We start from the raw sequence: 57671 nt of genomic DNA on the forward strand, positions 1-57671 counted from the left end.
CAAGCATTAGCTCATCTTTTCCGATTTTCTCTAGAACAAAGGACTTCGTCGCCAGCAGCGCCGCCGCCCTCGTCAGTGAGCGGACTTATAAGAGAACACCCCCAAACAAGTCAACAGACGTTTTTCATAAATCTGTCGTTTTTCCGTAAGTGCACGTAATTAATGGCGTTTTTCGAGATATTTTGTTCGAGGGCATCCCAAACACCCTTGCAGGGCTTGTTTTGAATTCTGCAAATCACCTGTCTCTTTCCTGATCCGCTTGGCATGCTAAGTTCGAGGCATAAGAGACGAGGGAGAAGTCCATGCTGGTTCTGAATGAGGACGAAACGCGCAACGCTTTGGCGTGGCCGCAGCTGATCGATGCGATCGAAACCATGTTCCGTGGCGGCTGTGAGATGCCGGCGCGCCATCATCATGAGGTCACTGTCCCGGGTGAGCGTGATGCGACACTTCTCATGATGCCCGCATGGGTGCCTGGCTCCTATATGGGCGTGAAGATCCTTTCGGTCTTTCCGGATAACAGCACACGCACGCTTCCAGCGATCTTCGGGACCTATCTCCTTTCCTCTGGCAAGACCGGCGAGATGCTGGCTGCGGTCGAAGGTGGCGAGCTGACGGCACGGCGCACAGCCGCGACATCCGCTCTGGCAGCAAAGTACCTTGCGCGGCGCGATGCGTCATCCATGCTGATGGTCGGGACTGGCAGGCTGTCGCTCAACCTCATGCAGGCGCACGCGACGGTGCGACAGATATCTACGTTCCATGTATGGGGACGAAACGTCGCCTCCGCGGAGAAGGCAGCGGCTGAGGCACGCCAGATGGGCCTGAACGCCTTTGCATGCGCCGATCTAGAAGCTGGTGTGCGAAACGCCGATATTGTCTCCTGCGCTACACTTTCCAGCGAGCCATTGATCATGGGCGAGTGGCTGAAGCCCGGCGCGCATCTCGATCTCGTCGGCGCCTTCAAGCCGTCCATGCGCGAAAGCGACGATGAGACGATCCGGCGTGCGAGCGTATTTGTCGACACCTTCGATGGCGCGCTCAAGGAGGGCGGCGACATCGTGCAGCCCCTCGAAGCAGGTGTGCTCCAGCGACAGGACATCAAGGCAGAGCTTGCCGATCTCGTTTCGGGGCGTCACAAGGGCCGCGAGAACGATAACGAGATCACGCTTTTCAAATCGGTGGGTGCAGCACTTGAAGATCTGGCCGGTGCCATTCTCGCCTATGAGAGCGTGACGCTACGGACCAATTGATGTCATGACACCTATCATCAAAGCGGCACTGCAAAACGCAAGCACCCTTCCTGTCACGGAGGTGCTTGCGGAACTTGGAGATAAGTTGCACCGGGCCGGGAGGGCCATTCTTTGCGCACCGCCTGGAGCCGGCAAGACCACGCTGGTGCCGCTTTACCTTCTCGACCAGTCCTGGCTTAGCGACGGCAAGATCATCCTGCTTGAGCCACGACGGCTTGCAGCGCGGGCCGCGGCGAGCCGGATGGCCTCATTACTCAAGGAGGAAGTGGGCGAAACTGTCGGCTATCGCATGCGCCTCGACAACCGAGTTTCGGAAAGAACGAGGATCGAGGTGGTAACGGAAGGTGTTTTCGCGCGGATGGTGCTGGATGATCCAGAACTCAGCGGTATCTCTGCCGTCATCTTCGACGAGTTTCATGAACGTTCGCTCGATGGCGACTTCGGTCTGGCACTGGCTCTCGACGTACAAGCCGGACTGCGGGACGACCTGCGCATTCTCGTGATGTCCGCGACGCTGGATGCGGATCGGATCAGCGCGCTTCTCGATGATGCTCCGGTGGTCACCAGTCTCGGTCGCAGCTTTCCGGTCGATATTCGCTATGAAGACAGGACAGGACAGGAGCGGATCGAAGACAAGGCTGCGCGGGCCATCATCGACGCGCACGACGCGGAGGAAGGCTCGATCCTTGCCTTTCTTCCGGGGCAGGCGGAAATCAAGCGGACAGCCGAGAGGCTTGAGGGTCGCTTCGATCCACAAACGCAGGTAATTCCGCTTTACGGCAATCTCTCCCAGAAGGAGCAGGACGCAGCGATCAAGCCGACGGAAAAAGGCAAGCGCAAGATCGTGCTGGCAACCTCGATTGCCGAGACGTCGATCACCATCGATGGTGTGCGGATCGTGATCGATAGCGGGCTGCAACGGCTTCCGGTGTTCGAGCCTTCGACCGGCATGAGCCGGCTGGAAACGGTGAAGGTGTCGCGCGCCTCTGCCGAACAACGCGCGGGTCGTGCCGGGCGAACGGAGCCAGGCATCGCGATCCGCCTATGGCATGCGGGACAGACGGCAGCACTGCCAGCCTTCACGCCACCACAGATTTTGGCAAGCGATCTCTCCGGCTTCGCGCTCGATCTTGCCCATTGGGGTATCAGCGACCCTGCAAGCCTGATGTTTCTCGATCAGCCGCCATCGGCCACGTTGAAAGAAGCGAATGCGCTGCTGTTTGGCCTCGGCGCCCTCGATCAATCCGGTGCAATCATCGCACGCGGAAAGCTGATGCGCGACATGGCGTTGCCCCCTCGCCTCGCGGCGATGGTGATCGCAGCGGGTGAGCAAGGATGCGGCGAAGACGCATCGCTGCTTGCCGTTCTGCTCACAGAGCAGGGACTTGGCGGCAACGATATCGATCTCGAAGAGCGGCTTCGTCGATTCAAAGGCGAAAAGTCTGAGCGGGCAATGGCCGCCAAGGGGTTGGCAAGACGGCTCGCCTCTTCGCTTCCCGGCAAAAGGGCCACTGCAGCAACGACCTTAACGGCGGGGCAGCTTCTGTTGTATGCCTTTCCGGACCGCATCGCGTTTCAACGGGGCGCGCGCGGTCGCTATGTCATGGCCAATGGCCGGGGTGGAGAGCTGGAAGAGACGGAACGGCTGGCGGCGGAGAAGATGCTGGTGGTTGCCGATATTGTCGGCCGCGCCGCACGACCGAGAATTCTGGCCGCGGCGTCGATCGGCCTTAGAGACGTGGAGGCATTTCTACCCGAGGCAATCGTCAAGGAAGACCAGCTTTTCTTCGACAAGCCGAGCGGACAGGTGCGCGCCCGGCGCGTCTCGCGTATCGGCGCCATTATCCTGGACGAAACACCTCTTGCGCGTCCCACCGGCGAAAAGGCCGCGCAAGCGCTGGCAAATGGCATTCGTGAGCATGGTCTCGATATTGTGGCCTTTTCGAAGGAGGCGCAGCAGCTGCGCCATCGCCTGGGCTTCCTTTACCGCAGCGTTGGCGCGCCCTGGCCGGACATGAGCGACGCAGCACTGATCGACAGACTGGACGAATGGTTCGTGCCGTTCCAGCACGATGCCAAGGCAACCCATGACATCAGTGGCGGCAACATCATCGAAGGATTGCGCTCGCTAGTGCCGCATGAGGAACTGCGCCAGCTTGGCAAACTGCTGCCGACTCATTTCGAAGCGCCAACAGGCCAAAAGCATCCCATTCAATATGATGGTGAGGAGCCGACGCTGACCATCCGTGTACAAGAACTCTTTGGCTTGAAAGAGCACCCGACTGTAGCCGGGGGGAAATTGCCACTTCTCCTAGAATTGACCTCGCCAGCGCTCAGGCCGATACAGACCACGCGGGATCTGCCCGGCTTCTGGGCTGGCTCCTGGAAGGACGTGCGCGCAGACATGCGCGGGCGTTATCCACGCCACCCCTGGCCCGAAGATCCAGCATCCGCACAACCCACGCACCGCGCCAAGCCGCGCGGCACATGACATGACGAAGAGGGACCGATGGCAAAGCAGCCCGTAGAAACGACACGTTTCGGCCGTGCCAGCCGTCAAATACGCCTGCAGACCATCGTCTGGTTGCGGTGGCTTGCGGTTGCCGGACAGAGCGCCACGATCCTGCTCGTGGCATTGGTTCTTGGCTTCCCCCTGCCGCTTCTCACCTGCGCGCTCCTTATTGCCGCCCTTGCAACGGCCAATCTGTTTCTGTCCGCACGCTTTCCGGCGACCTACCGCCTCGAGCCGTGGGAGGCGACGCTGTTGCTGGCCTTCGACTTGCTGCAGTTGACGGCGCTGATCTACATTACCGGCGGTCTGTCGAACCCGTTTGCGCCGCTGATCTGCGTACAGGTCATCATCGCCTTTGCCTCCCAGCCGCTGAAACATTCTCTCGTGTTGCTGTTCTTCGCGCTTGTCTGCGCCACAGCGATCGCATTTTCGCCATTTCCCGTTCCCTGGTATCCGGGTGAGGAACTGCCGATCCAGCTTATCATCCATGTCGGCATCTGGTGTTCGATCGTGGCGATGATGTTGTTTGCCGCCTTCTATGCCTATCGCGTCTCCCATGAAGCCAACCAGCTTGCCGACGCGCTGGCCGCGACCGAGCTGGTTCTGGAACGAGAGAAACATCTGTCGCAACTCGATGGGCTCGCTGCCGCGGCGGCCCATGAGTTGGGAACACCGCTTGCGACGATCAGCGTTGTAGCCAAGGAAATGGAACGCGAACTGGGCAAGGACGAACGCTTTAGCGAGGATGTGGCTTTGCTGCGCAGCCAGAGCGAGCGATGCCGCGACATTCTACGCCGGCTGACATCGCTCTCCGCCGAGGGCGAAGAACATATTCGCCGGCTTCCGCTGTCGTCGCTGATCGAAGAGGTGATGGCGCCGCACCGGGAATTCGGGGTCAAACTGAAGCTGGTGGAAAAATCAGGGCGCGCCGGTGAGCCGATAGGCGCCCGCAATGCCGGGATTCTCTACGGGCTGGGAAACCTGCTGGAAAATGCGGTCGATTACGCCAAGGATATGGTCACTGTCACCGTGTCGCATGATCAGCATCAGGTGAAGGTGATGATCGAAGATGATGGCGATGGCTATTCGCCGGATATTCTCGCGCGGATCGGCGATCCTTATGTGACAAATCGGCAAAACGACACGACCGCAGGCGGACTTGGGCTTGGGCTTTTCATCGCCAAGACGCTGCTTGAACGCTCCGGTGCGGGGCTGACATTCGAAAACCGTGGACCAAATGCCGCAGGGGCGAGGGTCACCGTTATCTGGCCGCGATCGGTTATGGAGGATAGTAACAGTCGGTGATCTTGGAGTTTGTTAGGAAACTCTTACGCTTGTAGCGCATGAAGCGTATGATCGCCCAAGAGGCACCAACCAAAGATAATAAAACGACCGAAGGAAACGACCATGGTGGATGACGGACAGAACCAGCAGGCAGAGGCAGCAACAGCCGTGGATGCGATTGGTCCGGACAAATCGCTGCTGGTGGTTGATGATGACGGTCCGTTCCTGCGCCGTCTGGCGCGCGCGATGGAAGCCCGCGGCTTTGTGGTCGATACCGCCGAATCGGTCAGCGAAGGGATCGAGAAATCGAAAAGCGCGCCGCCGAAATATGCGGTGGTCGATCTGCGCTTGGGTGATGGCAATGGATTGGAAGTGATCGAGGCGATCCGCCAGCATCGCGACGACACCCAGATCGTCGTTCTCACAGGCTACGGGAATATTGCGACCGCCGTGACGGCGGTGAAACTCGGGGCACTGGACTATCTGGCGAAGCCCGCCGATGCCGACGATGTCTTCAACGCGCTGACCCAGCGCGAGGGCGACAAGATGGAGGTGCCGGAGAACCCTATGTCTGCCGACAGGGTTCGCTGGGAACATATTCAGCGCGTCTATGAAATGTGCGAGCGAAACGTCTCGGAGACGGCTAGGCGGCTGAACATGCATCGCCGTACACTGCAGCGCATTTTGGCCAAACGGGCGCCTAAATAGAATGACCGTAACGGATCAATCCGAATAGCTGGTGCCGGTAGACCATTCCGCCATCATCAGGCGTCGGGCTGCGGTTCTGGAAAAATCCAGCATCAGGGATTTGCGCGTGGCGGGAGCGAGCTTGTGCTCCGGCGCTTCGCGGATCATGTGGGCTCCGTAACCGTCGGAAAGAAACAGGCCGCACTCTTGCGGAAAGATATCCAGCGGCACCGCGGCATGGGTAGCAAAGAACAGCCGGTCACAATGCAGCCGGTAGTCCGGCCATTTGCGATCCACCTTGAAATCCTCGATCGAGGATTTGATCTCGATGATCCAGATTTCTCCTTTGACCGACAGACTGATCAGATCAGCCCGCCTGCCGCTGGAAAGTGCAAGTTCCGGCAACACGGAATGGCGCATCTCGTTCAGCAATATCTGCACGCCCCGGCGCACAAGCATGGCTTTTTCAGATTGGCGACCGTCGATTAACGGATTTTTATTTGTAAACGAAAGAATAGTCATCGATCGATTCTGGAAAGCGCTCCATGAAATTGTTGCAAAAAGACCATGAAGCAGCATTTTCGCACGAGCTGTAGTCTTGCTGCGGTGCGATGGCTTGCAAAGCCTAGAGTAATCGAAAATAACCCGATTATCCAATATCGCTCCATGCACCGCTTATATAAGCGATTTTTCCGCGAGAACACCATGCGCATTCGCACTTCAATGACTGCACTCGGCCTGTCGTCCATCCTTGCCTTGGCCGGTTGCGCGTCCACGACGATTGAAACCTCCTCTGCCCGCCCTGTCGCAGCGCCTGTTGTGGTTGAGACGGCACAGATCTTCGGTGACGAGGTTTACGGCGCGACCACGGACGCCGGTTACGCCCTCCCAGCCATTCCGATCAACCGCGTTGACAAGAAGTTTCATCGCCAGATCGTTAGCTATGAAACGGCGGAAAAGCCCGGAACGGTCATCGTCAATACCCGCGAGCGCTTCCTCTACTACATCCTGCCAGGCGGCAAGGCTGTGCGTTATGGCATCGGCGTCGGCAAGCAGGGCTTTGCCTGGGCAGGTGAAGCCTATGTGGCCTGGAAGCAGGAATGGCCGACATGGCATCCGCCAAAGGAAATGGCTGCACGTAAGCCTGAAGTGGCCAAGTATGTCGAAAACGGCATGGGTCCGGGCATCAGCAATCCGCTTGGTGCGCGCGCCATGTATCTCTTCAACGAACAAGGCCAGGATACGCTGTTCCGTATCCATGGTTCGCCTGAATGGGCGTCGATCGGCACCGCAGCTTCTTCCGGCTGCATTCGCATGATCAACCAGGACGTGATCGATCTCTACAGCCGCATCCGTCCGGGCCGCAGCTCCAAGGTTGTCGTTATCCAGTAATCTCTGGACATGCCTATGAAAAAAGCCGCCGTGGAATGTCCCGGCGGCTTTTTTCGTTTCAGGCCAAACGTTTCCCGTTTAGAGGAAGCGCCCACCAAAACCTGGTGGATGGGGCGCTCATGCGCTCCGCTTTGCCTTTAGCTCGATACGGCGCCGATGCAGGACTGGCTCGGTATAGCCGTTCGGCTGTGCCCTGCCCTTTAGCACCAGTTCGACCGCAGCCTGGAACGCGACCGAATGATCGAAGTTGCCGGCCATCGGCGTGTAGGCCGCATCGCCCGCATTCTGCTGATCGACAATGGCCGCCATGCGCTTCATGGTTTCAACGATCTGCTCCTCCGAAACGACGCCGTGGCGCAGCCAGTTTGCCATGTGCTGTGCCGAGATGCGCAGCGTCGCACGGTCTTCCATCAGGCCGATATTGTTGATGTCCGGCACCTTGGAGCAGCCGACCCCTTGATCCACCCAGCGCACGACATAACCCAGAATACCCTGGGCATTGTTGTCCAGTTCCCGCTGAATTTCCTCCGTCGTCCAGTTGGGGCGAACGGCGACAGGCACGGAGAGGATGTCGGCAAGCTTGGCGCGGCTGCGGCTCTTTAAACCTTCCTGCACATGCGCGACATCGACCTTGTGGTAATGGGTTGCGTGTAGCGTCGCCGCGGTTGGCGACGGCACCCAGGCGGTGTTGGCGCCGGCCTTGGGGTGCGCGATCTTCTGCTCCAGCATCGCGGCCATGAGATCGGGCATGGCCCACATGCCCTTGCCGATCTGCGCGTGACCGGACAGGCCGCATTCGAGACCGATATCGACGTTCCAGTTCTCATACGCGGCAATCCAGGCCGCCTGCTTCATGTCGCCCTTGCGGATCATCGGTCCAGCTTCCATCGAAGTATGGATTTCATCTCCAGTGCGATCGAGGAAGCCGGTATTGATGAAGACAACCCTATCCTTGGCAGCACGAATGCATTCCTTGAGGTTGACGGTGGTGCGGCGCTCCTCATCCATGATGCCCATTTTCATGGTGTTGGGCCGCATGCCGACCAGCTGTTCGACCCGGGTGAAGATATCGGCTGCGAAGGCAACCTCCTCCGGGCCGTGCATCTTGGGCTTGACCACATACATGGAGCCAGCGCGCGAGTTCTGGTGGCGGCCACTCGGGCCGACATCGTAAAGCGCAATCAGGCCTGTGATGACGGCATCCATCATACCTTCCGGAACCTCATTGCCATCACGATCCAGAATGGCCGGGTTCGTCATCAGGTGGCCGACGTTGCGCACGAGCATCAGCGATCGCCCGGGGAGAGTCAGCGCTGAACCATCCGGCGCTGTATAGTTGCGATCCGGGTTAAGGCGACGGGTGAACGTCTGGCCTCCCTTGGACACCTCTTCGGTAAGGTCGCCACGCATCAGGCCAAGCCAGTTGCGATAAACGATGAGCTTGTCCTCAGCATCGACGGCGGCGACGGAATCTTCGCAATCCATGATCGTGGTGAGCGCCGATTCCAGAATGACGTCGGAAATACCGGCGCGATCATCCTTGCCGATGGCCGTGGAGGGATCGATGACGATTTCGATATGGATGCCGTTGGTCTTCAACAGGATGACGGAGGGCTGCGACGCGTCGCCGTCGAAACCGGCAAACTGGGCCGGATCGGCAAGCGGTGTCGACTGGCCATCCAGAGCGACAGTGAGAGCACCATCGACGACGGTGAGGCCGCTGACATCTGCCCAGCTGCCGCTGGCAAGAGGAACGGAACCATCGAGGAAGGAACGGGCCCAGGCGATGACTTTTTCGCCACGGCGAGGATTGTAGCCCCTGCCCTTTTCGGCGCCGTCCTCTTCGGCAATTGCGTCCGTGCCGTAAAGCGCATCATAGAGCGAACCCCATCGCGCATTGGCGGCGTTCAAGGCATAACGTGCATTCATCACGGGTACGACAAGCTGCGGCCCGGCAAGCTCGGCGATTTCGGGATCGACATTCTGTGTGTCGACCTTAAAGGCTGCGCCTTCCGGCACAATGTAGCCAATCTCGCGCAGATAGGCTTCATAGTCGGCGAGATCGGACGGTGCGCCGTTCTGGCGGTACCAGTCGTCCAGCTTTTCCTGAAACGCATCGCGCTTTGCCAGCAGCGCTTTGTTCTTCGGCGCCAGATCGTGGACGATGGCAGAAAAGCCACTGAAGAAGTCATCGGCGTTCAGCCCGGTTTCAGGCAGAACTTCGTCCTTCAAAAACTGATAAAGTGTCTCGTCGAACGACAGTCCGTTATGCTCGATGCGGCTCACAACATATCTCCCTATGGTCATTGTCCATAGAGTGGAGGGTGAACCCGGCTCGCGTCAACCGTTTCGCAGCATCAAAGATTTTTTCCAAATTGGAAACAATTCGCCAAACCTGTTCCCCTCACAACAGCTTTTGCAGTTCCGGCAGCTTTTCATTGACCAGCCAACCGTAATAATTCTCTTCCGGCCATACCGTGCCGCCGCTCTGACGATTTTTCTGCGCCAGCGCTGCGGCGCGTTGTTGCGAGCCGCCGAGGTTGTACAGCGTCGATGTCAGCCCCGGGTTTCTGGAAATATCCATGTCGGCAATCGACTTGTAGTCATCGATCGATTTGCGGATCGCGGCAGCCATATAGGCGAGCGAGTGATCGGGATCCATGATGGCTGTGTAGACGGCAGCGGCATCGTTCTCATCCAGCTTCTCGTAGCCGGAGGTGCGAGCAACCGAATCGGAAAGCATGAGGGCCGTCAAAGGGTTGATCTGGCCGAGGCCAAACGTCTGTCCGGCATAGAAGGGCTGGAAGAACACCGCGCTAAAACGATTATCGGGATAGCTGACGCCATCGACCTTCTTGCCGCGGAAGCTCGCCTCCCAGACATCTTCACGACAGTTCCACAGGCTGTAGGAATCGCTTTTCGACTGACACTTGGAAAATTGCGAATGGGTCAGAAACTGTGCGATCGTTTCGTCCTTATAGCCGAAACGGAAGCTGTTTCCGGCGTATGAAGCCGCTTTCACATAGTAAGATTGCAGCCGGTCATAGGCATCGACGTTGTAGGTATGTTCGCCGACGATCGCGCCGACCATATGGATCGGATCGATACCGTAGCGGCTTGCCGTCGATTTGATCTTGGCGATCAGCTGCTTGTCACCGGACAGGAGCTCATAGACCTTCTGATACTTGCGCTCGTAAGTAGAGTTCGACCCCTTGGTGCGACGCGCGGAGGCACCCGGAACATTCGGCTGTTCCGCATTGCGGTTTCCCGGAGGCACGACGGTGGCAGCCTCCGCGTAGGAGGGAAGAACAGTGCCAATGGCCAGAAGAGCGGCCAATGCCAGAAGAGTTTTACGCACGAGCGGATGCCTTTTCTCTTGCCGGCTTTGGTGCCGGAGTAATCCAGAGGATCGACTTTCGACATTCATTAACGAAAAGCGATGCCACATGTCGAGAGAAGGCCGGTAAAATAAGAGTGCGGCAAGATTTGCCGCACTCCCTCTGATTTTTGAAACTTATTCTCGAGTCTGCCTTAAAGAATGTAGCGCGATAGATCTGTATCGGCGGCGATATCGCCCACATGCTCCTTCACATAGGCATCGTCGATCTTGACCGACGAGCCGCCGCGATCCGGTGCATTGAAGGAAATCTCGTCGAGAACACGTTCCATCACAGTTTGCAGACGGCGCGCACCGATGTTTTCGACCGACGAGTTGAGGTGGACCGCCACGTCCGCCAAGGCGTCGATTGCATCGTCGGAGAAGTCGAGATCGAGTTCTTCAGTCGCCATCAGCGCCTTGTACTGGCGGATCAGGCTGGCTTCGGTCTCGGTCAGGATACGGCGGAAGTCTTCCTTCGTCAGTGGCTTCAGTTCCACGCGGATCGGCAGGCGGCCCTGAAGTTCCGGCAACAGGTCCGAGGGCTTAGCCACATGGAAGGCGCCGGATGCGATGAAGAGGATATGGTCGGTTTTTACCGGCCCATACTTGGTCGAGACCGTCGTGCCTTCGACAAGCGGCAGGAGGTCGCGCTGCACACCTTCGCGGGAGACGCCGGCACCCATTCCGCCATCACGTGCTGCGATCTTGTCGATTTCATCGAGAAAGACGATACCGTCATTCTCCACCGATTTGACCGCTTCGCGTTGGATCTGCTCATTGTCCAGAAGCTTGTCGGACTCATCGCGGATGAGTTCCGCATAGGATTTCTCCACCGTGGTACGGACCTTCTTGGTACGACCGCCCATGGCCTTGCCGAACATTTCAGACAGGTTGAGCACGCCTATGTTGGCACCCGGCATGCCTGGGATCTCGAAGCCGGGCATGCCGGAGCCGGTATCGGCGACCTCAATATCAATTTCCTTCTTGTCCAGCTCTCCGTCACGCAGCTTCTTCCGGAAACTGTCACGGGTGGCAGGTGATGCGGTCTGGCCGACAAGCGCGTCGAGAACGCGCTCCTCGGCGCTGGCATGGGCCTTGGCCTGAACGTCGGCGCGCATCTTTTCGCGCACAAGACCGATGCCGATCTCGACCAGGTCGCGGATGATCTGCTCCACGTCGCGACCCACATAGCCGACTTCGGTGAATTTCGTCGCTTCGACCTTGATGAAGGGCGCGCCGGCGAGCTTCGCCAGACGACGGGAGATCTCCGTCTTGCCGACACCGGTCGGTCCGATCATCAGAATATTCTTTGGCATGACTTCGTCGCGCAGGCTCTCATCGAGCTGCTGGCGACGCCAACGGTTACGAAGGGCGATGGCGACGGCGCGCTTGGCATCGTGCTGGCCGATGATGTAGCGGTCGAGTTCCGAGACGATCTCCCGGGGAGAAAAAGTGGTCATGTCGATCCTTTCGGCTTCCTGTTGCGGCCAGCCGTGACGGCCCGGCCCGCAGGAACCATGGGTTGATGATGCGTCCGCTTACTCAGCGTCCAGCGTTTCGATGACGAGATTATGGTTCGTGTAGACGCAGATATCGGCGGCGATATCGAGGGCCTGACGAGCGACTTCTTCCGCAGACTTCTCCGAATCCATCAGGGCGCGGGCGGCGGCGAAGGCGTAGTTGCCGCCAGACCCGATGGCGATGGCGCCATGTTCAGGTTCCAGCACGTCACCATTGCCGGTGATGGCAAGCGTCACCGTCTTGTCGGCCACCAGCATCATGGCTTCGAGATTGCGCAGATATTTATCCGTGCGCCAGTCTTTTGCCAGTTCGACAGCTGCACGCATCAACTGGCCAGGATATTGCTCCAGCTTCTTTTCCAGCCGGTCGAGAAGGGTGAAGGCGTCAGCGGTGGCACCGGCAAAACCGGCGATCACTTCGCCCTTGCCGATGCGGCGCACCTTGCGGGCATTGCCCTTCATCACCGTCTGGCCGAGGCTAACCTGTCCGTCGCCTGCCATGACGACCTTGCCGCCCTTTCGAACTGTAATGATTGTTGTCATAAAGCACCTGTCTGCCCAGTCGGGCCTTGCATGTAGAGCACGCGAACCGCTGACAAGCGGCGGTCCTTTTCGCAATTTATGTAAGTCCCGTTTTGCCGATTGCAATCTTGCCTAATCGTAGCGCTCGGGCGATGCCGACAAGGCGATGGAATGACTGGATATTTGAGGTGCGGGCTGGTAAGGAACGGCGATATTGTCCAAGGAGCAGCCGCAATGGCAGAGCGCACAGCCGAGATTTCCCGCAAGACCAATGAGACCTCCGTCTCGGTCCGCGTGAATATCGATGGAACGGGTACGGCAAAAATTTCGACGGGCGTCGGTTTTTTCGACCATATGCTGGACCAGTTGAGCCGCCATTCGCTGATCGACATGAACATCGACGTGAAGGGCGATCTTCATATCGACGATCACCACACGGTCGAAGATACCGGCATTGCTATCGGCCAAGCGATCGCAAAGGCGCTTGGCGACCGTAAAGGCATCACCCGTTACGCGTCGCTCGATCTCGCCATGGACGAAACGATGACGAAGGCTGCCGTCGATATTTCCGGCCGACCTTTCCTTGCTTGGAACGTTGAGTTTTCCGCACCCAAGATCGGCACATTCGATACCGAACTAGTGCGCGAATTCTTCCAGGCGCTGGCGCAGAATGCCGGGATCACGCTGCATATTCTCAACCATTATGGTGCCAACAACCATCATATCGCCGAGACGTGCTTCAAGGCAGTGGCGCGGGTGTTGCGTAGCGCCACAGAAATCGATCCCAGGCAGGCGGGCCGCATTCCTTCGACAAAGGGCATGCTGGCCTGATCCGGTAAAACCGAAGAGCACCCGACAGGGCTCTGCTCCGAACGTCGTCAGGAACGCCAATGACATCTTATCTGGTTCTGGAAGCGCCGGGCGGACCCGACAGGGATCACCGCACCACCCGCTTCATCGCCGACAGATTTTCGTGGCTTGCGCTGTTGTTCCCCTGGGTCTGGTTCGCCATCCACCGCATGTGGTGGGTCGCCATATCCATTGTCGTCCTGCAGATCGCAGCAGGTCAGGTTGCACGCCTCGACGGCTTCGGCATCATCGGCACTCTCTTTGCCATCGCTGTTGGATTTGTAGCCGGATTCGAGGGCCGCAACATGGTTCAGCGCCATCTGATCGCCAAGGGATGGACACTGAAGGATGTGATCGTGGCGCACGATCTCTCCACGGCGGAAGAGATGTATTTTTCGAACCTGCCCGAACAGGACCAGACACCGACATTGGTGTCGCAGCCTGAGTGGAAGACCCGTGATCGGGTGGGCGGTTTCATGACGAACGATCCTGCGGGCTCGTTCCAATTCGATTTGAATGGAAGGCGCTGACATGCGTGTGGCAATTATCGATTATGGCTCCGGCAATCTCCGTTCCGCGACCAAGGCTTTCGAGCGAGCGGCGCGGGAAGCCGGTATCGATGCAACGATCGATCTGACCGACAAGCCAGACCATGTTGCCTCCGCAGACCGCATCGTGCTGCCGGGCGTGGGCGCCTATGCCGATTGCCGCGCTGGCCTCAGCGCGGTGACAGGCATGCATGAAGCACTGATCGATGTGGTGGAAAAGAAGGGTCATCCCTTCCTCGGCATCTGCGTAGGTATGCAGCTCATGTCGTCGCGCGGTCTGGAAAAGACGGTAAGCGAAGGGCTTGGCTGGATCGAAGGCGATGTCGTGGAGATGACGCCGTCGGACCCCGCGCTGAAAATCCCGCAGATCGGCTGGAATACGCTGGAGCTGCACCGCCCTCACCCGCTCTTCGATGGCATCAAGACCGGACCCGATGGGCTGCACGCCTATTTCGTCCACTCCTACCATCTGGCGGCGAAGAACCGGGATGACGTCATCGCCACCACCAGCTACGGCGGCGCAATGACGGCATTCGTGGGTCGCGACAATATGGCCGGCGCTCAGTTCCACCCGGAAAAGAGCCAGACGCTCGGTCTCGCCCTCATTTCGAATTTTCTGCGCTGGAAGCCCTGACATGATCCTTTTTCCCGCAATCGACCTCAAGGATGGCCAGTGCGTTCGCCTTAAACTTGGCGATATGGACCAGGCAACCGTCTACAACACCGATCCCGGCGCTCAGGCCAAGGCCTTCGAGGACCAGGGCTTCGAATGGCTGCACGTGGTGGATCTGAACGGCGCCTTTGCCGGACAGACCGTCAATGGCGAGGCCGTCGATGCGATTTTAAAGTCCACAACGAACCCGGTGCAACTGGGTGGCGGTATTCGCACCTTGGAGCATATCGAGGCTTGGCTGAGCCGCGGTCTTGCTCGCGTCATCCTCGGCACCGTTGCGGTGCGCGATCCGGTTCTGGTGCTGGAGGCCTGCAAGCGCTTCCCCGGCCAAGTTGCCGTCGGCATCGATGCCAAGGGGGGCAAGGTTGCAGTTGAAGGCTGGGCGGAAGCCTCTGAGCTTGGTGTGATCGAGCTTGCCAAGCGCTTCGAAGGGGCAGGTGTCGCCGCGATCATCTACACCGATATTGACCGCGACGGCATTCTGGCCGGTATCAACTGGGCCTCGACGCTGGAGCTTGCCAATGCCGTATCGATCCCCGTGATCGCATCCGGCGGGCTTGCTTCGATGGACGATATCAAGCGTATGCTGGAGCCGGATGCCGCAAAGCTGGAAGGTGCGATCTCGGGACGAGCGCTTTATGACGGGCGTATCGATCCCACAGAGGCATTGGCGCTGATCAAGGGAGCACGGGCATGACTTTGAAAGCACGCATTATTCCCTGCCTTGATGTCAAAGACGGTCGCGTCGTCAAAGGCGTGAATTTCGTCGATCTGATCGATGCCGGTGATCCGGTTGAGGCGGCGAAAGCCTATGATGCGGCCGGTGCCGACGAGCTTTGCTTTCTCGACATCACCGCCTCTTCTGACAATCGCGAAACCATTTTCGATGTGGTCTCGCGTACAGCCGATCACTGCTTCATGCCGGTGACTGTGGGGGGCGGCGTTCGTGCCGTTTCCGATATTCGCAAGCTTCTGCTGTGCGGTGCCGACAAAGTGTCGATCAATTCGGCAGCCGTCAAAGACCCGGATTTCGTGGCAAAGGCGGCGGACAAGTTCGGCAATCAGTGCATCGTTGTCTCCATCGACGCCAAGAAGGTGTCGGCCAGCGACGAAGCCGATCGCTGGGAAATCTTTACCCATGGTGGACGCCAGCCGACGGGCATCGATGCGGTGGAATTTGCGGTGACGATGGTGGAGCGTGGTGCCGGCGAATTGCTGATCACCTCCATGGACCGCGACGGCACGAAGAGCGGCTATGACATCGCGCTGACCCGCACCATTGCCGATCAAGTCCGTGTTCCGGTGATCGCTTCCGGCGGTGTCGGAAATCTGGATGATCTGGTCGCGGGCGTGAAAGAAGGCCATGCGACAGCGGTTCTCGCAGCGTCGATCTTCCACTTCGGCACCTATACGATCGGGCAAGCCAAGGCCTATATGGCCGATCATGGCATTGCCATGCGTCTCGACTGATCTTTGAAAGGACAAGCAGCATGAGCGGGTTTTCCCTTTCCGATCTCGAGCGCATCGTTGCCGAACGCGCCAGCGCATCGCCTGATCAATCCTGGACGGCCAAACTTTTTGCCGCCGGGCAAGCCAAGGCCGCCAAGAAGCTCGGCGAAGAGGCGGTCGAAACGGTGATCGCGGCGATCTCGCAGGATCGCAAGAACCTGACGGACGAGGCAGCCGATCTGCTTTATCATCTTCTCGTGGTCCTCAAGATTGCCGATATCCCTCTCTCCGATGTCTTTGCGGAGTTGGAGAGACGGACAGGTCAATCCGGATTGCAGGAAAAGGCGTCAAGGCCTCAATCATGACGACGATGGCACGCAGGGGGGAGCAAGGCATGCCAACGACGCTCGATCATTTCAGGCCGGATGAATATTCGCCCTATCACTTCTTCAGTTCGGAAGAGTGGGCGAAGTTTCGCGCCGATACGCCCCTGACGCTGTCCGCCGACGAGGTGAAACGACTCCGATCGCTCGATGACCCGATCGATCTCGACGAGGTTCGGCGGATCTACCTGTCGCTCTCGCGACTGCTCTCATCCCATGTGGAAGCGTCGCAACTGCTGTTCGAGCAGCGCAACCGCTTCCTCAACATGGAACACGTCAACAAGACGCCCTTCGTCATCGGCATTGCGGGCTCTGTGGCGGTCGGAAAATCCACCACGGCGCGTATTCTAAAAGAGCTTCTGGCGCGCTGGCCTTCCAGCCCAAAGGTCGATCTGATCACCACGGACGGCTTTCTTTACCCGAACGAGGTGTTGCGGCGCGAAAATCTGATGGAGCGCAAAGGCTTTCCGGAAAGCTACGACATCGGCGCGCTTTTACGCTTCCTTTCCGCCATCAAGGCTGGCCAGCCGAACGTCCAGGCGCCGCGCTATTCACACCTCGTCTATGACGTGCTGCCCAGCGAATTCACCACTGTCGACCGACCGGACATTCTGATTTTCGAAGGCATCAACGTGCTGCAGGCGCGCAACCTGCCAGCCGGCGGGCGAATCGTGCCGATGGTGTCTGACTTCTTCGATTTCTCGATCTATATCGATGCGGACGAGACGATCATCCATAACTGGTACGTCAACCGTTTCATGAACCTGCGCAAGACGGCCTTCCGCGACCCGACTTCCTACTTCAATCGCTATGCCTCGATTTCGGAAACGGCGGCACTGGCGATCGCCGAGGGTCTCTGGGAAAACATCAACCTAAAAAACCTGCGCGAGAATATCGTGCCGACAAGGCCACGCGCCGACCTGATCCTGCGAAAAGGCCAGAACCATCTGATAGACATGGTGGCGTTGAGAAAGCTGTAACTCCAAGGGCGGAGTACGATGGCTAGTCCTGGCCCGGCTTGCCGCGCATCTTCTTGACGTCCGACCGGCCTGATTTCGCTTTCAGCCTGCGTTCGACGGAGCCCTTTGTCGGCTTGGTGGCTTTTCGTGGCGGCGGCGGCGGCTCGGCTGCCTTGAGGATCAGTTCTTTCAAACGCTCGCGCGCATCTTCCCGGTTCCGCTCTTGGGTGCGGAACTGGCTGGCCTCGATCATCAGCACACCTTCTTTCGAGACGCGCCGTCCACCGAGCTTGACGAGATTGGTCTTGATCCGGTCCGACAGCGCCGGCGAGGCCGTGATGTTGAAGAACAATTGCACGGCGGTAGAGACCTTGTTGACATTCTGTCCGCCCGGCCCACCCGCCAGCACGAATTGCTCCGTCAGTTCCCATCCGGCAATCGTTATTCTGCTGCTGATATAAAGGGGCGCGCTTGCCATATCATTCTCCGGCAGGCGTGATGGCACAGATGCGTAAAAATGAAAACCGCCGTCAGTCCTGCAAGAGCGATCTTATTGGAGCTTGAAACAAAAAACCCGGCGCGAGGCCGGGCTTCTTTTCTTGAAGATTGATCGAACGCCTATTCGGCAGCAGCCAGAAGACCAGGCGCAGCATCGCGCACCGTGCTGTCAACGTGGTCTTCGAACTTGGTGAAGTTCGTGACGAACATGTTGACCAACTTCTTTGCCTGAGCGTCGTAGGCAGCGCCATCGGCCCAGGTAGAACGTGGGTCGAGAATGCTGTTGTCGATGCCTGCGAGCGAGGTTGGCACAGCGAAGCCGAAATGCGCGTCCGTGCGGAACTGTGCGTTCTTCAGCTCGCCCGTCAGGGCGGCGGTCAGAAGGGCGCGTGTCGCCTTGATCGGCATGCGCTTGCCTATCCCATAGGCGCCACCGGTCCAGCCGGTATTGACCAGCCAGCAATCCACACCGTGCTGTGCGATGAGGTCACGCAGCAGGTTGCCGTACTCCGTCGGGTGACGCGGCATGAAGGGAGCGCCGAAGCAGGTCGAGAAGGTTGCTTCCGGCTCGGTCACGCCCTTTTCGGTACCGGCAACCTTGGCGGTGTAGCCGGAGAGGAAGTGGTACATGGCCTGTTCCGGCGTCAGACGCGCGATCGGCGGCAGCACGCCGAAGGCGTCGGCCGTCAGCATGATGATCGTCTTAGGATGACCGGCGAGGCCGGTCTTCGAGGCGTTGGGAATGAAGTGCAGCGGATAAGCGCTACGCGTATTTTCCGTCAGCGAATTGTCGTTGAAATCCGGAACGCGGTTTTCGTCGAGAACGACGTTTTCCAGAACCGTGCCGAAGCGACGCGTTGCAGCGTAGATTTCAGGCTCTGCTTCAGCAGAAAGCTTGATCGCCTTGGCGTAGCAGCCTCCTTCGAAATTGAAGATGCCATCTTCGCCCCAACCGTGCTCATCGTCACCGATGAGCGTGCGGGCCGGATCGGCAGACAGTGTGGTCTTTCCGGTGCCGGACAGGCCGAAGAATACAGCCGCATCGCCATCGGGGCCGACATTGGCCGAGCAGTGCATCGGCATCACGCCCTTGGCAGGCAGCAGGTAGTTGAGGACGGTGAAGACCGACTTCTTGTTTTCACCGGCATAGGACGTGCCGCCGATGAGCACGATGCCCTTGGTCAGGTCGCAGGCAATCACCGTTTCCGTGCGCACGCCATGGCGGGCCGGATCAGCCTTGAAGCTCGGCAAGTTGATGATGGTGAGCTTCTGCTTGAATGAGGCCAGCTTCTCGCGCGCCGGGCGGATCAGCAGGTTGCGAATGAAGAGGCCGTGCCAGGCAAGCTCGGTGATGACGCGGGTCGGCAGCGCATTCCCTTCATCGGCACCGCCAACGAGGTCCTGGACGTAGAGCGTCTTGCCGGCTGCATGCGCGAGCATATCCTTGTGCAGGATTTCGAAATGCTCAGGTGACAGTGGCTTGTTGTTATCCCACCAAATGGCGTTTTCGGTGTGGGCATCGCGCACCACGAATTTGTCTTTCGGCGAACGGCCGGTGTGTTGACCGGTCACGGCGCGCAAGGCGCCATCCACCGTCACATCCGCTTCGCCATTGCGGATCGATTCTTCGTACAGCTCACTTTCGATGAGGTTGTAATGCACGACCGCGGCTTCGCCCAGACCAAGTGCAGCCACACCGTTTTCTGGATTGTGTACTCCGAGTTCTTTCATGGCGCGTTCCCTTTTTCTGAATGCGAGCCGTTCAAATTTTCAGTGAAGCTACCCGCAAGAAAAACAATTGGCAAGACGCAACTCCGAAAATATCTAATAATTTCAATATATTAATCGATTTAAAAGATTTTATTCCTTTTTAAATCGGTTTAGTCCGCTCGCAAATCCCGACTCTTGACGCAGTCTAGAAAATCCTCCTGCAAAGCAGGGCTTTCTGAGGGCTTGGCCTTTGCCACAATTTGTTCCACCTTTATACTCATGAGACTTGTTCACGGCGCACAACCTAGGCTGGGTGAATGTCGGGAGCAAAGATTGCAATGACGATGGAGACCAACTTTATGCAGACGATTGCGCTTGTAGACGACGACCGGAATATCCTGACATCGGTGTCGATCGCGCTTGAAGCGGAAGGCTATAAGGTCGAAACGTACACCGATGGCGCTTCCGCCCTCGACGGGCTGATTGCACGCCCGCCGCAGCTGGCGATCTTCGATATCAAGATGCCGCGCATGGACGGTATGGAACTGTTGCGCCGCCTTCGGCAGAAGTCCGACCTTCCGGTGATCTTCCTCACATCCAAGGATGAGGAAATCGACGAGCTCTTCGGCCTCAAGATGGGCGCCGACGACTTCATCACAAAGCCTTTCTCGCAGCGTCTTCTGGTGGAACGGGTCAAGGCGATCCTTCGTCGCGCCAGCAGCCGCGAGGCGGCAGTACCGGGCGCAAGCCCGATGAAGACTGCGGCCGATCAGGCAGCCAGAACGTTGGAACGAGGACAGTTGGCCATGGACCAGGAGCGTCATACCTGCACCTGGAAGGGAGAGCCGGTGACGCTGACCGTGACCGAGTTCCTGATCCTGCATTCCCTGGCGCAACGCCCGGGCGTGGTCAAAAGCCGTGACGCGCTGATGGATGCCGCCTATGACGAGCAGGTCTATGTCGACGACCGAACCATCGACAGCCATATCAAGCGTCTGCGCAAGAAGTTCAAACTGGTCGACAACGATTTCGACATGATTGAAACGCTTTACGGCGTGGGCTATCGCTTCCGCGAAGCGGCCTAAAGCCGGACGATGATTCCGCGAAAGCGGGCTGAGGAACGCAATTGTTGAACAAGACGCAGGATAGCGCATCGGAAAGCTCCGATGCCGACGACCGTGAAAGCGGCCGGCGGCACCGGATTCATCCGCTGACGATCATCCGGCGTATCTTCGGCAATGCAGTCTTTTCCAGCCTGACGCGCCGCATTCTCTTTTTCAACGTCGCGGCGACCGTGGTTCTGGTCGGTGGCATTCTCTACCTCAATCAATTTCGCGAAGGGTTGATCGATGCCCGTGTCGAAAGCCTGCTGACGCAGGGCGAAATCATCGCCGGTGCGATTTCCGCTTCGGCCTCTGTCGATACCAACTCGATCACCATCAATCCGGAAAAGCTTCTCGAATTGCAGGCCGGACAGAGCATCACGCCGGTGCCAAATGACGAGGACTTGAGCTTTCCGATCAATCCCGAGCGTGTTGCCCCGGTTTTGCGTCGGCTGATCTCGCCAACCCGTACCCGCGCACGCCTTTTCGATGCGGATGCGAACCTGCTTCTCGATTCGCGCCATCTTTATTCGCGTGGCCAGGTGCTACGCTACGACCTGCCGCCAGTGACGCCTGAAACGCAGACATGGGGTGAATGGTTTGCAAGCCTTTTCAATCGCATGCTGCAGCCCAGCAGTCTGCCGCTTTATAAGGAAACACCAGGCGGCGACGGTTCAATCTATCCGGAAGTGATGAATGCACTGACAGGCGTTCGCGGCGCTGTGGTGCGCGTCACCGAAAAGGGCGAGTTGATCGTCTCGGTGGCGGTTCCGGTGCAGCGCTTCCGCGCCGTGCTTGGCGTTCTGCTTCTGTCCACCCAGGCGGGTGATATCGACAAGATCGTTCATGCCGAGCGACTGGCGATCATGCGCGTCTTTGGCATCGCGACATTGGTGAACATCGTTCTGTCGCTCCTTCTCTCCTCTACCATTGCGACACCGCTTCGCCGTCTTTCGGCTGCCGCAATCCGCGTGCGTCGCGGCGCCAAAGCGCGCGAGGAGATCCCCGATTTCTCTGCCCGTCAGGATGAAATCGGCAACCTTTCTATTGCGCTTCGCGAGATGACCAATGCGCTGTACGACCGGATTGACGCGATCGAGAGTTTTGCCGCCGATGTCAGCCATGAATTGAAGAACCCGCTGACATCGCTCCGCAGCGCGGTCGAAACACTTCCCCGTGCCAAGACGGACGAATCCAAGCAGCGCCTGACAGAAATCATCTTCCACGACGTTAGACGTCTGGACCGCTTGATCAGCGACATCTCAGACGCATCGCGTCTTGATGCGGAACTGGCGCGCGCCGACTCCTCGCCCGTCGATCTCGAAGTGCTGCTGAACGGCCTTGTGGAAATCTCGCGACAGATCTCCAGCAAGAAGAAGGCCGTCACCATCGACTACGTGGTCGACCACAAGCCGGGCGTGAAGACGAGCTACGTCGTCAATGGCCACGATCTTCGCCTCGGCCAGATCGTCACCAACCTGATAGAAAACGCTCGCTCTTTCGTCTCTCAGGATGGCGGGCGCATCTTCGTCCATCTGTTGCGGCACAAGGATCGCTGCCTCGTTCGCGTCGAAGACAATGGTCCCGGTATTCAGGCAGAAGACATCGACCGCATTTTCGAGCGCTTCTATACCGACCGTCCAGCAAGCGAGGGTTTTGGTCAGAATTCGGGTTTGGGTCTTTCGATCAGCCGGCAGATTGCCGAAGCCCATGGCGGCACGCTGAAGGCGGAAAACATCATCGACAAATATGGTGTAATCTCCGGCGCTCGCTTCACGCTATCGCTGCCCGCAGCACACACAAATGAACGCTGACCGCATCAATTACCATGCAACAGCCATCATGATCGATGGAACCGGGCTGCTTTTCGTCGGCCCTTCCGGCAGCGGCAAGAGCGAACTTGCTTTCAGCTTCATGACCGAGGCAAAACGGTGTGGCCTCGCCACAGCGCTCGTCGCAGACGACCAGCTTTGGCTCTCTTCGAAAGACGACCGTGTGGTGGTCGCGCGTCCGGAGAGTATTGCAGGACTTCTGGAACTTCGCGGCAGCGGAATTATCGAACTCGCCAGCATCCCGTCGGCAACGATGGACTGTGCGATAACGACCGTTCTGCACCCGGATAGTCCTCGCCTGCCACCGGAGAATGAGTGGCTGGATCTGCCAACCGGCAACAGGCTACCACTCTTCCGGATTCCGATTTCCAGCATCATGCCCTATGGAAAATTTGCTGCACTTGCTCAAAATCTGTTCAAAGCAAAGGGAAAGTGAACGAGAATCCCTCATTTGGGGGCTTGCGCTTCCCATTTTCCTCATCAAGATGTGGTCCCACCGATGGACAGGTTTGCGGCATTGCGATACGGCGGCACACCAAACGTAAGTCCAGGTGGCAAGTGCGTGTGTAAGGGAGCATTTCATGATCGGACTAGTGCTTGTCACTCATGGCAAGCTGGCTGAGGAATTTCGTCACGCGGTAGAGCATGTGGTCGGTCCTCAGAAGTTGATCGAGACCGTGTGCATTGGTCCCGAAGACGACATGGATCAGCGACGGCAGGATATTATCGATGCCGTAGCGCGCGCCAATGACGGCAACGGCGTCATTATCCTCACAGACATGTTCGGCGGAACGCCTTCAAACCTCGCCATCTCGGTAATGAGCAGCGGAAGCGTGGAGGTCATCGCGGGTGTCAATCTGCCTATGTTGATCAAGCTCGCCGGTGTGCGCAGCGAAGACAATATGGACAAGGCCTTGCAGGAAGCCTCGGACGCCGGTCGCAAATATATCAACGTCGCCAGCCGCGTTCTCAGCGGCAAGTAAAGAAGAGCGCCTATGTCCTCACTTTCGCGGGAATTGCTGATCGTCAATAAGCGCGGCCTCCATGCCCGCGCCTCCGCGAAGTTCGTGCAGATGGTGGAAGGCTTCGATGCCGCCATTACCGTCTCCAAGGATGGCATGACGGTGGGCGGCACCTCCATCATGGGTCTCATGATGCTGGCCGCAAGCCCTGGCTGTACGGTGCTGGTAGAAGCGAGTGGCAATCAGGCAGAACAGGCGCTCGCGGCACTCGAGGCGCTGGTTGCCGATCGATTCGGCGAAGAACTTTGATAACCATCATATAAAGACATAAAGACTTCTTTATATCATTATTGCCAGATGAGCCTTTGCCTGTTAGAAACGCAGCCTGAATTGCAAGGCAGCGGCACGGTTCCCTGCCAATTTTGAGCAGGAGATCTTTATGAGCGCTGACAAGGACTACATCGTCGCCGATATCAACCTTGCCGACTACGGCCGCAAGGAACTGGACATCGCCGAAACCGAAATGCCAGGCCTGATGGCTTGCCGCAGCGAATTTGGCCAGAGCAAGCCGCTCAAGGGCGCTCGCATCTCCGGCTCGCTGCACATGACGATCCAGACCGCCGTCCTGATCGAAACTCTGAAGGAACTGGGCGCCGATATTCGTTGGGCATCCTGCAACATCTTCTCGACGCAGGACCACGCGGCCGCTGCGATCGCGGCTGCCGGCATTCCGGTCTTTGCCGTAAAGGGTGAAAGCCTGACCGAATATTGGGAATATACCGACAAGATTTTCCAGTGGACCGACGGCGGCGTCTCCAACATGATCCTGGATGATGGCGGCGACGCCACCATGTACATCCTGCTCGGTGCACGCGCCGAAGCTGGCGAAGACGTTCTGTCGAACCCAGGCTCGGAAGAAGAAGAAATTCTTGTCGCACAGATCAAGAAGCGTCTTCAGGCTTCGCCTGGCTGGTTCACCAAGCAGCGCGACGCAATCAAGGGCGTGACCGAAGAAACCACGACAGGCGTTCATCGTCTCTATGACCTCAGCAAGAAGGGTCTCCTCCCCTTCCCGGCAATTAACGTCAATGACAGCGTCACCAAGTCGAAGTTCGATAACAAGTATGGCTGCAAGGAATCGCTGGTTGACGGCATCCGTCGCGCAACCGACGTCATGATGGCCGGTAAGGTTGCTGTCGTCTGCGGTTACGGCGATGTCGGCAAGGGTTCGGCTGCTTCGCTTCAGGGCGCCGGCGCCCGCGTCAAGGTCACCGAAATCGACCCGATCTGCGCGCTTCAGGCTGCCATGGACGGTTTTGAAGTCGTTCGTCTGGAAGACGTCGTTTCTTCCGCCGACATTTTCATTACCACCACCGGCAACAAGGACGTCATCCGCATCGAGCATATGCGCGAGATGAAGGACATGGCGATCGTCGGCAATATCGGTCACTTCGATAACGAAATTCAGGTCGCTTCGCTGAAGAACCTGAAGTGGACCAATATCAAGCCGCAGGTCGACATGATCGAGTTCGCCAAGGGCAACCGCATGATCCTTCTGTCGGAAGGCCGCCTGCTGAACCTCGGTAATGCCACCGGTCACCCCTCCTTCGTCATGTCGGCCTCCTTTACCAACCAGGTGCTCGGTCAAATTGAACTCTTCACCAAGCAGGGCGAGTACAAGAACGACGTATACGTGCTGCCGAAGCACCTCGACGAGAAGGTCGCGCGCCTCCACCTCGAAAAGCTTGGCGTGAAGCTGACCGAACTTTCCGACACGCAGGCAGATTATATCGGCGTGTCCAAGACGGGTCCGTTCAAGGCAGAACACTACAGATATTGATTTCATAGTTAATATCCACATCAAATACACCACATCTAGGTATCGCGGACTTGACAAAGTCCGCGATTTCTTTTTTGGCCCCGCCCTTCCCGGAAATTTGCTGAGGCGGTATTGTCTCAAGACTTGATTCGTGTGGGCGGATGCCCATGCGAAAATGGGATGTCTTGTCGAAGATGCGGCACATAGGACGGAGACAGACCGGGGATGTCGGTGAGAAAAGCAAACTCGCTTCAGCGGGTGACAAAGGACGTGGAAACCGGCGGCGATCAGGCGCCAGGCACTGAGCGACTGCGCAGTTGTCTGACAACGGTTGCAGGCGCACTGCGCCGCAAGATTCGCGCTGTCTCCAGCCTTCTTGCCGGAACTGCCTTGAGCACTTTTGCCACTGCGGTCCAGGCGCAGGACGGCGCACTGATCCAGAGAGGCGGACGTCTCTTCTCTTCCGGCGAAACCATCACCTACTCGATCTTTATCGGCGTGGTATCCGCGACCCTGTTTTCCATCGTCTGGCTGGTGCGCCAACGCGGCAATATCGAAGCCGAGGTCAACGAGTACCGCACGGCACTTTCTGAGGCGCAGAACAAGATTTCCAAGTATGAGGCGCTGATTTCCGACAAGTCGCGCCGGATCGTGATTTGGGAAGAAACCGGCGAGCGACCGGAATTCCTCGGTCAGTTGCCGCCTGAGACTGGCGTTCCCGCTGCCGATAGCGACTTTCTGGCCTTTGGCCGCTGGCTTCGGCCAACATCCGCCGCTCCTCTGGAAAAGGCAATCGAGATGCTGCGCAGCCAGGCGCAGAGCTTCGATCTCACCATCGAAACACAGCGTGGCGAAGTCATAGAGGTCCAGGGACGCGTGTCGGGAGGCAAGGCTTTTGCCCGCTTCATCGCGCTCAACAACATGCGCGCCGAACTGGCGGAGTTGAGGGTAGAGCGCGAGCGGCTGCTCTCCTCCATGTCGACTTTCCAGGAGCTTCTCGATTCCATCGAACAACCTGCCTGGCGCAGGAACAATGAGGGCGCCCTGATCTGGGTGAACCATGCCTATGCGATTGCAGTCGATGCCACGACGCCGCAGCAGGCAATCGCCGAACAGCGCGAGTTGCTGAACACCGTGACGCGTCAGAAGATTCGCGCCACCGCGACGCCTGAATCGCCCTACCACGACCGGATCTCCACGGTTGTTTCCGGCAACCGCACTTTCTTCGACGTGGTCGATATCAAGACACCGGGTGGTTCTGCCGGGATCGCTATCGACGCGTCCGATGCCGAGACAATCCGCGAGGAGTTGAAGCGCACGCTGAAAAGCCATGCGGAAACGCTCGATCACCTAGGAACGCCTGTCGCGATCTTCGACGGCGAACAGCGTCTGCAGTTCTACAATCAGGCCTTCTCGCGGCTTTGGGGATTGGATCTCGTCTTCCTGGAATCGAAACCCGGCAATTCCGAGCTTCTTGATCGTCTTCGCAGCGCCGGTAAACTGCCGGAGCAGCTCAGCTGGAAGAGCTGGAAAGAAACCGCACTTTCGGTCTATCGCGCACTCGACACCCAGACCGACCTCTGGCACCTGCCCAACGGTCAGACGTTGCGCGTGATTGCCACCGCGCATCCGCAGGGCGGTGCCACCTGGGTGTTCGAAAACCTGACCGAACAGGTCGATCTTCAGACCCGCTATAATACGCTCGTCAAGGTTCAAGGTGAGACCATCGATCATCTCGCCGAGGGTGTCGCGGTTTTCGGCGCGGATGGGCGCATTCGTTTGTCGAATCCGGCTTTTCGGGCGCTGTGGGCTATTACCGCAGAAGAGGCAGAAGCGGGCAAGCATATCCGCGCTATCGAGGCCGCATGCTCGCAGTCCTATGAAAAACCGGATGGATGGCGCGCCTTTGCGCAGTTCATCACCAGTTTTGACGACGAGCGGCACTCGAAACAGGGAACGCTTGAGCTTCTCTCCGGATTGGTGCTCGATTACGCGGTGATCCCGCTACCAGACGCGCAGACGATGCTGACCTTCGTCAACATGACGGACAGCGTGCGGGCCGAACGCGCCTTGAAGGAAAAGAACGAGGCACTGCGCAAGGCCGACGAGTTGAAGAACGATTTCGTCCAGCATGTTTCCTATGAGCTGCGATCGCCGCTGACCAATATCATCGGCTTCACCGATCTTCTCAAGACGCCCGGCATGGGCGAGCTGAACGATCGCCAGGCGGAATATCTGGACCATATCTCGACCTCTTCTTCGGTGCTTCTGACGATCGTCAACGACATTCTCGATCTCGCTACCGTTGATGCGGGCATCATGCATCTGAACTACTCAGAGAGCGACCTGAACGAGCTCCTGGATGACGTGGCCGTGCAGATCACCGATCGGTTGCAGGAAAGCAGTGTTTCTCTGGAAATCGTCGCACCTGCACATCTCGGCTCCATCGTCGCGGATCACCAGCGGCTGAAGCAAATCCTGCTAAAGCTTCTGACCAATGCCGTGAATTTTGCGCCCGAAGGGTCGGCAGTCCGCCTGACATGCCAAAGAAGCGAAGGCGACTTCGTTTTCTCCGTCGCAGATGAGGGTCCTGGTATTCCCGAGGACATGCTGAAAACAGTGTTCAACCGCTTTTCGACCGGCGGTCAGGGTGGAAGGCGCACAGGTGCCGGGCTTGGTCTTTCCATTGTCGAGAGCTTCGTGAGCCTGCATCACGGCACCGTTACGCTGGACAGCCGCCCCGGCGAAGGCACCGTCGTAACCTGCCGCATTCCCTCGCACGATCAGCCGCAGTCCATTGCCGCCGAATGAGTGACGAGACGCTTTCCATCTCGCTCTTCCTTGCAGATGAAGCCGATACCATCCGGCTCGGTGAGGAGTTGGCACTTGCCGTTAGACCCGGCACTGCCGTTGCACTCGTGGGCGATCTTGGCGCCGGCAAATCGACGCTGGCACGCGCTCTGATCCGGGCGATTGCAGATGATGCCGAGCTTGAGGTACCGAGCCCGACCTTTACCATCGTCCAATCCTATGCGCTTCGCTTTCCCGTCGCGCATCTCGATCTATACCGCCTCTCGGATGTGTCCGAGCTGGATGAACTAGGCATCGACGAGATGCTGTCCGACGGCGTCTGCCTGATCGAGTGGCCGGAGATGGCAAGCGATGTCCTGCCAAAAGCATCGACGATTCTGCTACGTCTGACGCATGAGCAAGACGGCCGGCGCGCTGTGATTGAAGGGTCGCGACGCCATATCGAGCGGCTTGAACGGGTCTTCGCCATTCGCCGCTTTCTGGAGCGGAATGGCAAGTCGAGTGCTACCCGGCGCTATTTCAGTGGTGACGCCGCCTATCGCACCTACGAACTGGTGCGCGATAATAACGATCAATATCTCTTGATGGACTGGCAGCCACAGCCGCCCGGCCCCGCCCTTCACAATGGTAGATCCTATTCGGAGATCGTGCATCTTGCACGCACGGTCGAGCCGTTCGTTGCGCTTGATCTTTATCTTCAGAGCGAGGGTTTCGCACCGCCGGAAATCCTCGCGTTGGATATGAATGAAGGCATTCTGCTTTTGAGCGATATGGGACGCGCAGGTGTTCTGGATGCCGATGGCGCTCCGATCGAGGAGCGCTACATCGAAAGTGCTGCTTGTCTGGCAGCCCTGCACGACAAGTCGATGCCCCAGGCAATCCCGCTGCCTGATGGCACTGGTTACGACATCCCACGCTTCGATGCCGATGCGATGAAGATCGAGACCTCGTTGCTGCTGGACTGGTACCTGCCCCACATCAATGACGGCAAACCGACCGCGGATTCCAAGCGACAGGATTTCTTCGCTGTCTGGGATCGGTTGATCGCCAAGCTTGATGATGTCGAAACGGGACTCGTCCTGCGGGATTTTCATTCGCCGAACATCATCTGGCAGCAGGATAGCCCAGCGCCTCGCAACGTCGGCATCATCGACTTTCAGGACGCGATGATCGGTCCAACGGCCTATGATCTGGCCTCTCTGGTGCAGGATGCCCGCGTCACCATCCCGCCGGATCTGCAGGCACGGATCATGGAACGGTACTTGGATATCCGGCGCAAAAACCCCGCTTTCGATGAGCGCGTATTTCTAAAAGCCTTCGCCATCATGGCGGCGCAACGCAACTGCAAACTTGTCGGTGCCTGGGTTCGGCTTTTGAAGCGCGACGGCAAGCCGGGCTATATGAAGCACATGCCGCGCACCTTCACCTATATGCGCGCCGTATTGGACCACCCCGATCTTGCGCCGCTGCGCGACTGGTTTTCACGCGCGGGCATAGACCTCAACTCTCATTGAAGTTTTTCCCATGACGATCACACAAGCGATGGTTCTGGCGGCGGGTCTCGGCACGAGAATGCGCCCGATCACCGACACGATCCCCAAGCCACTTGTAAAGATCGCCGGCAAATCGATGATCGATTACGTGCTCGATCTGCTGGTCGAAGCCGGCGTGGAGACCGTATCCATCAATGTCCATCACCATGCAGACCAGATGGTCACACATCTTGAAGCGCGTCGCGACCTCGAAATCCTGATCTCGGATGAGCGGGCGGAGTTGATGAATTCCGGCGGCGGCCTTGCCAAAGGGTTGAAACTGCTAACGCCTGGACCGGTGCTGGTGATGAATGCGGATCTGTTCTGGGTCGGGGAACAGCAAGACCTTCCCACCAACCTGCAGAAACTTGCGGCGGGTTTCGATCCTGCCCGCATGGATATGGCGATGCTCTGCGTCGATATGGATCGCACGACCGGTCATAACGGCAAGAAGGATTTCAACTTCGCAGAAGATGGTCACCTGACCCGATATCAGGAAGGCCAGCCGCACCCGGTCGTCTATGCCGGCGCGATTGCCATGGATTCGCGATTGCTGGAGGACGCCCCAGAGGGCGCGTTCAATCTCAACATCTATTTCGATCATGCCATTGCAAAAAACCGGCTTTACGGCGTGATGCTCGACGGTCAATGGATTACGGTCGGCACGCCGGATGCTATAGAGGATGCGGAGCGCACCATCGCTGCTGTCTGATCCTTGATAGAAAGTCGAACCATTGGCGCATGCCAAACGCATCCTGACCATCGCGCCGGGAACACCCTTCCTTAAGACCCTGGCGCAAAGCCTGTGCGACGGGACGCTCGTGAAGGACTTTGCCTACGATCCCGCCGATCCGCTGTCACTTGCCCGCGTCACGGTCTATGTGCCGACACGGCGTTCGGCCCGTGTGCTGCGCTCCGAATTCGTCGATATTCTAGGCGGTCGCTCGGCCATCCTGCCCGTCATCCGACCGCTTGGCGAGACAGATGACGACAGCGGCTATTTCGATATCGAAACGCCTGCGACCATCGATCTTGCACCCCCGATTTCCGGCACGGCGCGGCTGGTGGAGCTTGCGCGGCTAATCCTTGCCTGGCGAAACAGTCTGCCGGACGCCATTCGTGCCATCCACTCCGATTCGCCGCTCGTTGCACCCGCAAGCCCGGCGGATGCCATCTGGCTGGCGCGTGCGCTTTCCGAAGTCATTGACGCGATGGACACGGAAGACCGGGAGTGGGAGGCACTCGCCGATCTCGATACGGCCGATCATGCGCAGTGGTGGCAGTTGACGGCGGATTTTTTAAAGATTGCCAGCGTCTTCTGGCCTGCCCGACTTGCCGAACTCAATCGCTCCTCTGCCGGGCGTCACCGCAACGCCATTCTGCGCGCCGAAGCCGAGCGACTGAAGAAGAGCGCCAGCAGCGATCCCATCATCGTTGCCGGTTCCACCGGCTCCATTCCCGCTGCGGCGGATCTGATAGCTGCCGTCGCCTCGCTGCCGCATGGTACTGTCGTGCTACCCGGTCTCGACCGCGATATGCCTGAAGATCAGTGGCAGGCGATCAATGAAGCGCCGGATGACGCGGCAAGCCGAACCCATTCTCAGTATGGACTCTTCATTCTGTTGCAGAAGCTCGGCGTTTTGCGTCGCGATGTGGAGCAGATTGGTGCGGTGGATGATGATCTGAAAAACCGCGCTGCCGTCTTTTCTACTGCGCTTGCTCCGGTGCGAGCAACAGCCGAATGGAACGAATGGCGCGCTCATAAATCTGCGGACTTCTTCCAAAATGCCTTTTCCGCAGCCTCGATGATAGAGGCAACTAACGAGCGTGAAGAGGCCACCGCTATCGCCATTGCGCTGCGGCTTGCGCTGGAAAAGCCTGGCGCGAACGGACCGTCGCAAGCAGCCCTCATCACACCAGATCGCGGACTTGGCCGACGTGTTGCGACGGAACTTGCCCGCTTCGGCATCGAAGCGGACGACTCCGCCGGTACGCCGCTCTCCGCGACGCCACAGGCCGGCCTTCTGCAACTGGCGCTGGAAGCGATCTTGCGGCCGGGGGACCCGGTGGCGGTCATTTCGCTGTTGAAGCACCCGCTCTGCCGCTTTGGTATGAGCGAGCAGCAAATCATGCAGGCTGTGGCAGCGCTCGAGCTTCTGGCACTGCGTGGTGGGCGTGAAGAGACAACGCTCGGCACTCTCGATGAACTTCTGGCGCATCAGATCACGCTTCACGCTGAGGACCGTCATCCGCCGCATTGGCGCACGGCTCTGTCAGAGGACGCGCGCCTCGTTGCCGCCGATCTGGCAAACCGCATCAGGTCGGCCATAGAACCGCTGGAACAGGCCTTTATCCACCGCGATCCGATCCGGGGTCGGCTGACCTCTCGACTGACGCTGGCCGAGTGGGCGGAGCGGTCGGGCCGTGTGATCGAGGCGATATGCCTTGATGAGGCGGGCGATCTGGCGAGCCTCTGGTCTGGTGAAGCAGGGGAAAAGCTATCCAGTCTTTTTGCCGAGCTGTTGGACTGTGGCAATGCGCTTGAGGCGGATGGTCCGCAATGGATCGATATCGTGGCGGCCTTTGTCGCGGGTGAATCGATCAAGCCACGGGCCATGCGTCATCCACGTGTTTTCATCTTCGGTGCTTTGGAGGCACGCCTTCAGAGTGTCGATACGGTGATTATTGGCGGGTTGAACGAGGGGGTCTGGCCGGGTCAGACCGCCAACAATCCTTTCCTGTCGCGCAGCATGAAAACATCCATCGGGCTTGAGCCGCCGGAACGGCGCATCGGACAGCTCGCGCATGATTTCGAGATGGCAAATGGTACACGCCATATCATCTATAGCCGGGCGTTGCGCCAGGGTTCGACACCTGCCGTTGCGTCACGCTGGCTGCAAAGGCTGTTGGCGCTCGGTGGCGACGAGCTGGCCAAGACACTTAAACGCAAAGGTGAATCCTATCGGCATTGGGCCGCCATGCTGGACGAAGGTAACACTCAGGACGCAGCCCGGCGACCTTCTCCGACCCCGCCTGCCGATCTGCAACCGAAGAGCTACTCTTTCAGCGAAGTCGGGCGGCTGCGTCGTGATCCTTATTCTATCTATGCCCGGCGCATTCTGAAGCTCGATCCGCTGGACGAGTTCAACCGTGATCCTGGCGCTGCCGATCGCGGCACGCTCTACCACCGCATCATCGAACTTTATTCGCGCGAAGACCATGTGCCCGGTACACCCGCATCGGAAAACGCGATGATGCGCGTGTTGAACGCGTGTTTCGATGAGGAAAATCTGCCCGCACATATCGATATTGTCTGGCGACCGCGCTTCGTCGCGGTGGCACGGGAGTTTCTCAACTGGGAGAAGGATCGCCGTCCCTTGGTGCGCCGCTCCTATGTGGAGGCCCGCGCCGGACAGGAAATTCCCGAAGCCGGTATCCGACTGACGGGCGTAGCCGACCGGATCGATATCAAGACCAATGGCAAGGCGGATATTGTCGATTACAAGACGGGTCTTTCCCCTACGGTGAAACAGGCCCGCTCTCTTCTCGATCCGCAACTGGCGCTCGAAGCCGCAGCCCTGATGCGCGGCGCTTTCCGTGATGCCGGAACGCCGGCACCGGAGGATCTGATCTATGTGCGGCTTCGACCCGGAGAACGCTTCGGTACCGATGTGGTGAACAATGAAAACGCTAAGGCTACTGCCAAGACCGTGCCGAAGAGCGCCGTAGAACTCGCTACCGACTCCATCGACCAACTGACCAAGTTCATCATGGCGCTACGCGAGGGCAAGAACGGCTTCGTGTCGCGGCTGATCCCGGAAGAGCAGCAATCCTATGGTGGCGAGTACGACCATCTGGCGCGCGTCTCCGAATGGTCCACCGCAGAACCGGGAGATGGTGATGGCGAATGATCTTTTCGAATACGCCGCCGAACAGGCGATTGATCATGGCCCGGCGCGCGACGAGCCCAGTGCCTGGATCGACTGGACAACACAGCAGCAGACCCGCGCGTCCGATCCAAAAAGCTCGGCATGGGTGTCGGCCAATGCGGGCTCGGGCAAGACGCATGTCTTGACGCAGCGGGTAATCCGTCTGTTGCTGGCCGGTTGCCGTCCGTCCGCCATTCTGTGCCTGACCTATACCAAGGCTGCCGCATCGGAAATGTCAAGCCGCGTCTTTGATCGCCTCGCGGATTGGGCAACGCTTTCCGACGCGGCCTTGAAGGAGCGCATCGCCTCCATTGAAGGGCGGATACCGGATGCAATCAAGCTGAAGGAGGCGCGACGCCTTTTTGCCAAGGCGCTGGAAACGCCGGGTGGACTGAAAATACAAACGATCCACGCCTTCTGCGAAGCGCTGCTACACCAGTTTCCGCTGGAAGCGAACGTTGCCGGTCACTTCTCGGTTCTGGATGATCGCGCTGCGAGCAGCCTGCTTGCCGAAGCACGCCGCAGCCTGTTGACCGCCGTTTCTCTGGAGCGCGACACGCCACTGGCACAGGCGCTCGCCTATGTGCTGGATCTTGCCGATGAGACGGGACTGGAAGCGCTGCTGAGCGCCATCGTGGCCAATCGTAACCCTCTGCGCGGCTTTCTCGAAGAGGCCGCCCGCACCGGAGGGATCGATGCGGCGCTTCGACGCCATGTAGGCATCGGCGCGAGTGAAACGCTTGAGACAACTGCTATCGCCTATTGGCCGCTTCCGGGTCTGTCCGGTCTTTCGCTCGATACCTATCTGGCGCTCTCCGACGAAAAGGGCGGCGCGCGTACCCATGAAGTATCCTATGCGCTGAGGGAAGCAGCGAGAGAGACGGATGTCTTCAAGCGCATCGCCTTTATCGAAAGCGCCCTCCTGACCCAGAAGGGTGAGCGCAAATCCGATGCCTTTGTCATCAACAAGGCGATGCAGACGGCAGCGCCCAATCTTCTGGACGACCTGACGCTTGCACGCACCCATGTCGTTGCCTGCCGCGACCGGTACCGGACATTGCGCATGTTGGAGGCAACCCGGCATGCTTTGACGCTGGCAGACCGGCTGATCGGCGATTTCGAGGATTTGAAGAAGCAGCGCAGCCAACTCGATTTCGAGGATCTGATCGAGCGCGCAGCCACCCTTCTCAACCGCGATACGGCGGGCGCCTGGGTGCATTACAAGCTGGATCAGGGTATCGACCATATTCTCGTCGATGAGGCGCAGGATACGAGCCCGGTGCAATGGTCGATCATCCAATCGCTGGCGGCGGATTTCTTTCATGGCGAAACGGCGCGCGCCGGTCAGCGCACGCTGTTTGCGGTGGGGGATGAAAAGCAGTCCATCTATTCCTTTCAGGGCGCCAGGCCGGAGCGATTTTCTCAAGAGCGCGAGGAGACGGCGCGGCGTGTGACTGCCGTCCAGCAGACATTTCATCCGGTCCGCCTGCCGCTATCCTTCCGTTCCACAGCGGATGTGCTGGCTGCGGTGGATCAGGTCTTCTCCCTGCCCGAAAATGCCGCGGGTCTCAGCGCCGACAACGAGCCCGTCGAGCACCGTTCCAACCGCCTCGGCCAGCCGGGAACGGTGGAAGTGTGGGATATGGTCGCCGCCGAGCCGGTGGAGGATGAGGAGGACTGGACGGCACCCTTCGACGCGCTCCGCGAAAGCGCCCCGCCCGCCATCGTCGCGCGACGGATCGCAGCGCGCATCGCGGCGATGATCGGCACGGAAACGGTGATTGAGAAAGGCGTGGAACGCTTCATCGAGGCGGGAGACATTCTTGTTCTCGTGCGCAAGCGCCACGCTTTCGTCAACGCGCTGACACGCGAATTGAAGCAGCGCAAAGACATTCCCGTTGCCGGCGCCGACCGGTTACGACTGACCGACCACATTGCCATTCAAGATCTTCTGGCGCTTGGACGCTTCGTGCTTCTCCCACAGGATGATCTTTCGCTCTCCGCCCTGCTGAAAAGCCCCCTCTTTAACCACAACGAAGACGATATTTTCGATCTCGCCGCCAAGCGTCCGGAGAAAACCAGTGTGTGGGATCACCTGCAACACTTCATGCAGGAGGACGGCAGTCGTTTTGCCGGGACGCTGAAAACACTTTCCAACCTCATTGCCCTCTCCCGCAGCGCGACGATCCATGATTTTTACGCGGCGGTGCTGACCATACATGAAGGCCGCAAACGCTTCCTTGCCCGGCTTGGTAACGAAGCCAGCGACGTTCTAGACGAATTTCTCTCCTTTGCACTCGATCATGAAAAGACCGGCCTTCCCGGACTGCAACCCTTCATTTCCGTGCTGGAGACCGATGCACCGGAAATCAAGCGCGAGCAGGACAAGGAGCGCGGCGAAGTTCGCATCATGACGGTTCACGCCTCCAAAGGTCTTGAAGCGCCGGTGGTATTTCTGGTCGATGGCGGCTCGAAGGCATTCATTCCAAGCCACGTTCCGCGATTGCGCTTTCTTGAATCCAAGGGAGCCGCCTTTCCTGTCTGGCTGCCCGGAAAAAGTTTCGACAATAGCCTGATCGACCATGACGACAGTCGTTTGAGGGATGCAGCAGAAGAGGAGTATCGCCGCCTTCTCTATGTTGCCATGACGCGTGCTGCCGACCATCTGATCGTCTGCGGTTATCGTGGGCCGAAGGAAAATCCGGATTGCTGGCACCAGATGATCAAGCGGGCGCTCGCCGCCGACGAAAATCGCTGCGCGCCTTATCAGTTCGAGGCGGGCGGCGAAGCTTGGGACGGTCTGCTGTGGCGAATGAATGCACAGGCTCCAAGAGCAATTGCTCAGGCAGATACCGTGCCGAGTTTGACCCCAGAGGCGCTTCCAGCGTCGCTGATGCAACCGCTGCCACCGGCCCCTGCCCTTCCTCGGCCACTCAGCCCCTCCGGTGCAGGAACGATCGTCGATGACGGCGCGGACGATCTTCTCATCACCTCTCCGCTTTTTGCCAAGCCGGAAACATCGTCGGGCCTTGCGCTGCAACGCGGTCGGCTTGTGCATCGGATGCTTCAGACGCTGCCGGAATATCCTGACCATGAGCGGGAAGATGCAGCCCGCCGCTATGCGGAGCGTGCAGCACACCATTGGCCGGACAGAGAACGCGAAAGGCTGATCCGCACCACGCTTGCGGTTCTTGCCGAACCGGCAATCCAGCCCGCCTTTGCCGTCAACAGTCGCGCGGAAGTGTCGATCATGGGAACCTTGCGTCTTGGCAGGCAGGACTTTGCCGTTTCCGGTCGCATCGACAGGCTGGCAGTAGACGGCGGGCGCGTCATTCTGGTGGACTACAAGACCAACCGGGTGCCACCGGCCAACGAGAACGCCATCCCGTTCTCCCATATCGCGCAGCTTGCGATCTATCGCGAAATCCTGAAACCGCTTTATCCGGACAAGTCTTTTACCTGCGCGCTGGTCTACACGGAGAATGCATCCTTTGTGACGGTCAAGGACGAAGCACTGTCACAAGCCCTTGCCGCCATCTCGACAAAGTGAGATACCGGACATTGAAAATGTGTACCTCCCGCATCACATGAATGCCGAACAGATTCACTGAAAGGAGAGCCAATTATGGCTACCGTGAAAGTCGATACCTCCAACTTCCAGTCTGAAGTTCTGGACTCCGCCGAACCCGTCGTCGTGGACTTCTGGGCGGAATGGTGTGGCCCGTGCAAGATGATTGCACCGAGCCTCGAAGAGATCGCAACTGAACTCTCCGGCAAGGTCAAGGTCGCAAAGCTGAACATCGACGAAAATCCTGAGCTTGCCGCTCAGTTCGGCGTTCGTTCCATTCCTACCCTTGCTATGTTCAAGGGCGGCGAAGTGGCCGACATCAAGGTTGGCGCTGCTCCCAAGACCGCGCTTTCTGCCTGGATTTCCAGCGCCGCCTAATCGTTTGCTATACGCAAGGTAAAAAGCCCGGCTCTGCCGGGCTTTTTTCGTGAGATCATTCGCGCATTATTGCGGCGGGGTGCCGTTCAGCGCCAAGGCATTGCCCGCAAGATAAAGAGATCCGCCGATCAGGATTCGTGGCGCGGGCTTGGCCGGGTCGAGGCGCTTCCCCAATTCTTCCAGAGCCTCTTCAATCGATGAAGTGGGTGCCGCCGTCAGCCCGGCATCGAAGACGGCATGGGCCAGCACGACCGGATCTATTGCCGCATCCGAGCCGTGGATGGGCACAGTGAAGACGTATTCAGCGATACCTGCAAAGGCCTTGAAGTAACCCACCTGATCCTTGGTGTTGATCATTCCCGCTATCAGCACCAGCGGACGGGCGCTCTTCTCTTCGAAACCGGCCATAGCCTCGGCAATGACTTCGCCGGCACCTGGGTTGTGGCCGCCATCGATCCAGATTTCGCTGCCTTTTGGCGCAAGATCGAAGATGCGGCCACGCGTGATGCGTTGCAGACGGCCAGGCCATTCAACCGAAGTCATGGCCTTTTCGATCATACGGTCGGTGACGATGAATCCCGCGGCCTTGACGGCACGAATGGCAGCCGCGGCATTGCCCAATTGATGACGGCCCGGCAGTCGCGGCAGCGGAGCGTCGACCAAGCTGAACTCGTCCTGATAAACCATGCGGCCATGCTCTTCATGGGCGGAAAAATCCTGCCCGTAGACCGCCGTCGGGCATTTCAGCCGCTCGGCAGTGGCAATCAGCACATCGAGTGCCGCATCATATTCCTGATGGCCGATAACGACCGGCGATCCGGTCTTCACGATGCCTGCCTTTTCCGCCGCGATCAGTTCGACGCGATCGCCGAGATAGGCTTGATGATCGAGCGAAATCGGCATGATGACCGACACGGCGGGATTGGAGATGACATTGGTCGCATCGAAGCGGCCGCCAAGACCCACTTCCAGAACCACGACATCTGCCGGCTGTTCGGCAAAGAGGACGAAGGTGACGGCGGTGAGGATTTCAAAGACGGTTATGTGCTGGCCTTCATTGGCCGCTTCCACGCGCGCCAAAGCATCGGCAAGCGTGGCGTCTTCTACCAGCCGACCGGGAGCACCGGCGACGCCGATGCGGTAGCGCTCATTCCAGTTGACCAGGTGCGGCGACGTGTGAACATGCACAGAAAGACCCGCGGCTTCCAGGAGCGCGCGACTAAAGGCCGTGACTGACCCCTTACCATTGGTACCCGCCACATGAATGACGGGCGGCAAGCGCTTATGCGGGTTGCCAAGCTTTTCGAGCAGGCGGGTGATCCTGTCCAGCGACAGATCGAAGCCCTTGGGATGAAGCTGCATCAATCTTTCGATGATGCGTTCCGCCTCGCTCATCTCAGGCTTCGTCATATCCGTCATCCACCCCTCCGGAGCGCGTTCGATGGCTTTAGGCCGTGGCTGCCAACGGCAGAGTATCCTTAGATGCGTTGGCCGGTGCCTTCGTCATGATCTTCAAGAGATTGGCGAGGGTGTCCGGGATCGCGTGTCGATCGACGACCATGTCCACCATGCCGTGATCCAACAGGTATTCGGACGTCTGGAAGCCCTCCGGGAGCTTTTCGCGGATGGTCTGTTCGATGACGCGCTTGCCAGCGAAGCAGATTTCAGCGCCCGGTTCGGCGATGTGAACGTCACCCAGCATGGCGTAAGATGCCGTTACGCCACCCGTCGTTGGGTTGGTGAGGACGACGATGTAGGGCATGCCGGCTTCTTTTAGCATATTCACCGCAACGGTCGTACGCGGGAGCTGCATCAGAGAAAGAATGCCTTCCTGCATGCGGGCGCCGCCAGAGGCGGGGAACATGACAAGGGGGCAGCGTTCCGAGATGGCGCGCTCGAACGCTTTCACGATCGCTTCGCCTGCGGCAATACCGAGCGAGCCACCCATGAACTGAAACTCATGCACGACGGCGACGATCTTCAAGCCTTGCAGCTTGCCCACACCTGCAAGAATCGTGTCTTCCTGCTCGGTCTTTGTGCGGCTGTCGCGCAGGCGATCGGCATATTTCTTGGAATCGCGGAACTTCAAGGGGTCCTGCGCAACCTTGGGCTGGGGAAGCGCTTCGTACTCACCGCCATCGAAAAGATCGGCAAGACGAGCCTTTGCCGGCATTTTCATGTGGAAGCCGGAAGCGGGAATAACCCACTTGTTCTCTTCCAGATCCTTGTGGAAGACCATCTCGCCAGTTTCCGGGCACTTGATCCAGAGATTTTCCGGGGTATCGCGGCGGCCCAGCATGGAATTGATCCGTGGGCGTACGTAATTGGTAATCCAGTTCACGTTCTTTACTCCTGACTGTCCCCGCTGAACCGATGATCCTTCGGCAGCAGTTGAGCGCAATGGCGACGCATCTCTGCGACTTCGACCGACTTCCGCTCTTCTTCTTCTTTTACATTCAAAATCAGAATGGCGATTTCAAGTCGATCATGACCTGACATCGCCCCGATGTCATGCGCGCGAGGCGCGCACACCCGTCGAAAGCCCCTTTACCAAGGTCGTTACCGCGGGCACGGTGTCGTTCGTTGCCTTACCATCCTTGGTGAGGCTCAGCGCGATCTGGTTGACGATGGCCGAACCGACCACGACGCCATCCGCCACCGCACCGATTGCCTTGGCATGATCGGCAGTCTTGACGCCGAAGCCGACGCAGACAGGCAGATCCGTATGCGACTTGATCCGCTCGACAGCACCGGAAATCGTCGATGGATCGGGCAAGGCCGAGCCGGTGATGCCGTTCATCGAAACGTAGTAGACGAAGCCCGACGTATTTTTCAGAACGGTTGGAAGCCGCTTCTCATCGGTCGTCGGCGTTGCCAGACGAATGAAGTTGACGTCTTTCTGGACTGCGGGAATGCACAATTCGTCATCCATCTCCGGCGGGAGATCGACAACGATCAGTCCATCGATGCCAGCCGACAGCGCATCGTCCAGGAACTTATCGACGCCGTAAATGTAGATCGGATTGTAGTAACCCATCAGCACGATCGGCGTTTCATCATCCTGCTTGCGGAATTCGCGTGCGAGATCGAGCGTCGTTGCCAGCGTCTGTCCACCTTTCAGCGCACGCTGGCCAGCCATCTGGATCGCCGGGCCATCGGCCATCGGATCGGAAAACGGCATGCCGAGTTCGATGACATCGGCACCGGCTTCCGGCAGCGCCTTCATGATGCCGAGCGAGGTTTCGAAGTCCGGATCGCCGCCCATGAAATAGGTTACGAGGGCCGGACGATTTTGCGCACGCAGATCGGCAAAGCGCTTGTCCATACGTGCAGTCATATCAGAGTCCCATTCCCAGAATTTTACCGACCGTGAAAATGTCCTTGTCGCCGCGGCCACAGAGATTCATCAGAATGATCTCGTCCTTGCCCATCTTCGGCGCGCGCTTGATGACTTCCGCCAAAGCGTGGCTCGGCTCAAGTGCCGGAATGATGCCTTCCGTGCGCGTCAGCATCTGGAAGGCGTCGAGTGCCTCATTGTCCATGATCGGCACATATTCGACGCGTCCGGCATCCTTCAGCCAGGAGTGCTCAGGCCCGATGCCCGGATAATCGAGACCGGCGGAGATCGAATGACCTTCCTTGATCTGGCCGTCACCATCCTGCAGCAGATAGGTGCGGTTGCCATGCAGAACGCCCGGTGAACCGGCGGTTAGCGAAGCACAATGCTCTTCGCCCTCCAGCCCCTTGCCGCCCGCTTCGACGCCGACGATCTTGACGCTCGTGTCATCGAGAAACGGATGGAACAGGCCGATGGCATTGGATCCGCCACCAACGGCTGCAACAAGCATGTCCGGCAAACGGCCTTCCAGCGCCAGCAGCTGCTCACGCGATTCCTTGCCGATGATCGACTGGAACTCGCGCACCATTTCCGGATAGGGATGCGGGCCGGCAGCGGTGCCGATCATGTAATAGGTGTCGTCGACATTGGTGACCCAGTCACGCAAAGCCTCGTTCATCGCGTCCTTCAGCGTGCCGTGGCCTGCCGTCACCGGCTTAACTTCCGCACCAAGGAGTTTCATGCGGAACACGTTGGGCGCCTGGCGCTCCACATCGGTCGCGCCCATGTAAACCACGCAAGGAATGCCAAAGCGTGCGGCAACCGTTGCAGATGCCACACCGTGCTGACCGGCACCGGTTTCAGCAATGATGCGTGTCTTGCCCATGCGCTTGGCGAGCAGGATCTGGCCAAGGCAATTGTTGATCTTGTGCGAACCGGTGTGGTTCAACTCGTCACGCTTGAAGTAGATCTTCGCGCCGCCGAGCTCAGCCGTCAGGCGCTCCGCAAAATAGATCGGGCTTGGGCGTCCGGTATAGTGCGTGTTGAGATGCTCAAGCTCCGCCTTGAACTCCGGATCGTTCTTCGCCTTTTCCCACTCGGCCTGCAAGTCGAGGATCAAAGGCATCAGTGTTTCGGCAACGAAGCGGCCTCCGTAGATACCGAAGCGTCCGTCCTCATCGGGACCGGCGCGAAACGAGTTGGGTTTCAGCGTTTCGTTCACTTTCAAACTCCCTGCAGCCTAGCCGATCGAACCGCATCAAAAAATGCGTCGATCCTGGCCAAATCCTTTACACCAGGCGCGCTTTCCACACCCGACGATACATCCAGTCCGCTTGCTCCGGTTTTTGCCAAAGCCTCGGCAACGTTATCCGCGTTCAAACCTCCCGAAAGCATGTAATTCACGCTCTCGTCAAGAGAATGCAGAACACTCCAATCGAAGGAGACGCCATTGCCTCCCGGCAATTCGGATCCGGCCGGCGCCTTGGCATCGAACAGGAAACTGTCCGCGATCCCGATATAGGGATCGATCTTGGCAAGATCATCGGCGTCACGAATAGAAAAAGCCTTGATCACCGGCAGGCCGTAAAGCGCCTTGACGCTCAGCACACGTTCCGGGGTTTCGCTTCCATGGAGCTGGAGGATATCGGGTTTCAAAAGATCGATGATCTCATCAAGCTCGTCATTATCGGCATTGACGGTGACGGCAACCACTTTGACGCTGCCGCGCACGGCATCCGCCAGCTTACCGGCGATATCCGGCTCGATGTTGCGCGGGCTCTTCTCGAAGAAGATGAAACCGATATGCGTCGCCCCACGTCGAACCGCGCGTTCAATGGCTTCCGGCGTTTTAAGCCCGCAAATCTTGATGTCCGGCATACTGGCACTTTTCATGACTGGGACGTGACACGAAACGCCTTGCGAGTCGAGCCAAAATGCGGGCGAAGCGGACATGCGAATAAATGTTTCACGTGAATCCAAACCTGCAACTGCAGACTAGTCAAAATCGATAGCATGAAGTTGCGAGCCGTTCTGCTTCAACCATGCTTTCGCCTTCTCCATCTCGGGGCAGAGCTTCTTGCACAGCGCCCAGAATTTCGGGCCGTGATTCATCTCTTTAAGATGTGCCACTTCGTGGGCGGCCAGATAATCGATCACGCTTTCCGGCGCCATAACGATGCGCCAGGAAAAACTCAGGTTCCCTTCATGCGAACAGGAACCCCAGCGGCTGCGCGTATCTTTCATCGAGATCGAGCGCACTGGCCTGCCAACTGCTTTTGAATGGATGGTAACAAGTCGCTCCAGATCGGCCCGGGCTTCCTTCTTCAGGAAAGTCGCAACGCGCCGGCCTGTATGTTCAGGTAACCCACTCACCTTCAGCAGAGGCTGACCGTCCTCATCTTGAGTGATATGGGTTACGCCGCGCATTGAACCCGAGTGCCGGATCGTATGGAGCGTACCACGGATGGAAATGGACGCCCCGTCATTCATTCCCGTCGGCGCAGAAAACTTTGCAAATTTGGTTTCAAGCCATCCTTGATGACGATCAAGAAACATATCGACCTGCGCATGGTGGAGGCCATAAGGGATCGTCAGCTTCAGCGCCTTGCCGCCTGGCTCGATGCGCAGCGTAATACGCGTTGCCCGCTGGTTTTCCTTGATCGTGATCGGCACTTTACGCCCGGCCACCTCGACCGTGCGCGGTGCGGGCGCCGGTTGGCGGGAAGACGGTGATTTCAGGGACTTTCGAAGTAGCGAAAACATGGACACGGTCATAGCCCGTCCCGCCGCGAAAAGCCATCCGCTCTCGTTCAGGGCCGGCGCTGATGCGTCTGAAAAAAAGCTATCATTTGCGGCACGATTTCATTGCGAAAGCGAGAGCCGTTGAAGACGCCGTAATGGCCGACATCCGGCTGCATATAATGGCGACGTTTGTCGGCTGGCAGGTTCAGGCAAAGATCATGTGCGGCCCTGGTCTGCCCGACACCGGAAATGTCGTCATTCTCTCCTTCCACGGTAAAGAGCGCGACAGTGCGAATGGCAGTTGGATCAACTGCCCTGCCCCTGTGCATCATCATGCCTCTGGGAAACGCGTGCTCGATGAAGACGGTTTCGACTGTCTGAAGGTAGAATTCGGCGGTCAGGTCCATGACCGCGAGATATTCATCGTAGAATTCCCGGTGCTTTTCCGCCGAATCGCCGTCATTCTTCACGAGGTTCAGATAGAAATCCTTGTGCGCCGTCATGTGCCGGTCGAGATTCATGGACATGAAGCCGGAGAGTTGCAGGAAGCCCGGATAGACCGCACGTCCGAAGCCCGGTTGCGGCCACGGCACGGACATGACGACATTGTCGCGAAACCAGTCGATGGGCTTGGCCTTGGCGAGCTCGTTGACGGCAGTCGGATTGATGCGCGTGTCGATCGGCCCGCCCATCAAGGTCATGGAGGCAGGCGCAAAGCGATCCTGATCCGCCTCCATCAGCGCAACGGCGGCGAGCACCGGAACCGAGGGCTGACAGACGGCCACCACATGCGTTCCATCACCAAGGTGATGCAGCATCTCAATGATGTACGAGATGTAATCGTCCAGATCGAACCGGCCTTCGGTCAGCGCAACTGTTCGGGCGTCGATCCAGTCGGTTACATAGAGATCCGCGTGCGGCAGCAGCGCCTCGACCGTGCCGCGAAGGAGCGTGGCGTAGTGGCCGGACATCGGTGCAACCAGCAAAACTTTTGGATCGTCCCGTCGATCTTCAGGCAGATTTCGATTGAAATGGAGCAACCGGCAAAAGGGTTTGGACCAGGCGATCTCTTGCGACACATCGACAGTTTCTCCACCGATCTCAGTCTTCGCGATGCCAAATTCGGGCTTGCCATAGCGGCGCGTCATTCGCTCGAAGACTTCAAAACCCGCATCGAGGCTGCGGCCAAAAGCGGTGTTGGAGAGGGGGTTGAGAGGGTTGTTGCAGGCCTGACGCATAAGGTCAGCGCTGGCGCGCAAAGGTGCCATGGCCGCATGGTTCATTTCATAAAGATGATAGAACACGAATAAACGCCTCCCGTCGTCATCGTCGTCTTTTGTGACAGTCTAGCATCTTTTCGCAGTTGCACAAAACGGCTTGGTTCACCCTGCCCTCTTCTCCAGCGAAATGCGAAGGCCAAGGACAGGGATGAACCGCCTCGTTCGTTAGATATCGGCGACGAAAGTTTGCTTTTGAGTGCCAAGACCTTCGATGCCGAGCTCGACAACATCGCCGGCTTTGAGGAAGCGCTGCGGCTTCATGCCAAGGCCAACGCCTGGAGGCGTGCCGGTGGAGATAACGTCGCCTGGATGCAGCGACATGAACTGGCTGAGATAGGACACGACATTGGCAACGCCATAGACCATGGTCTTGCTGGAGCCGTTCTGCATGGTCTCACCATTCACCTTCAGCCACATGCCGAGGTTCTGTGGGTCGGCGACCTCATCTTTTGTAACGAGCCATGGACCGATCGGGCCGAAGGTGTCGCAAGACTTGCCCTTTGTCCACTGGCCCTGGCGCTCCGTTTGGAAGGCGCGCTCAGAGACGTCATGCGAGACGCAGTAGCCAGCGACGTAATCCAAAGCATCAGCTTCCGAAACGTATTTTGCCGTCTTGCCGATAACAACGCCGAGTTCGACTTCCCAGTCGGTCTTTTCGGAGCCGCGTGGAATGACGACGTTGTCATTCGGTCCCACGATCGCTGATGTCGCCTTCATGAAGATGACCGGCTCGGACGGAACAGCAGCGCCTGTTTCGGCAGCGTGGTCGGAGAAGTTCAGACCGATGCAGATGAACTTGCCTGTGCCGGCAACGCATGCGCCGATGCGATCTTCGTTTAGAACTGGCAACGTGGACCAATCCAGTGCTGCGATTTTCTTCAGGCCCTCCGGTGAAATCGCTTCCCCGCCAATGTCTTTCACGTGGCCTGAGAGATCGCGGACTTTTCCTTCCGCATCAAGAATGGCGGGCTTTTCGTGGCCGGGCTGACCGACGCGCATCAGTTTCATGGATCTCTCCCAGTTGTCAGACAAGATGATGCATATATGAACGAACTATTTATCCTTGTCACCCCTTGACCATGAAGAGGCCGCAAAAATACGATCGCATCTGCCTTCCTCTCTTATTGATAAGGACACATCATGACGACCAGCAATTCGCGTGACACAGATTACCCCGTCGATCCTCTTTTCCTCGATCGCTGGTCCCCTCGCGCTTATGACGGCAAGCCAATGCCGAAGGACGATGTGTTGACCATTCTCGATGCCGCGCGTTGGGCACCTTCGGCTTCCAACCAACAGCCTTGGCGTTTTGTCTACGGGTTGAATGGATCGGCTGAGTGGGAGGACTTTGTTGGCCTTCTCATGGAGGGCAATCAGCGCTGGGCCAAGAATTCATCTGCCCTGATCGTCATTCTGTCGCGTACCTACAATCTCCGCGACGGTGAAAAGAAGCCAGCAGCGACGCACTCCTTCGACGCGGGCGCGGCCTGGTTTGCTCTCGCAATGCAGGCGCACAAGCTTGGCTATCACGCCCACGGCATGGCAGGCATATTCAAGGACAAGATCGTCGACCAGCTGGGTGTCCCGGAAGGTTACGCCGTTGAAGCCATGGTTGCTATCGGAAAGATCGCGCATAAAAGCACGCTCCCTGACGACCTTGCGGAACGCGAAGTCCCGAGCCAGAGGCTTCCACTCTCGCAGATCGCATTCGAAGGCAAGTTCACAGGCGACGCGGACTGACTCGCCGGGGTTTACCGATTAGCCGGATTCTTGAGCCTCCAGCTTGAGCGTAACCGAAGCCTTCTTCCCTCTCGCCAATAAAAAACCCGGCATCGAAGCCGGGTTTCTTAATAAACTGTTTCACGTGAATCGTGCGCCGACACGATCCACAGCAAAATCATATATCGAGGTTTGCGACGCTCAGCGCGTTTTCCTGGATGAAGTCGCGGCGTGGTTCCACCTCATCGCCCATCAGACGGGCGAACAGGCCATCGGCATCGGTCGCATCATTGACCTTGACCTGCAGCAGCGAACGAACGTTGGCGTCGAGCGTGGTTTCCCATAGCTGCTCGGCATTCATTTCACCAAGACCCTTATATCGCTGCATGGAAAGGCCCTTGCGGCCAGCTGCGAAGATGGCTTCAAGAAGCGCGCGAGGACCGGAAATCTGCAGACTTCCATCCTTCCGCTGCAAGACCGGAACAGTCGCATAGACCTCACGGCTTCGTGCGGCCAGCTGGTCGATGTGGCGGGCGTCGGCGGAGCCGAGCAGGCCGATATCGATCGTCGAAAGTTCCTTGACACCACGAACCATGCGCTGGAAGCGCAAGCCACCATCGGCCAGAACCTCGCCAGACCAGCCGCGCTCTGTCTCTTCGGCGATCATATCCAGACGACGGGAAACTTCCGCAACCGTGGCTTCTGCCTGGCTGGCGTCGGCGGAGAGTTCCGGATTGAGCGCACCAGCAATGGCCGCCTGTTCCACGACCGAACGATTATATCGGGAATGCAGGCCGTCGATCAGCGAGCGCATGCGAACGGCGTCAGCAATGACTTCGCGCAGATCCTGGCCGACGCGCACCTCACCGGAGCCAAGCGTCAGCGATGCTTCTTCGATACCCATCGAAATCAGGTAGTCTTCCAGCGCCTTTTCGTCTTTCAGATACTGGACGGACTTGCCGCGCGTTACCTTGTAAAGCGGAGGCTGAGCAATGTAGAGATGGCCGCGTTCGATCAGTTCCGGCATCTGGCGGAAGAAGAATGTCAGGAGCAGGGTGCGAATATGGGCGCCGTCCACGTCAGCATCGGTCATGATGATGATCTTGTGGTAACGTAGCTTGTCCGCGTTGAATTCGTCCTTGCCGATCGAGGTGCCGAGCGCGGTAATCAGCGTGCCGATTTCCTGGCTGGACAGCATCTTGTCGAAGCGGGCGCGCTCCACGTTGAGGATCTTACCGCGCAGAGGCAGGATGGCCTGCGTTTCACGCGAGCGTCCCTGCTTGGCTGACCCACCGGCGGAGTCACCCTCGACGAGGAAGAGTTCGGATTTTGCCGGATCGCGCTCAGAGCAATCTGCAAGCTTCCCCGGCAACGAGGCGATATCGAGTGCGCCCTTGCGGCGGGTCAATTCGCGGGCCTTGCGTGCGGCCTCGCGCGCAACGGCAGCTTCCACCACCTTGCCGACGAGAATCTTTGCTTCTGTCGGGTGCTCTTCGAACCACGTGCTGAGCGCCTCGTTGACGAGGTTTTCGACGACAGGGCGCACTTCGGACGAAACGAGCTTGTCCTTGGTCTGCGAGGAAAATTTCGGATCCGGCACCTTGACCGAGAGAACGGCCGTCAGGCCTTCACGGCAGTCTTCGCCCTGAAGCGAGACCTTTTCCTTTTTGGTGATACCTGAACTATCCGCATAGGAGGTGACCTGACGTGTCAGCGCGCCGCGGAAGCCCGCCATATGCGTGCCGCCATCGCGCTGGGGAATGTTATTGGTGAAGCAAAGCACATTCTCGTGGTAGCTGTCGTTCCACCACATGGCGACTTCGACCGTGATGCCGTCCTTTTCGCCACGAATGGCAACTGGTTTGTCGACCAGCGGCTTCTTGGCGCGGTCGAGATACCGTACGAAAGCTTCCAGACCGCCATCGTAAACCATCTCCTCCTGCTTGATGTCGGAGTGGCGCTTGTCAGTAAGCAGAATGCGAACGCCAGAGTTGAGGAAGGCAAGTTCGCGCAGGCGATGCTCAAGCGTAGCGTAGTTGTATTCCGTCATCGTGAAGGTGTCGGAGCTTGCCAGGAAGGTGACTTCCGTGCCCGAGCGGCCTTCATATTCGCCGATCACTTCCAGTGGCTTGTCCGCGACGCCATGGGTGAAGGAGATTTCGTGGACCTTGCCGTTGCGGCGAATACGCAGCTTCAGCCAGACGGAGAGAGCGTTGACGACCGAAACGCCGACGCCATGCAGACCGCCGGATACCTTATAGGAGTTCTGGTCGAACTTGCCGCCGGCATGGAGCTGCGTCATGATCACTTCCGCAGCCGAGACGCCCTCGCCCGTATGAATGTCGGTCGGGATACCGCGGCCGTTGTCCGTCACGGTGACGGAGCCATCGGCATTCAACGTCACGGTGACGAGATCGGCATGACCGGCAAGCGCCTCGTCGATCGCGTTGTCCACCACTTCATAGACCATGTGGTGGAGACCGGACCCATCGTCAGTATCCCCGATATACATCCCGGGACGTTTGCGCACAGCATCAAGGCCCTTGAGAACCTTGATCGAATCGGCTCCATATTCCGTATTCACGCTGTTTTCGCTCGACGGTGTTTCAGTCATAAGCATTCTTTCCAATGGGCGCTGCCAGAGCGTACCGCTTTTCGGGCGCGCAATCGCAGCGAATCACTTTCAATCCGGTTGGCCGACTATAGGAATTCCGTCCCGATATCCAAAGTCTGCGCCCCTCAAACCCTCGATAAAACAGGGGATAGCGCGACTTTCAGTCACAAGAACGGCCTTTTTGCAGCACGGCTGACAATTCGTCTATCACAGTCCGGGGCAGCTTGCGAATATCATGCGCAAGCGCATTGGCAAGAGCGGTATATTCAGGCGGAAGACCGACCGTATCGATGATGACACGGGGATGCGAAGTGCCGGCGAGGCGGAACAACTCCTCAGCATCATCCCAGATGATGTTGAAGTAGCCGGCGATGCGCTGCAACAGGTCGAAGCTCGGTGTACCCCGCTTCCCATGTTCGAGTGCCGAAAGATAAGCGGGCGACACACCGATGGCAAAAGCCATGTCTTTCTGCGTCACGCCCTTCTGCTCGCGCAGACGCCGAACGGCTTCGGCGAAGGGCGTCACGACTTGTCTCCCCGCCTGCGGGACAGCCGCACATACAGCGCGCCATCGCCGCCATGGTTCATGGAAGCATCCTCGTAAGAGGAGATCAGGTGGCGGTACTCCGGCTTAGAGAACCACATGGGTACCGCGCGCTTCAATGCCCCATCGCTGCCCATAGACCGACCTTTACCGGTGATCACCAGCACGTGACGCAAACCGCGCTCATGCGCGCGCACGAGAAAATCGAGAAGCACCGCATGCGCCTCGCTCTGGAACATGCCGTGAAGGTCGATACGTGCTTCGAGCGCCAGTCGACCGCGCGTGAGCTTGCGCTTTACCGGCTTTTCCAATGGGTGATGCACACGATCCTTTTTCACCCCTGGCGCGGAAGACTCTGGCACAGGTTCTATAATCATCTGCGGGAATGGCGGAATGGGCTTGGCGGATGCGATGGGCGGATTAGGGGCCGGATCCGCCTCGACGTCCTCGAAGACCAGCAGATCTTCCATGCGACCGGAGATCGGCCGCGCTGTGCGGGCAACCTTGCCCCACAGCACGCGCTCCTCCTTGCCGAGTTTGCGCCCACCCTTCATCAGAGATACCTTTCCGCAGCCTCTTTGGGGATGAGTATAGTGAAATCCGCGTGATTGCGCACGGTGCCTGCAAGTTCGCCAGCCTCATCTCCCGAACCGGTGAAGATATCGCCTCGTGCGGGTCCGACGATTGCGGAGCCGGTGTCGAGCGCCAGCATCAAACGGGCAAACGGCTTTCCGCCATCCAAATGGGTCAGGCTCTGCGACTGGATGAAAAAAGGAAAACCGAAGGTGTGGATCAAGCGGTCGACGGCGAGCGATCGTCCAGCGACAAGAGGCACTTTAGCAGCAGCGATCGGCCCGAGCTCCAGCCCGTCTACGTCCGCCTCGCGAAAGAATATGTAGGACCGATTATGCCAAAGGACCTCATCCACCTGGTCGGGATGATCGGCAAGCCACTGACGGATCGTCTGCATCGAGACGGTGGCAGGATCGAGATCTCCGCGATCCAATAACAGGCGACCGATCGGGGAGAAGTGATGGCCAGCCTTGGCCGCATAAGTCACGCGTTTCAGCGACCCGTCGGTAAATTTCAGCCTCGCGGCACCCTGGACGTGGACGAAAAACAGATCGACCTTGGATTTAGCAAAGGCAATTTCGAGCCCCCTGCCTTCAAGATAGCCCTGATCGATCTGCCGTCGATCCGGATATTCGGAAATCTGGCCGTTCCTTTCTAGAGCGAAGGCATAATAGGGATCGATAGTGGACGGGCGGTTGCTGTCATCAATATCGACCAGATCACCCGGGCGGTTGTAGATCGGATATTTCCAGACCTCGTCCCGGACTGCCGAAACCTCCAGTTCCGGCTCATAAAACGCGGTGACGAAGCCACGCTTTTCGTCCGCCAGGACAATCCGAAAGGGAACGCAGTTCTCCTCGAAGAAGGCGCGCGCCTGATCGGCCGTGTCGATCTTTGCCGTCGTTGCCTTTTCCAGCAGCACCGTGAGATCCTCGGCCGAAAGACCGAGGCTTGCACTGCGGTAGGGCTTGCCCTTATTCAGGTGGGCCAGGATATCGCCCATCGTGGCAAAAAGGGCTGAGGGGTCATCTTGCCCCCAGCCCTCCAACTTATCGAACGACACCTTTTGAAGGTGAAAATCTCTCGTCGTGATCATGCTTCGGATTCAGTCGCGATCAGCTTCCAGTTTGGATCGCGAGAACGAATATCGCGAGAGAAGGTCCAGATGTCGTCGACTTCGGATACGTTCTCCGCATCACCATCCACCAGCTTGCCATCCTTATCATAGGTGGCGGAAATCAACTGGCTGATGATGCGCAGCGTAATCTGTTCCTCGGATCCGCGCACCGTTGCCTGTGTGATATCGATTTTCTCGATGCCGACAAAGGTGGACTTCACCACTTCGCCGCGCTTTTCACGTTCGGAGATCGCCACATCGAAGCCGTCATAGACTTCCTTGGAAAGAAGGTTCTTCAATGTGTCCCGATCGCCGTCCGCAAAGGCCATGACGATCATTTCATAAGCCATCCGGGCGCCGTTGAGAAATTCCTTCGGCTGGAAAGACGGATCGCTCTCGACAAGCTGGCGCAGGGAATCATTCAGAGCAGAACCGGCCGGCGCGATCATGTCCACGCCAGCGAAACGGTTTTCATCCGTTTCGCCACGCTTCGCCAAGGTAACGACCTTGTTATCGTCATTTGGCGCTTTTGCTGTTTCACGGGCGCTGAAAGGATCGAATGGCGGCTTCTCGTTGCCGGTGCGGCGGCCAAGCACACTGCGAAGCTGGAAAAAGATCAGCACCGCCGCCACAAGGAAAAACAATGTTATGAAGTCGCTTGAGCCCATCTTTTACCGAAACCACCATTTAAATCCAATGTTGAACCATCATATAGTCTTCATCCGATCAATCTTCAAATATGCAGATTCAATCGGCGGTTCCTGCAGATCGGTTTTCTGCTCACTATCCAACACGCAAGGCTAGAAATATGCGTTTCTCACTGCTGCCGATCATCGTGCTTTTGATGCCCATTCTGGAAATTGCCGGCTTTATCGTGGTCGGGAAGGCAATCGGCCTGTGGCCGACACTGGCATTGATCATCCTGACCTCAATGCTGGGCCTCATCATTCTGCGCAATGGTGGTCTGGGTATGGTGCGAAATCTGCAAAATGCGGGACGTACGGGCGACCAGCCGGCAGAGGCGCTTGTCAGCGGCGGCATGCGTGTCATCGCTGGTATCCTCCTTTTCGTTCCGGGATTTTTCACCGATATTATCGGGGTCTTGCTGCTCGTGCCGGCGGTGCGCCGGTTTTTCTGGACGATCTTTCGACCCAATATCATCGTTGCGGATTTTGCTCGTGGCGGTTTTCGCAATGCTCCGCGTGGTTCGACATCGTCAAAGGTGGTCGATCTGGACGAGGACGATTTTCATCGCGAAGGTCCGAACAATTCACCCTGGTCACCCGATCGCAATGACCGCAATCTACCCAGAGAGTAAGTCTGCCGGAGGGCGCCGGAGGGTTGTAAGCCTCGGGTCCAGATGATAGACGGCATTCACGGCATTCACTTTACGAGGCACATCATGACCACTGAAAATGGCGCACAGAACGGCGCGGCGCCGTCTCTCAATATTCTGACCCAGTACACAAAGGATCTTTCGTTCGAAAATCCGGGTGCGCCGCGTTCGCTTCAGGCTCGTGATGGCGCGCCTTCGATCAACATCAACGTCAACGTCAATGCAAACCCGATTTCCGGTTCCGACTTCGACGTCGTCTTGACGCTGAATGCAGAAGCCAAGGATGGCGACAAGGTTCTGTTCGTGGCCGAGCTGACCTACGGCGGCGTCTTCCGCATCACCGGTTTCCCGCAGGAACACATGCTGCCGGTTCTCTTTATCGAGTGCCCGAGACTGCTCTTCCCATTCGCCCGTCAAATCATCGCAGACGTGACGCGCAATGGTGGCTTCCCGCCTTTGATGATCGACCCGATCGATTTCGCACAGATGTTTGCCCAGCGCGTTGCCGAAGAACAGGCCCGCTCTCAGGTTCAGGCCGTCCCGAACTGATCGGATCGCCCAAGATCATTATGTAACCCGGGTTCATCGAGCCCGGGTTTTTTGTTGTCCGGTGTCTTGCGCAGAGAGTTCAAGAAGGCTGGCGGTATTTATTCCAAATCGCCTTCTCACCCATCGACTGCAAAAGCTTTTCGTGCGCGGCTAGCGCCTGCACATCAAGGCGTGACGGCAGTGGCCGCTCGCGCTGCAGCGGTGGCGTAGGACGATCATCCTCTTGTGCGGTGATTTGCGTTTTAGACGCAGAGCCGAATCCAAGTGCCGTCTGCCGGCCACCGATCATCTCGATATAGACGTCGGCCAGAAGTTCGGAGTCAAGAAGCGCTCCGTGTTTGTCGCGACGCGAGTTATCGACACCATATCGACGGCAGAGCGCGTCCAGGGAGTTCGGACCCATCGGATGTTTGCGGCGCGCAAGCGCAAGCGTATCGGTTACCCATTCCGGCGATACAGGCTCAATGCCAAGGCGCGCAAATTCCGCATTGACGAAACCCATATCGAAGGTGGCATTGTGCGCTACCCAGCGGGCACCATCGAAGAATTCTCGAATCTGGTCCACAACCTCGGCGAATTTGGGCTTATCCTGCAGAAACTCATCGGTGATGCCGTGGACTGCAAGCGCATCGGGATGGACTTTCCGGTCCTCCGGATTGATGTAGATATGGATGCTTCTTCCGGTCGGAAAATGATTGATCAGCTCGATCCCGCCAATTTCGATGATACGATCGAATTTGGATTCCAGACCTGTGGTTTCCGTATCGAAAATGATTTCGCGCATCGGAATGACTGCCCTTCTGATATGACCGCTAGTTTCGCAAGGTCGCGTACGGAGTTTTAAGTCCGTTGCGAGAGCGCTCGAAGCACCGAGCGAACCTGCATTCTCGCGTCCTCGATACCACGTCCCGTATCAATGATGAAATCGGCTTTTCGACGCTTGTCCACATCCGGCATCTGCCGGGACAGGATCATCGCGAATTTCTCTTCTGTCATGCCAGGACGCGACAACACACGTTCCCGCTGGATTTTTGGCGAGCAACTGGCCACCACAACAACATCGACGCGGCTCTCCGCCTTCGTCTCGAACAACAGAGGAATATCCAGAAGCGCGACCGCTTCGCCATTTTGCTTATGCTGGGCGACGAATGCGTCCTGCTTGCTGCGAACGAGTGGGTGGACAATGCTCTCCAGAACCGAAAACTGAGCCGGATTCTCACGTAGGATATGGCTTAGAATGTCACGGTTCACCCTGCCCTCTTGCACCGCTTGCGGGAAAGCGACAGCAATCGGAGAAACGGCCTCGGAGCGATAAAGATCATGAACCACGGCGTCTGAGTCGCAGACTGGTACACCCTCGTCGGCAAAGAGCTTGGCAGTTGTGGTCTTTCCCATTCCTATTGAGCCGGTCAGACCGATGACAATCATGCGTGTTCTTCCATATCCGCGATGATCATCGACCGAAGGTTCGACGTAACGTCCGGCCTGACGCCGAACCACTTATCGAAGCCTGGACGCGCCTGATGAAGAAGCATGCCGAGCCCGTCGACGGTTTCAAATCCCTGCCTCTCTGCCATATCGAGAATAGGCGTTTTCAGAGGCACATAGACGATATCTGTCACAACGGCGTTTTCTGCCAATGGTGAAAAGTCAATATTCCTCACGTCCGTCCCATCCATGCCCAGCGAGGTGGTGTTGACGAAAAGCCCGCAATCCTTCGACACTTCCGCAAGCGCTTCCATCGGGTGCCCGTGGACGGCTGGACCGAACCGGTCTGCGAGTTCCCGCGCTCGTTCCACGGTGCGATTGACCACATGGATTTCGGAAATACCGCGATTGCGGATAGCCTGAATTACAGCGCGGCTGGCGCCCCCTGCCCCCAGCACCAATGCCTTGCCGCTCTTGTCCCATCCCGGATGTCTGTCATCCAGATTGGCAAGAAAGCCAAAACCGTCCGTGTTGGTGGCGTGGATCAGTCCATCCTCAACCCAAACCGTATTGGCAGCACCGAGCTCTTCAGCCAGATCGTCCGGCCTGTCTGCGAGTCTGTAGGCAGATTCCTTGTGGGGAATCGTCACGTTCCCACCAACATAAGGCGTATCGGTGCCCTTCAAAGAAGCGAGAAACGAGGGAAATTCCTCCGGCGATTTTTCTACCGCTCCGTAGTTACCGTCGATCTGAAACTGTTTGAGCCAGAAGTTGTGAATGAGCGGCGAACGCGAGTGCTTGATTGGGTAGCCAACGACGAAAGCATTTTTGGTTAATGTTTCACGTGAATCAGCCATCGATCACCCTAAGCTCCCGTAATTGCGCCAGCAGAGGAAGGAGCGGCAGCCCCAAGATTGTAAAGTAGTCTCCCTCGATCGAACTGAATAGCTGGATTCCTTCTCCCTCCAACTGGTAGGCTCCCACGCTGGACAGCACTTGCGAGCCGGATCGTTCGAGGTAGCGCGACACATAATCGGCAGACAGTTCACGCACCGTCATCTTGGCAATGCTGACGGTATCCCAGATTACTGCGCCATTCTTCGCGAGTGCTACGCCACAATTCAGACGATGCGTCTTTCCAGACAGTGACAGGACGTTGGCGTGCGCCTGCGCCATATCTTTCGCCTTGTGGTAGATTCGGTCGCCGAGCGACATCGTCTGGTCCGAACCGATCACGAAGGCTTCCGGATGTAAAAGACTGACGGCAATAGCCTTGGCCTTAGCGAGCTCCAGAGCAATAACCTCGGGAGCGGCGCCGTCTTGCTCGAGCTTTGTGTCGATTGCGCGCTCATCAATTTGCGCCGGGATGCTGGAAAATGTAAGACCTGCATTGCGCATGAGCATCTGGCGCGAGGCGCTTGAGGATGCAAGGATCAGTTCGGACGTCATGGTTGTCTCCGATGAATGTCGGGATTCGGATTAGCGTGTCCGTTGGCGCAGGGCAAGGATAGCAGCGGCCGTCTCTTCGATGGAGCGCCGTGTGACATCAATCAGAGGCCAGTTGTTGCGAGCACAGAGCGCCCGGGCATATTTCAACTCTTCCATGATTGTGGCCCTGTCGATATATTGTCCCCGGTCGAAGCCACCCGTTGCTCCAAGTTCCCGGTTTTCGCGGATTTGCGATATTCTGTCGGAGGTTGCGACAAGTCCTACGATCAACGGTTTCGTGGCCGTATAGATGCTGTCAGGCAGGGGAACGTTCGGCACAACCGGTATATTCGCGGTCTTGATGCCGCGGTTGGCGAGATAGATGCTCGTCGGCGTTTTCGAGGTGCGGCTGATCCCGATGATGACGACATCCGCCTCATCATAATGCTCCGGCATCTGTCCATCGTCATGATCCATGGCGAAATTCAGCGCTTCGATACGGGCGAAGTAATCTGCATTCAGTGCATGCTGCGCACCAACGCGCCGGCGTGAGGTTGCCCCGAGATAGGTCTGAAAAATGCCGATGATGGGTTCCAGTACATTGACGCAAGGGACACCAAGCGCGTGGCATTGAAGTTCTAGGAAGGACGACAGCTGCTGATCGACGATGGTGTAAAGCACAATGCCGGGCTGGCGATCGATCTCTTCTACCACCGCCTGCAACTGCTTTTGATTTCGGATCATCGGATAGACATGTTCAATCGGCATGGACGCGTGGAACTGCGCCGATACAGCCCGCCCGGCAGACATCAGAGTCTCTCCGGTCGAGTCCGATATCAGGTGCAGATGGAAGAAGTTTTTTTTATTCTCCACGCTGTTTTTGCCTCCCTGTTGATAAAGCTGGACAAGTCCGACATGGCGCGCGCGGTCGATCCTGCGTGGCGGAAAACCGCCCACTTATCCACACTTCACTGTTTGGTGTAGCAAGCAGAAAGGCTGCTGTGAATCGTTGGGATAAAGAAAAACATCTTTCATGTTGTCCCCCTGTTATCCACAGCTCGTCTCACAAAGGGACGTATGACAAGGTTTTGAAAATTAATGCGAAAATTGGATTTCCCAAGGAATGCTGAAGAAACGCGTGTAATGATCACACAGGAGCCAAGGCGATCCGCCCACTGCGGCATATCAGCTTGAAAGTTTTTAATCCTTGCTACTCACCGACTCTAAGAAATAGAAAATCTTTTAAATCTCTTTGTTTTTTTATTTGGAAGAGCTGCGCGCAATGATCGAACGGAACGTCATGAGGGTTTTGAACGGAGAAACCGTAAGCCCTCCTCCTGTCTGGCTTATGAGACAGGCTGGAAGATACCTTCCGGAGTACAGGGAAACGCGAAAGGTCGCAGGAAGTTTCCTGGACCTCTGTTACAATCCGGAGCTTGCAACCGAAGTCAC

General features: G+C 58.0%; 53 protein-coding genes (1 of these 53 running past the window's edge). 28 read left to right on the forward strand and 25 right to left on the reverse strand.

Features of this window, described 5'->3' with window-relative positions:
• Nucleotides 1–302: 302 nt before the first annotated feature.
• The 4 genes from QZ869_RS15235 to QZ869_RS15250 all read left to right on the forward strand — a co-directional run bounded on the left by QZ869_RS15235 (nucleotide 303) and on the right by QZ869_RS15250 (nucleotide 5757).
• Complete coding sequence (locus tag QZ869_RS15235; protein WP_296014012.1) at nucleotides 303–1253, forward strand: ornithine cyclodeaminase family protein; 951 nt, start codon at nucleotides 303–305, stop codon at nucleotides 1251–1253.
• A 4-nt stretch (nucleotides 1254–1257) separates the two neighbouring features.
• Nucleotides 1258–3744, forward strand: a complete 2487-nt coding sequence (hrpB, locus tag QZ869_RS15240) for an ATP-dependent helicase HrpB (protein ID WP_296105751.1) — start codon at nucleotides 1258–1260, stop codon at nucleotides 3742–3744.
• A gap of 18 nt (nucleotides 3745–3762) precedes the next feature.
• Entirely contained in the window at nucleotides 3763–5070 is a 1308-nt protein-coding gene (locus tag QZ869_RS15245; RefSeq protein ID WP_296105753.1) for an ActS/PrrB/RegB family redox-sensitive histidine kinase, read from the forward strand.
• Between the two features lie 102 nt (nucleotides 5071–5172).
• Nucleotides 5173–5757: an ActR/PrrA/RegA family redox response regulator transcription factor gene (locus tag QZ869_RS15250; protein ID WP_296014007.1), complete on the forward strand. Its 585-nt coding sequence runs from the start codon at nucleotides 5173–5175 to the stop codon at nucleotides 5755–5757.
• A 15-nt stretch (nucleotides 5758–5772) separates the two neighbouring features.
• On the opposite strand, the gene QZ869_RS15255 is transcribed toward QZ869_RS15250, so the two are convergent.
• On the reverse strand, nucleotides 5773–6258 hold the full coding sequence (locus QZ869_RS15255; RefSeq protein ID WP_296105755.1) for an MmcB family DNA repair protein: 486 nt from the start codon (nucleotides 6256–6258) through the stop codon (nucleotides 5773–5775).
• Nucleotides 6259–6441: 183 nt separating this feature from the next.
• Between QZ869_RS15255 and QZ869_RS15260 the strand changes: the two genes are divergently transcribed.
• On the forward strand, nucleotides 6442–7128 hold the full coding sequence (locus tag QZ869_RS15260) for a L,D-transpeptidase (protein ID WP_296105758.1): 687 nt from the start codon (nucleotides 6442–6444) through the stop codon (nucleotides 7126–7128).
• Nucleotides 7129–7245: 117 nt separating this feature from the next.
• On the opposite strand, the gene QZ869_RS15265 is transcribed toward QZ869_RS15260, so the two are convergent.
• The 4 genes from QZ869_RS15265 to hslV all read right to left on the reverse strand — a co-directional run bounded on the left by QZ869_RS15265 (nucleotide 7246) and on the right by hslV (nucleotide 12570).
• Nucleotides 7246–9414 (reverse strand): malate synthase G, encoded by a 2169-nt coding sequence (locus QZ869_RS15265; RefSeq protein ID WP_296105760.1) that lies wholly within the window; start codon nucleotides 9412–9414, stop codon nucleotides 7246–7248.
• Between the two features lie 118 nt (nucleotides 9415–9532).
• Nucleotides 9533–10486: a DUF1402 family protein gene (locus QZ869_RS15270; protein WP_296105762.1), complete on the reverse strand. Its 954-nt coding sequence runs from the start codon at nucleotides 10484–10486 to the stop codon at nucleotides 9533–9535.
• 173 nt (nucleotides 10487–10659) lie between these two features.
• Nucleotides 10660–11967: an ATP-dependent protease ATPase subunit HslU gene (gene hslU / locus QZ869_RS15275; RefSeq protein WP_296035047.1), complete on the reverse strand. Its 1308-nt coding sequence runs from the start codon at nucleotides 11965–11967 to the stop codon at nucleotides 10660–10662.
• Between the two features lie 78 nt (nucleotides 11968–12045).
• Nucleotides 12046–12570: an ATP-dependent protease subunit HslV gene (gene hslV / locus QZ869_RS15280; RefSeq protein ID WP_296081050.1), complete on the reverse strand. Its 525-nt coding sequence runs from the start codon at nucleotides 12568–12570 to the stop codon at nucleotides 12046–12048.
• A 213-nt stretch (nucleotides 12571–12783) separates the two neighbouring features.
• On the opposite strand from hslV, the gene hisB reads away from it, so the two are divergent.
• Genes hisB through coaA form a run of 7 tightly spaced genes read left to right on the forward strand, consistent with a single transcriptional unit; the run spans nucleotide 12784 to nucleotide 17431 of the window.
• Complete coding sequence (gene hisB / locus QZ869_RS15285; protein ID WP_296105764.1) at nucleotides 12784–13380, forward strand: imidazoleglycerol-phosphate dehydratase HisB; 597 nt, start codon at nucleotides 12784–12786, stop codon at nucleotides 13378–13380.
• A 59-nt stretch (nucleotides 13381–13439) separates the two neighbouring features.
• Nucleotides 13440–13928 (forward strand): DUF2628 domain-containing protein, encoded by a 489-nt coding sequence (locus QZ869_RS15290; RefSeq protein WP_296105765.1) that lies wholly within the window; start codon nucleotides 13440–13442, stop codon nucleotides 13926–13928.
• A 1-nt stretch (nucleotide 13929) separates the two neighbouring features.
• A complete protein-coding gene (gene hisH, locus QZ869_RS15295) occupies nucleotides 13930–14580 on the forward strand; it encodes an imidazole glycerol phosphate synthase subunit HisH (protein WP_296075119.1) in 651 nt (216 codons plus the stop codon).
• 1 nt (nucleotide 14581) lies between these two features.
• Nucleotides 14582–15316 (forward strand): 1-(5-phosphoribosyl)-5-[(5-phosphoribosylamino)methylideneamino]imidazole-4-carboxamide isomerase, encoded by a 735-nt coding sequence (gene hisA / locus QZ869_RS15300; protein ID WP_296035039.1) that lies wholly within the window; start codon nucleotides 14582–14584, stop codon nucleotides 15314–15316.
• Complete coding sequence (hisF, locus tag QZ869_RS15305) at nucleotides 15313–16089, forward strand: imidazole glycerol phosphate synthase subunit HisF (protein ID WP_296035037.1); 777 nt, start codon at nucleotides 15313–15315, stop codon at nucleotides 16087–16089. The genes hisA and hisF overlap by 4 nt, the downstream gene beginning before the upstream one ends.
• Before the next feature lie 20 nt (nucleotides 16090–16109).
• The gene (locus QZ869_RS15310; RefSeq protein ID WP_062444624.1) at nucleotides 16110–16433 is read left to right on the forward strand and encodes a phosphoribosyl-ATP diphosphatase; all 324 of its coding nucleotides are present in this window, start codon (nucleotides 16110–16112) and stop codon (nucleotides 16431–16433) included.
• A 5-nt stretch (nucleotides 16434–16438) separates the two neighbouring features.
• Nucleotides 16439–17431: a type I pantothenate kinase gene (gene coaA, locus QZ869_RS15315; RefSeq protein WP_200944046.1), complete on the forward strand. Its 993-nt coding sequence runs from the start codon at nucleotides 16439–16441 to the stop codon at nucleotides 17429–17431.
• 22 nt (nucleotides 17432–17453) lie between these two features.
• On the opposite strand, the gene arfB is transcribed toward coaA, so the two are convergent.
• Both arfB and QZ869_RS15325 read right to left on the reverse strand, forming a co-directional pair.
• Nucleotides 17454–17888, reverse strand: a complete 435-nt coding sequence (gene arfB, locus QZ869_RS15320) for an alternative ribosome rescue aminoacyl-tRNA hydrolase ArfB (protein WP_296016068.1) — start codon at nucleotides 17886–17888, stop codon at nucleotides 17454–17456.
• A gap of 140 nt (nucleotides 17889–18028) precedes the next feature.
• Nucleotides 18029–19639, reverse strand: coding sequence for a phosphoenolpyruvate carboxykinase (locus tag QZ869_RS15325; RefSeq protein WP_296075114.1), 1611 nt, complete (start codon nucleotides 19637–19639; stop codon nucleotides 18029–18031).
• Between the two features lie 338 nt (nucleotides 19640–19977).
• Between QZ869_RS15325 and chvI the strand changes: the two genes are divergently transcribed.
• The 12 genes from chvI (at nucleotide 19978) to trxA (ending at nucleotide 37552) form a co-directional block, all read left to right on the forward strand.
• The gene (gene chvI, locus QZ869_RS15330; protein ID WP_296016191.1) at nucleotides 19978–20703 is read left to right on the forward strand and encodes a two-component system response regulator ChvI; all 726 of its coding nucleotides are present in this window, start codon (nucleotides 19978–19980) and stop codon (nucleotides 20701–20703) included.
• Nucleotides 20704–20744: 41 nt separating this feature from the next.
• Nucleotides 20745–22535 carry a sensor histidine kinase gene (locus tag QZ869_RS15335; protein ID WP_296075116.1) on the forward strand — a complete coding sequence of 597 codons (1791 nt, stop codon included), beginning with the start codon at nucleotides 20745–20747 and terminating at the stop codon, nucleotides 22533–22535.
• Nucleotides 22525–22989 (forward strand): HPr kinase/phosphorylase, encoded by a 465-nt coding sequence (locus tag QZ869_RS15340; RefSeq protein ID WP_296098676.1) that lies wholly within the window; start codon nucleotides 22525–22527, stop codon nucleotides 22987–22989. Before QZ869_RS15335 ends, QZ869_RS15340 begins: the two co-directional genes overlap by 11 nt.
• Nucleotides 22990–23134: 145 nt before the next feature.
• Nucleotides 23135–23536 (forward strand): PTS sugar transporter subunit IIA, encoded by a 402-nt coding sequence (locus QZ869_RS15345; protein ID WP_296016078.1) that lies wholly within the window; start codon nucleotides 23135–23137, stop codon nucleotides 23534–23536.
• Between the two features lie 12 nt (nucleotides 23537–23548).
• On the forward strand, nucleotides 23549–23824 hold the full coding sequence (locus QZ869_RS15350; RefSeq protein ID WP_296016080.1) for an HPr family phosphocarrier protein: 276 nt from the start codon (nucleotides 23549–23551) through the stop codon (nucleotides 23822–23824).
• A 130-nt stretch (nucleotides 23825–23954) separates the two neighbouring features.
• On the forward strand, nucleotides 23955–25355 hold the full coding sequence (ahcY, locus tag QZ869_RS15355; protein ID WP_296105767.1) for an adenosylhomocysteinase: 1401 nt from the start codon (nucleotides 23955–23957) through the stop codon (nucleotides 25353–25355).
• A gap of 300 nt (nucleotides 25356–25655) precedes the next feature.
• Complete coding sequence (locus tag QZ869_RS15360) at nucleotides 25656–28145, forward strand: ATP-binding protein (protein ID WP_296106060.1); 2490 nt, start codon at nucleotides 25656–25658, stop codon at nucleotides 28143–28145.
• Entirely contained in the window at nucleotides 28142–29659 is a 1518-nt protein-coding gene (gene tsaE / locus QZ869_RS15365) for a tRNA (adenosine(37)-N6)-threonylcarbamoyltransferase complex ATPase subunit type 1 TsaE (protein ID WP_296105769.1), read from the forward strand. The genes QZ869_RS15360 and tsaE overlap by 4 nt, the downstream gene beginning before the upstream one ends.
• A 10-nt stretch (nucleotides 29660–29669) precedes the next feature.
• Entirely contained in the window at nucleotides 29670–30389 is a 720-nt protein-coding gene (locus QZ869_RS15370; RefSeq protein ID WP_296081761.1) for a nucleotidyltransferase family protein, read from the forward strand.
• Nucleotides 30390–30411: 22 nt separating this feature from the next.
• A complete protein-coding gene (addB, locus tag QZ869_RS15375) occupies nucleotides 30412–33588 on the forward strand; it encodes a double-strand break repair protein AddB (RefSeq protein WP_296105771.1) in 3177 nt (1058 codons plus the stop codon).
• On the forward strand, nucleotides 33578–37156 hold the full coding sequence (addA, locus tag QZ869_RS15380; protein ID WP_296105773.1) for a double-strand break repair helicase AddA: 3579 nt from the start codon (nucleotides 33578–33580) through the stop codon (nucleotides 37154–37156). The genes addB and addA overlap by 11 nt, the downstream gene beginning before the upstream one ends.
• A 75-nt stretch (nucleotides 37157–37231) precedes the next feature.
• Complete coding sequence (trxA, locus tag QZ869_RS15385; RefSeq protein ID WP_296016098.1) at nucleotides 37232–37552, forward strand: thioredoxin; 321 nt, start codon at nucleotides 37232–37234, stop codon at nucleotides 37550–37552.
• Between the two features lie 66 nt (nucleotides 37553–37618).
• Here trxA and QZ869_RS15390 read toward each other — a convergent pair whose 3' ends face one another.
• The 8 genes from QZ869_RS15390 to QZ869_RS15425 all read right to left on the reverse strand — a co-directional run bounded on the left by QZ869_RS15390 (nucleotide 37619) and on the right by QZ869_RS15425 (nucleotide 45919).
• A complete protein-coding gene (locus QZ869_RS15390; protein ID WP_296035088.1) occupies nucleotides 37619–38962 on the reverse strand; it encodes a folylpolyglutamate synthase/dihydrofolate synthase family protein in 1344 nt (447 codons plus the stop codon).
• A gap of 37 nt (nucleotides 38963–38999) precedes the next feature.
• Complete coding sequence (accD, locus tag QZ869_RS15395; RefSeq protein WP_296016100.1) at nucleotides 39000–39893, reverse strand: acetyl-CoA carboxylase, carboxyltransferase subunit beta; 894 nt, start codon at nucleotides 39891–39893, stop codon at nucleotides 39000–39002.
• A gap of 168 nt (nucleotides 39894–40061) precedes the next feature.
• A complete protein-coding gene (gene trpA / locus QZ869_RS15400; RefSeq protein ID WP_296016103.1) occupies nucleotides 40062–40889 on the reverse strand; it encodes a tryptophan synthase subunit alpha in 828 nt (275 codons plus the stop codon).
• Nucleotide 40890: 1 nt separating this feature from the next.
• The gene (gene trpB, locus QZ869_RS15405; RefSeq protein ID WP_296105775.1) at nucleotides 40891–42111 is read right to left on the reverse strand and encodes a tryptophan synthase subunit beta; all 1221 of its coding nucleotides are present in this window, start codon (nucleotides 42109–42111) and stop codon (nucleotides 40891–40893) included.
• Between the two features lie 2 nt (nucleotides 42112–42113).
• Nucleotides 42114–42767 (reverse strand): phosphoribosylanthranilate isomerase, encoded by a 654-nt coding sequence (locus tag QZ869_RS15410; RefSeq protein ID WP_296016196.1) that lies wholly within the window; start codon nucleotides 42765–42767, stop codon nucleotides 42114–42116.
• 117 nt (nucleotides 42768–42884) lie between these two features.
• Nucleotides 42885–43652: a M48 family metallopeptidase gene (locus QZ869_RS15415; RefSeq protein WP_296077898.1), complete on the reverse strand. Its 768-nt coding sequence runs from the start codon at nucleotides 43650–43652 to the stop codon at nucleotides 42885–42887.
• 47 nt (nucleotides 43653–43699) lie between these two features.
• A complete protein-coding gene (locus QZ869_RS15420; protein WP_296105777.1) occupies nucleotides 43700–44935 on the reverse strand; it encodes a polyhydroxyalkanoate depolymerase in 1236 nt (411 codons plus the stop codon).
• 141 nt (nucleotides 44936–45076) lie between these two features.
• Nucleotides 45077–45919 (reverse strand): fumarylacetoacetate hydrolase family protein, encoded by an 843-nt coding sequence (locus QZ869_RS15425; protein ID WP_296105779.1) that lies wholly within the window; start codon nucleotides 45917–45919, stop codon nucleotides 45077–45079.
• A 132-nt stretch (nucleotides 45920–46051) separates the two neighbouring features.
• On the opposite strand from QZ869_RS15425, the gene QZ869_RS15430 reads away from it, so the two are divergent.
• Nucleotides 46052–46651: a nitroreductase family protein gene (locus tag QZ869_RS15430; protein WP_296077900.1), complete on the forward strand. Its 600-nt coding sequence runs from the start codon at nucleotides 46052–46054 to the stop codon at nucleotides 46649–46651.
• A gap of 157 nt (nucleotides 46652–46808) precedes the next feature.
• On the opposite strand, the gene gyrB is transcribed toward QZ869_RS15430, so the two are convergent.
• The 5 genes from gyrB to QZ869_RS15455 form a co-directional block, all read right to left on the reverse strand.
• Nucleotides 46809–49244, reverse strand: a complete 2436-nt coding sequence (gene gyrB, locus QZ869_RS15435; protein WP_296016115.1) for a DNA topoisomerase (ATP-hydrolyzing) subunit B — start codon at nucleotides 49242–49244, stop codon at nucleotides 46809–46811.
• A 160-nt stretch (nucleotides 49245–49404) separates the two neighbouring features.
• On the reverse strand, nucleotides 49405–49770 hold the full coding sequence (locus tag QZ869_RS15440; protein ID WP_296077902.1) for a helix-turn-helix domain-containing protein: 366 nt from the start codon (nucleotides 49768–49770) through the stop codon (nucleotides 49405–49407).
• The gene (locus QZ869_RS15445; protein WP_296035008.1) at nucleotides 49767–50342 is read right to left on the reverse strand and encodes a Smr/MutS family protein; all 576 of its coding nucleotides are present in this window, start codon (nucleotides 50340–50342) and stop codon (nucleotides 49767–49769) included. The genes QZ869_RS15440 and QZ869_RS15445 overlap by 4 nt, the downstream gene beginning before the upstream one ends.
• On the reverse strand, nucleotides 50342–51457 hold the full coding sequence (locus tag QZ869_RS15450; RefSeq protein ID WP_296105781.1) for a murein transglycosylase A: 1116 nt from the start codon (nucleotides 51455–51457) through the stop codon (nucleotides 50342–50344). Before QZ869_RS15450 ends, QZ869_RS15445 begins: the two co-directional genes overlap by 1 nt.
• Entirely contained in the window at nucleotides 51454–52146 is a 693-nt protein-coding gene (locus QZ869_RS15455) for a Tim44/TimA family putative adaptor protein (RefSeq protein WP_296105783.1), read from the reverse strand. The genes QZ869_RS15450 and QZ869_RS15455 overlap by 4 nt, the downstream gene beginning before the upstream one ends.
• Before the next feature lie 140 nt (nucleotides 52147–52286).
• Here QZ869_RS15455 and QZ869_RS15460 point away from each other — a divergent pair, with 140 nt between their 5' ends.
• The gene (locus QZ869_RS15460) at nucleotides 52287–52796 is read left to right on the forward strand and encodes an FxsA family protein (protein ID WP_296105784.1); all 510 of its coding nucleotides are present in this window, start codon (nucleotides 52287–52289) and stop codon (nucleotides 52794–52796) included.
• 84 nt (nucleotides 52797–52880) lie between these two features.
• A complete protein-coding gene (secB, locus tag QZ869_RS15465) occupies nucleotides 52881–53363 on the forward strand; it encodes a protein-export chaperone SecB (RefSeq protein ID WP_296016126.1) in 483 nt (160 codons plus the stop codon).
• Between the two features lie 79 nt (nucleotides 53364–53442).
• Here the strand turns inward: secB and dnaQ are convergent, their stop codons facing one another.
• Genes dnaQ through QZ869_RS15490 form a run of 5 tightly spaced genes read right to left on the reverse strand, consistent with a single transcriptional unit; the run spans nucleotide 53443 to nucleotide 57092 of the window.
• Nucleotides 53443–54147 carry a DNA polymerase III subunit epsilon gene (gene dnaQ, locus QZ869_RS15470; RefSeq protein WP_296077910.1) on the reverse strand — a complete coding sequence of 235 codons (705 nt, stop codon included), beginning with the start codon at nucleotides 54145–54147 and terminating at the stop codon, nucleotides 53443–53445.
• 56 nt (nucleotides 54148–54203) lie between these two features.
• Nucleotides 54204–54791, reverse strand: a complete 588-nt coding sequence (gene coaE, locus QZ869_RS15475) for a dephospho-CoA kinase (protein WP_296105785.1) — start codon at nucleotides 54789–54791, stop codon at nucleotides 54204–54206.
• Nucleotides 54788–55648, reverse strand: coding sequence for a shikimate dehydrogenase (locus tag QZ869_RS15480; RefSeq protein ID WP_296105787.1), 861 nt, complete (start codon nucleotides 55646–55648; stop codon nucleotides 54788–54790). Before QZ869_RS15480 ends, coaE begins: the two co-directional genes overlap by 4 nt.
• Entirely contained in the window at nucleotides 55641–56240 is a 600-nt protein-coding gene (locus tag QZ869_RS15485) for a Maf-like protein (protein ID WP_296105790.1), read from the reverse strand. Before QZ869_RS15485 ends, QZ869_RS15480 begins: the two co-directional genes overlap by 8 nt.
• 30 nt (nucleotides 56241–56270) lie before the next feature.
• On the reverse strand, nucleotides 56271–57092 hold the full coding sequence (locus tag QZ869_RS15490; RefSeq protein ID WP_296016135.1) for a pyruvate, water dikinase regulatory protein: 822 nt from the start codon (nucleotides 57090–57092) through the stop codon (nucleotides 56271–56273).
• Nucleotides 57093–57501: 409 nt separating this feature from the next.
• On the opposite strand from QZ869_RS15490, the gene hemE reads away from it, so the two are divergent.
• Nucleotides 57502–57671: the 5' portion of a uroporphyrinogen decarboxylase gene (gene hemE / locus QZ869_RS15495; RefSeq protein WP_296105792.1), read on the forward strand. The gene runs 865 nt beyond the window's last position; only the first 170 of its 1035 coding nucleotides appear in the window; the start codon lies at nucleotides 57502–57504; the stop codon falls past the right edge of the window.

The organism is uncultured Agrobacterium sp. (genome assembly GCF_913777885.1).
In the GTDB taxonomy this organism is placed as follows: Bacteria; Pseudomonadota; Alphaproteobacteria; order Rhizobiales; family Rhizobiaceae; genus Agrobacterium.

Coding starts and splice junctions, on each gene's coding strand:
- secB (WP_296016126.1), top strand. CDS start 52,881: ATGACCACTGAAAATGGCGCACAGAACGGCGCGGCGCCGTCTCTCAAT.
- QZ869_RS15255 (WP_296105755.1), bottom strand. CDS start 6,258: ATGACTATTCTTTCGTTTACAAATAAAAATCCGTTAATCGACGGTCGC.
- hslV (WP_296081050.1), bottom strand. CDS start 12,570: ATGACAACAATCATTACAGTTCGAAAGGGCGGCAAGGTCGTCATGGCA.
- hrpB (WP_296105751.1), top strand. CDS start 1,258: ATGACACCTATCATCAAAGCGGCACTGCAAAACGCAAGCACCCTTCCT.
- ahcY (WP_296105767.1), top strand. CDS start 23,955: ATGAGCGCTGACAAGGACTACATCGTCGCCGATATCAACCTTGCCGAC.
- QZ869_RS15390 (WP_296035088.1), bottom strand. CDS start 38,962: ATGACGAAGCCTGAGATGAGCGAGGCGGAACGCATCATCGAAAGATTG.
- QZ869_RS15245 (WP_296105753.1), top strand. CDS start 3,763: ATGGCAAAGCAGCCCGTAGAAACGACACGTTTCGGCCGTGCCAGCCGT.
- QZ869_RS15350 (WP_296016080.1), top strand. CDS start 23,549: ATGTCCTCACTTTCGCGGGAATTGCTGATCGTCAATAAGCGCGGCCTC.
- hisA (WP_296035039.1), top strand. CDS start 14,582: ATGATCCTTTTTCCCGCAATCGACCTCAAGGATGGCCAGTGCGTTCGC.
- hisB (WP_296105764.1), top strand. CDS start 12,784: ATGGCAGAGCGCACAGCCGAGATTTCCCGCAAGACCAATGAGACCTCC.
- tsaE (WP_296105769.1), top strand. CDS start 28,142: ATGAGTGACGAGACGCTTTCCATCTCGCTCTTCCTTGCAGATGAAGCC.
- QZ869_RS15370 (WP_296081761.1), top strand. CDS start 29,670: ATGACGATCACACAAGCGATGGTTCTGGCGGCGGGTCTCGGCACGAGA.
- trpA (WP_296016103.1), bottom strand. CDS start 40,889: ATGACTGCACGTATGGACAAGCGCTTTGCCGATCTGCGTGCGCAAAAT.
- QZ869_RS15480 (WP_296105787.1), bottom strand. CDS start 55,648: ATGGCTGATTCACGTGAAACATTAACCAAAAATGCTTTCGTCGTTGGC.
- dnaQ (WP_296077910.1), bottom strand. CDS start 54,147: ATGCGCGAAATCATTTTCGATACGGAAACCACAGGTCTGGAATCCAAA.
- QZ869_RS15455 (WP_296105783.1), bottom strand. CDS start 52,146: ATGGGCTCAAGCGACTTCATAACATTGTTTTTCCTTGTGGCGGCGGTG.
- QZ869_RS15415 (WP_296077898.1), bottom strand. CDS start 43,652: ATGTTTTCGCTACTTCGAAAGTCCCTGAAATCACCGTCTTCCCGCCAA.
- QZ869_RS15430 (WP_296077900.1), top strand. CDS start 46,052: ATGACGACCAGCAATTCGCGTGACACAGATTACCCCGTCGATCCTCTT.
- gyrB (WP_296016115.1), bottom strand. CDS start 49,244: ATGACTGAAACACCGTCGAGCGAAAACAGCGTGAATACGGAATATGGA.
- QZ869_RS15460 (WP_296105784.1), top strand. CDS start 52,287: ATGCGTTTCTCACTGCTGCCGATCATCGTGCTTTTGATGCCCATTCTG.
- QZ869_RS15450 (WP_296105781.1), bottom strand. CDS start 51,457: ATGATCACGACGAGAGATTTTCACCTTCAAAAGGTGTCGTTCGATAAG.
- QZ869_RS15250 (WP_296014007.1), top strand. CDS start 5,173: ATGGTGGATGACGGACAGAACCAGCAGGCAGAGGCAGCAACAGCCGTG.
- arfB (WP_296016068.1), bottom strand. CDS start 17,888: ATGGCAAGCGCGCCCCTTTATATCAGCAGCAGAATAACGATTGCCGGA.
- chvI (WP_296016191.1), top strand. CDS start 19,978: ATGCAGACGATTGCGCTTGTAGACGACGACCGGAATATCCTGACATCG.
- addA (WP_296105773.1), top strand. CDS start 33,578: ATGGCGAATGATCTTTTCGAATACGCCGCCGAACAGGCGATTGATCAT.
- hisH (WP_296075119.1), top strand. CDS start 13,930: ATGCGTGTGGCAATTATCGATTATGGCTCCGGCAATCTCCGTTCCGCG.
- QZ869_RS15235 (WP_296014012.1), top strand. CDS start 303: ATGCTGGTTCTGAATGAGGACGAAACGCGCAACGCTTTGGCGTGGCCG.
- QZ869_RS15410 (WP_296016196.1), bottom strand. CDS start 42,767: ATGCCGGACATCAAGATTTGCGGGCTTAAAACGCCGGAAGCCATTGAA.
- QZ869_RS15290 (WP_296105765.1), top strand. CDS start 13,440: ATGACATCTTATCTGGTTCTGGAAGCGCCGGGCGGACCCGACAGGGAT.
- QZ869_RS15485 (WP_296105790.1), bottom strand. CDS start 56,240: ATGACGTCCGAACTGATCCTTGCATCCTCAAGCGCCTCGCGCCAGATG.
- QZ869_RS15340 (WP_296098676.1), top strand. CDS start 22,525: ATGAACGCTGACCGCATCAATTACCATGCAACAGCCATCATGATCGAT.
- hslU (WP_296035047.1), bottom strand. CDS start 11,967: ATGACCACTTTTTCTCCCCGGGAGATCGTCTCGGAACTCGACCGCTAC.
- coaE (WP_296105785.1), bottom strand. CDS start 54,791: ATGATTGTCATCGGTCTGACCGGCTCAATAGGAATGGGAAAGACCACA.
- QZ869_RS15260 (WP_296105758.1), top strand. CDS start 6,442: ATGCGCATTCGCACTTCAATGACTGCACTCGGCCTGTCGTCCATCCTT.
- QZ869_RS15425 (WP_296105779.1), bottom strand. CDS start 45,919: ATGAAACTGATGCGCGTCGGTCAGCCCGGCCACGAAAAGCCCGCCATT.
- QZ869_RS15325 (WP_296075114.1), bottom strand. CDS start 19,639: ATGAAAGAACTCGGAGTACACAATCCAGAAAACGGTGTGGCTGCACTT.
- hisF (WP_296035037.1), top strand. CDS start 15,313: ATGACTTTGAAAGCACGCATTATTCCCTGCCTTGATGTCAAAGACGGT.
- QZ869_RS15310 (WP_062444624.1), top strand. CDS start 16,110: ATGAGCGGGTTTTCCCTTTCCGATCTCGAGCGCATCGTTGCCGAACGC.
- QZ869_RS15345 (WP_296016078.1), top strand. CDS start 23,135: ATGATCGGACTAGTGCTTGTCACTCATGGCAAGCTGGCTGAGGAATTT.
- trxA (WP_296016098.1), top strand. CDS start 37,232: ATGGCTACCGTGAAAGTCGATACCTCCAACTTCCAGTCTGAAGTTCTG.
- coaA (WP_200944046.1), top strand. CDS start 16,439: ATGGCACGCAGGGGGGAGCAAGGCATGCCAACGACGCTCGATCATTTC.
- QZ869_RS15445 (WP_296035008.1), bottom strand. CDS start 50,342: ATGAAGGGTGGGCGCAAACTCGGCAAGGAGGAGCGCGTGCTGTGGGGC.